The organism is Nonomuraea sp. NPDC050786, from assembly GCF_040654115.1.
Lineage (GTDB): Bacteria > Actinomycetota > Actinomycetes > Streptosporangiales > Streptosporangiaceae > Nonomuraea.
The window spans coordinates 109797-167467 of sequence record NZ_JBFAHJ010000005.1 but is presented as its reverse complement, the minus strand read 5'-3'; the positions used below and the strand labels follow the sequence as shown (position 1 = coordinate 167467).

48 protein-coding genes and 3 pseudogenes (1 of these 51 only partly in view) are annotated in these 57671 nt (G+C 69.9%); 27 read left to right on the top strand and 24 right to left on the bottom strand.

The window, feature by feature from the left end; all coding sequences use genetic code 11:
* The 4 genes from AB0H84_RS12805 to AB0H84_RS12790 all read left to right on the top strand — a co-directional run.
* Positions 1-557, top strand: partial view of a helix-turn-helix transcriptional regulator gene (locus AB0H84_RS12805; protein ID WP_357602469.1) — the 3' portion only. Its footprint begins 292 nt before the window's first position; 557 of the gene's 849 nt are visible here — the last part of the coding sequence; the start codon falls outside the window, past its left edge; its stop codon occupies positions 555-557.
* Between the two features lie 64 nt (positions 558-621).
* On the top strand, positions 622-1593 hold the full coding sequence (locus tag AB0H84_RS12800) for a zinc-binding dehydrogenase (protein ID WP_357602466.1): 972 nt from the start codon (positions 622-624) through the stop codon (positions 1591-1593).
* 61 nt (positions 1594-1654) lie between these two features.
* On the top strand, positions 1655-2194 hold the full coding sequence (gene cpt / locus AB0H84_RS12795) for a chloramphenicol phosphotransferase CPT (protein ID WP_357602463.1): 540 nt from the start codon (positions 1655-1657) through the stop codon (positions 2192-2194).
* Between the two features lie 157 nt (positions 2195-2351).
* Positions 2352-4271: an N-acetylmuramoyl-L-alanine amidase gene (locus AB0H84_RS12790; protein WP_357602460.1), complete on the top strand. Its 1920-nt coding sequence runs from the start codon at positions 2352-2354 to the stop codon at positions 4269-4271.
* Here AB0H84_RS12790 and AB0H84_RS12785 read toward each other — a convergent pair.
* Positions 4234-5130 carry a MurR/RpiR family transcriptional regulator gene (locus AB0H84_RS12785; protein ID WP_344991857.1) on the bottom strand — a complete coding sequence of 299 codons (897 nt, stop codon included), beginning with the start codon at positions 5128-5130 and terminating at the stop codon, positions 4234-4236. The genes AB0H84_RS12790 and AB0H84_RS12785 overlap by 38 nt on opposite strands.
* 53 nt (positions 5131-5183) lie before the next feature.
* Positions 5184-7766 (bottom strand): alpha-glucan family phosphorylase, encoded by a 2583-nt coding sequence (glgP, locus tag AB0H84_RS12780; protein ID WP_357602457.1) that lies wholly within the window; start codon positions 7764-7766, stop codon positions 5184-5186.
* Between the two features lie 281 nt (positions 7767-8047).
* Here glgP and AB0H84_RS12775 point away from each other — a divergent pair, with 281 nt between their 5' ends.
* The 3 genes from AB0H84_RS12775 (at position 8048) to AB0H84_RS12765 (ending at position 13251) form a co-directional block, all read left to right on the top strand.
* On the top strand, positions 8048-10147 hold the full coding sequence (locus AB0H84_RS12775) for an alpha-1,4-glucan--maltose-1-phosphate maltosyltransferase (protein ID WP_357602454.1): 2100 nt from the start codon (positions 8048-8050) through the stop codon (positions 10145-10147).
* 71 nt (positions 10148-10218) lie between these two features.
* A complete protein-coding gene (gene treS / locus AB0H84_RS12770; RefSeq protein WP_357602451.1) occupies positions 10219-11922 on the top strand; it encodes a maltose alpha-D-glucosyltransferase in 1704 nt (567 codons plus the stop codon).
* A 3-nt stretch (positions 11923-11925) separates the two neighbouring features.
* On the top strand, positions 11926-13251 hold the full coding sequence (locus AB0H84_RS12765; RefSeq protein ID WP_357602448.1) for an aminoglycoside phosphotransferase: 1326 nt from the start codon (positions 11926-11928) through the stop codon (positions 13249-13251).
* A gap of 20 nt (positions 13252-13271) precedes the next feature.
* Here the strand turns inward: AB0H84_RS12765 and AB0H84_RS12760 are convergent, their stop codons facing one another.
* Positions 13272-14123 (bottom strand): NAD(P)-binding domain-containing protein, encoded by an 852-nt coding sequence (locus AB0H84_RS12760; RefSeq protein WP_357602445.1) that lies wholly within the window; start codon positions 14121-14123, stop codon positions 13272-13274.
* An 86-nt stretch (positions 14124-14209) separates the two neighbouring features.
* Between AB0H84_RS12760 and AB0H84_RS12755 the strand changes: the two genes are divergently transcribed.
* A complete protein-coding gene (locus AB0H84_RS12755) occupies positions 14210-17263 on the top strand; it encodes a BTAD domain-containing putative transcriptional regulator (RefSeq protein WP_357602442.1) in 3054 nt (1017 codons plus the stop codon).
* On the opposite strand, the gene AB0H84_RS12750 is transcribed toward AB0H84_RS12755, so the two are convergent.
* Positions 17260-17973 carry a DUF4328 domain-containing protein gene (locus AB0H84_RS12750; RefSeq protein ID WP_357602439.1) on the bottom strand — a complete coding sequence of 238 codons (714 nt, stop codon included), beginning with the start codon at positions 17971-17973 and terminating at the stop codon, positions 17260-17262. The two genes, AB0H84_RS12755 and AB0H84_RS12750, sit on opposite strands and share 4 nt — an antisense overlap.
* A 120-nt stretch (positions 17974-18093) precedes the next feature.
* Here AB0H84_RS12750 and glgB point away from each other — a divergent pair, with 120 nt between their 5' ends.
* Positions 18094-20256, top strand: a complete 2163-nt coding sequence (gene glgB / locus AB0H84_RS12745) for a 1,4-alpha-glucan branching protein GlgB (RefSeq protein ID WP_357602436.1) — start codon at positions 18094-18096, stop codon at positions 20254-20256.
* Positions 20257-20353: 97 nt separating this feature from the next.
* On the top strand, positions 20354-22234 hold the full coding sequence (locus AB0H84_RS12740) for a S8 family serine peptidase (RefSeq protein ID WP_357602433.1): 1881 nt from the start codon (positions 20354-20356) through the stop codon (positions 22232-22234).
* A gap of 46 nt (positions 22235-22280) precedes the next feature.
* Here AB0H84_RS12740 and AB0H84_RS12735 read toward each other — a convergent pair.
* Positions 22281-23480, bottom strand: a pseudogene (locus AB0H84_RS12735) (RNA-guided endonuclease TnpB family protein).
* Between the two features lie 64 nt (positions 23481-23544).
* Here AB0H84_RS12735 and AB0H84_RS12730 point away from each other — a divergent pair.
* The 3 genes and pseudogenes from AB0H84_RS12730 to AB0H84_RS12720 all read left to right on the top strand — a co-directional run.
* Positions 23545-23640 (top strand): annotated as a pseudogene (locus AB0H84_RS12730) (transposase); the annotation flags it as partial.
* Positions 23641-23755: 115 nt separating this feature from the next.
* Entirely contained in the window at positions 23756-25174 is a 1419-nt protein-coding gene (locus AB0H84_RS12725; RefSeq protein WP_357602431.1) for a S8 family serine peptidase, read from the top strand.
* A 48-nt stretch (positions 25175-25222) separates the two neighbouring features.
* Positions 25223-25459: a S8 family serine peptidase gene (locus AB0H84_RS12720; RefSeq protein ID WP_357602428.1), complete on the top strand. Its 237-nt coding sequence runs from the start codon at positions 25223-25225 to the stop codon at positions 25457-25459.
* A gap of 42 nt (positions 25460-25501) precedes the next feature.
* Here the strand turns inward: AB0H84_RS12720 and AB0H84_RS12715 are convergent, their stop codons facing one another.
* Positions 25502-26392, bottom strand: a complete 891-nt coding sequence (locus AB0H84_RS12715) for an NAD-dependent epimerase (RefSeq protein WP_357602425.1) — start codon at positions 26390-26392, stop codon at positions 25502-25504.
* Between the two features lie 71 nt (positions 26393-26463).
* Here AB0H84_RS12715 and AB0H84_RS12710 point away from each other — a divergent pair, with 71 nt between their 5' ends.
* From AB0H84_RS12710 to sppA, 3 genes are all read left to right on the top strand, one after another.
* Positions 26464-27390 carry a helix-turn-helix domain-containing protein gene (locus tag AB0H84_RS12710; protein WP_357602422.1) on the top strand — a complete coding sequence of 309 codons (927 nt, stop codon included), beginning with the start codon at positions 26464-26466 and terminating at the stop codon, positions 27388-27390.
* 98 nt (positions 27391-27488) lie between these two features.
* Positions 27489-28685, top strand: a complete 1197-nt coding sequence (locus AB0H84_RS12705; protein WP_357602419.1) for an FAD-dependent monooxygenase — start codon at positions 27489-27491, stop codon at positions 28683-28685.
* A 67-nt stretch (positions 28686-28752) separates the two neighbouring features.
* Positions 28753-30450 carry a signal peptide peptidase SppA gene (gene sppA, locus AB0H84_RS12700; protein ID WP_357602416.1) on the top strand — a complete coding sequence of 566 codons (1698 nt, stop codon included), beginning with the start codon at positions 28753-28755 and terminating at the stop codon, positions 30448-30450.
* Positions 30451-30575: 125 nt separating this feature from the next.
* Here the strand turns inward: sppA and AB0H84_RS12695 are convergent, their stop codons facing one another.
* The 5 genes from AB0H84_RS12695 to AB0H84_RS12675 all read right to left on the bottom strand — a co-directional run bounded on the left by AB0H84_RS12695 (position 30576) and on the right by AB0H84_RS12675 (position 34505).
* Positions 30576-31058, bottom strand: a complete 483-nt coding sequence (locus AB0H84_RS12695) for a flavin reductase family protein (protein ID WP_357602413.1) — start codon at positions 31056-31058, stop codon at positions 30576-30578.
* Between the two features lie 73 nt (positions 31059-31131).
* On the bottom strand, positions 31132-32064 hold the full coding sequence (locus tag AB0H84_RS12690; protein ID WP_357602410.1) for an ABC transporter substrate-binding protein: 933 nt from the start codon (positions 32062-32064) through the stop codon (positions 31132-31134).
* Between the two features lie 38 nt (positions 32065-32102).
* Positions 32103-32795, bottom strand: coding sequence for an ABC transporter permease (locus AB0H84_RS12685; RefSeq protein WP_357602407.1), 693 nt, complete (start codon positions 32793-32795; stop codon positions 32103-32105).
* Positions 32792-33472 (bottom strand): ABC transporter permease subunit, encoded by a 681-nt coding sequence (locus tag AB0H84_RS12680; protein ID WP_357602404.1) that lies wholly within the window; start codon positions 33470-33472, stop codon positions 32792-32794. The genes AB0H84_RS12685 and AB0H84_RS12680 overlap by 4 nt, the downstream gene beginning before the upstream one ends.
* Positions 33465-34505 (bottom strand): ABC transporter ATP-binding protein, encoded by a 1041-nt coding sequence (locus tag AB0H84_RS12675; RefSeq protein WP_357602401.1) that lies wholly within the window; start codon positions 34503-34505, stop codon positions 33465-33467. The genes AB0H84_RS12680 and AB0H84_RS12675 overlap by 8 nt, the downstream gene beginning before the upstream one ends.
* Before the next feature lie 332 nt (positions 34506-34837).
* Here AB0H84_RS12675 and AB0H84_RS12670 point away from each other — a divergent pair, with 332 nt between their 5' ends.
* Complete coding sequence (locus AB0H84_RS12670; RefSeq protein ID WP_357602398.1) at positions 34838-36574, top strand: sigma-70 family RNA polymerase sigma factor; 1737 nt, start codon at positions 34838-34840, stop codon at positions 36572-36574.
* 9 nt (positions 36575-36583) lie between these two features.
* Here the strand turns inward: AB0H84_RS12670 and AB0H84_RS12665 are convergent, their stop codons facing one another.
* Positions 36584-37063 carry a helix-turn-helix domain-containing protein gene (locus tag AB0H84_RS12665; RefSeq protein WP_357602395.1) on the bottom strand — a complete coding sequence of 160 codons (480 nt, stop codon included), beginning with the start codon at positions 37061-37063 and terminating at the stop codon, positions 36584-36586.
* Positions 37064-37127: 64 nt separating this feature from the next.
* On the opposite strand from AB0H84_RS12665, the gene AB0H84_RS12660 reads away from it, so the two are divergent.
* Positions 37128-37508 (top strand): hypothetical protein, encoded by a 381-nt coding sequence (locus tag AB0H84_RS12660; protein WP_357602392.1) that lies wholly within the window; start codon positions 37128-37130, stop codon positions 37506-37508.
* Positions 37509-37562: 54 nt separating this feature from the next.
* On the opposite strand, the gene sigJ is transcribed toward AB0H84_RS12660, so the two are convergent.
* Positions 37563-38441 carry an RNA polymerase sigma factor SigJ gene (gene sigJ, locus AB0H84_RS12655; protein WP_357602389.1) on the bottom strand — a complete coding sequence of 293 codons (879 nt, stop codon included), beginning with the start codon at positions 38439-38441 and terminating at the stop codon, positions 37563-37565.
* A gap of 219 nt (positions 38442-38660) precedes the next feature.
* On the opposite strand from sigJ, the gene AB0H84_RS12650 reads away from it, so the two are divergent.
* Positions 38661-39290, top strand: a complete 630-nt coding sequence (locus AB0H84_RS12650; protein WP_357602386.1) for an LUD domain-containing protein — start codon at positions 38661-38663, stop codon at positions 39288-39290.
* A gap of 228 nt (positions 39291-39518) precedes the next feature.
* On the opposite strand, the gene AB0H84_RS12645 is transcribed toward AB0H84_RS12650, so the two are convergent.
* The 3 genes from AB0H84_RS12645 to AB0H84_RS12635 all read right to left on the bottom strand — a co-directional run bounded on the left by AB0H84_RS12645 (position 39519) and on the right by AB0H84_RS12635 (position 43263).
* The gene (locus AB0H84_RS12645) at positions 39519-41597 is read right to left on the bottom strand and encodes a beta-galactosidase (protein ID WP_357602383.1); all 2079 of its coding nucleotides are present in this window, start codon (positions 41595-41597) and stop codon (positions 39519-39521) included.
* Positions 41598-41688: 91 nt separating this feature from the next.
* Positions 41689-42708 carry a LacI family DNA-binding transcriptional regulator gene (locus tag AB0H84_RS12640; RefSeq protein WP_357602380.1) on the bottom strand — a complete coding sequence of 340 codons (1020 nt, stop codon included), beginning with the start codon at positions 42706-42708 and terminating at the stop codon, positions 41689-41691.
* Positions 42709-42897: 189 nt separating this feature from the next.
* Positions 42898-43263: a DoxX family protein gene (locus AB0H84_RS12635; RefSeq protein WP_357602377.1), complete on the bottom strand. Its 366-nt coding sequence runs from the start codon at positions 43261-43263 to the stop codon at positions 42898-42900.
* Positions 43264-43370: 107 nt separating this feature from the next.
* Here AB0H84_RS12635 and AB0H84_RS12630 point away from each other — a divergent pair, with 107 nt between their 5' ends.
* A complete protein-coding gene (locus AB0H84_RS12630) occupies positions 43371-43751 on the top strand; it encodes a helix-turn-helix domain-containing protein (RefSeq protein WP_357602374.1) in 381 nt (126 codons plus the stop codon).
* Between the two features lie 362 nt (positions 43752-44113).
* On the opposite strand, the gene AB0H84_RS12625 is transcribed toward AB0H84_RS12630, so the two are convergent.
* Entirely contained in the window at positions 44114-44329 is a 216-nt protein-coding gene (locus AB0H84_RS12625) for a hypothetical protein (protein ID WP_357602371.1), read from the bottom strand.
* Positions 44330-44912: 583 nt separating this feature from the next.
* Between AB0H84_RS12625 and AB0H84_RS12620 the strand changes: the two genes are divergently transcribed.
* A complete protein-coding gene (locus AB0H84_RS12620) occupies positions 44913-45278 on the top strand; it encodes a hypothetical protein (RefSeq protein ID WP_357603065.1) in 366 nt (121 codons plus the stop codon).
* A 36-nt stretch (positions 45279-45314) separates the two neighbouring features.
* Here the strand turns inward: AB0H84_RS12620 and AB0H84_RS12615 are convergent.
* A pseudogene (locus AB0H84_RS12615) lies at positions 45315-45597 on the bottom strand (transposase family protein); the annotation flags it as partial.
* 65 nt (positions 45598-45662) lie between these two features.
* Between AB0H84_RS12615 and AB0H84_RS12610 the strand changes: the two are divergent.
* From AB0H84_RS12610 to AB0H84_RS12595, 4 genes are all read left to right on the top strand, one after another.
* A complete protein-coding gene (locus AB0H84_RS12610) occupies positions 45663-46208 on the top strand; it encodes a flavoprotein (protein ID WP_357602368.1) in 546 nt (181 codons plus the stop codon).
* A gap of 4 nt (positions 46209-46212) precedes the next feature.
* Entirely contained in the window at positions 46213-47427 is a 1215-nt protein-coding gene (locus tag AB0H84_RS12605; protein ID WP_357602365.1) for a helix-turn-helix transcriptional regulator, read from the top strand.
* 631 nt (positions 47428-48058) lie between these two features.
* A complete protein-coding gene (locus AB0H84_RS12600; RefSeq protein WP_357602362.1) occupies positions 48059-48211 on the top strand; it encodes a hypothetical protein in 153 nt (50 codons plus the stop codon).
* A 651-nt stretch (positions 48212-48862) separates the two neighbouring features.
* Entirely contained in the window at positions 48863-49450 is a 588-nt protein-coding gene (locus tag AB0H84_RS12595; RefSeq protein ID WP_357602359.1) for a Uma2 family endonuclease, read from the top strand.
* A 167-nt stretch (positions 49451-49617) separates the two neighbouring features.
* Here the strand turns inward: AB0H84_RS12595 and AB0H84_RS12590 are convergent, their stop codons facing one another.
* The 6 genes from AB0H84_RS12590 to AB0H84_RS12565 are packed head-to-tail and all read right to left on the bottom strand — an operon-like array spanning position 49618 to position 55811.
* Positions 49618-50781 (bottom strand): lipid-transfer protein, encoded by a 1164-nt coding sequence (locus tag AB0H84_RS12590; protein WP_357603038.1) that lies wholly within the window; start codon positions 50779-50781, stop codon positions 49618-49620.
* Positions 50778-51170 carry a MaoC/PaaZ C-terminal domain-containing protein gene (locus AB0H84_RS12585; protein WP_357602356.1) on the bottom strand — a complete coding sequence of 131 codons (393 nt, stop codon included), beginning with the start codon at positions 51168-51170 and terminating at the stop codon, positions 50778-50780. The genes AB0H84_RS12590 and AB0H84_RS12585 overlap by 4 nt, the downstream gene beginning before the upstream one ends.
* Positions 51170-52081 carry a bifunctional MaoC family dehydratase N-terminal/OB-fold nucleic acid binding domain-containing protein gene (locus AB0H84_RS12580; RefSeq protein WP_357602353.1) on the bottom strand — a complete coding sequence of 304 codons (912 nt, stop codon included), beginning with the start codon at positions 52079-52081 and terminating at the stop codon, positions 51170-51172. Before AB0H84_RS12580 ends, AB0H84_RS12585 begins: the two co-directional genes overlap by 1 nt.
* An 8-nt stretch (positions 52082-52089) precedes the next feature.
* A complete protein-coding gene (locus AB0H84_RS12575; protein WP_357602351.1) occupies positions 52090-53244 on the bottom strand; it encodes an acyl-CoA dehydrogenase family protein in 1155 nt (384 codons plus the stop codon).
* The gene (locus AB0H84_RS12570) at positions 53244-54215 is read right to left on the bottom strand and encodes an acyl-CoA dehydrogenase family protein (RefSeq protein ID WP_357602348.1); all 972 of its coding nucleotides are present in this window, start codon (positions 54213-54215) and stop codon (positions 53244-53246) included. The genes AB0H84_RS12575 and AB0H84_RS12570 overlap by 1 nt, the downstream gene beginning before the upstream one ends.
* The gene (locus AB0H84_RS12565; RefSeq protein ID WP_357602345.1) at positions 54216-55811 is read right to left on the bottom strand and encodes an AMP-binding protein; all 1596 of its coding nucleotides are present in this window, start codon (positions 55809-55811) and stop codon (positions 54216-54218) included.
* Between the two features lie 243 nt (positions 55812-56054).
* Here AB0H84_RS12565 and AB0H84_RS12560 point away from each other — a divergent pair, with 243 nt between their 5' ends.
* Both AB0H84_RS12560 and AB0H84_RS12555 read left to right on the top strand, forming a co-directional pair.
* Entirely contained in the window at positions 56055-56651 is a 597-nt protein-coding gene (locus tag AB0H84_RS12560; protein WP_357603035.1) for a TetR family transcriptional regulator, read from the top strand.
* Between the two features lie 234 nt (positions 56652-56885).
* A partial coding sequence (locus tag AB0H84_RS12555) for an FG-GAP-like repeat-containing protein (protein ID WP_357602342.1) occupies positions 56886-57671 on the top strand: 786 nt, incomplete at its 3' end.

Sequence of the window (57671 nt, the reverse complement as noted above, 5' to 3'; positions counted from 1 at the left end):
CGACGCGGAAACGGAAGCCTCCCAAACCGGAGCAGGTGCCGCCGAGCATTCAGCAGCTCATCGACGGCTGGACGACGAACCCGGCGTACGTGCAGAACAAGCTCACCACCGTACTCGCGGCGAATGCCCTGGCGGCGGCGCTGTCGCCGAACTACGCCCCAGGGGTGAACATGCTCAGGGCCGTGTTCCTCGACCCCTCGGAGCGGGAGCTGAGACGGGACTGGGCCGAACTGACGGAGGACGGAGTGGCCAGCCTGCGCGCCCGCGTGGGGGCGGACGTCGACGATCCGCGGCTGGTGGAGCTCGTCGGGGAGCTGTCGCTCAGGAGCGAGCGGTTCCGGCTGCTGTGGGCCCGCCACGACGTGCACCTCCAGACGGCCCGCCTCAGCCGCCTGCGGCATCCGCTGGTCGGCGACCTCGAGCTGCAGTCGAACAAGCTCGCCGTCAGCGGCACCGACGGTCTCACCCTGGTCGTCTTCCACGCCGAGCCCGGCAGCCGGAGCGCCGAGCTGCTGGGGCTGCTGGGCAGCCTCGCCGCCGGAGATTCAGCGGTTTGACATCAAGCAAGGTTGAGGTTGCAGGCTCGAAGCACGAGTTGACCTCTGTCTTCGGGAGAGCACCATGCATGCCGTCGTCCTGCACGCCTTCGGCCCCGCCGAGAACCTCCGCTACGAGACCGTCCCCGATCCCGTGCCCGGCCCCGGCCAGGTGCGCATCGCCGTGAAGGCGGCCGGGGTGCACCTGGTCGAGACGATCCTGCGGTCGGGGCGGGCCGGTGCGTCGCTGCCGCCGCAGCCCGAGCTCCCGACGATCTTCGGCGGCGAGGTGGCAGGACGCGTGGACGAGGTCGGTCCGGGGGTCGATCCGTCCTGGATCGGCCGGGACGTGGTGACCTCGTACGGCCGGCCCGGCGGCTACGCGGAGCTGGCGGTGGCCGACGTAGCGTCCGTTCACCCGATCACCATCGGCTACGAGACGGCCGTGGCCATGATCGTCACCGGGGTGACGGCGCTGCAGTTCCTGGACGTGGCCGAGCTGACCCCCTCCGACGTCGTGCTGGTGACCTCGGCGGCCGGCGGGATCGGGCGCCTGCTCATCCAGTACGCGCGCAGGGTCGGCGCCAAGGTGGTCGGCGCGGCCGGCGGTCCCGCCAAGGTGGCTGCCGTACGGGAGCTCGGCGCGGACCTCGCGGTCGACTACGACCAGCCCTCCTGGCAGGAGAGCGTCGCCAAGGAGCTGGGCGGCCGTACGGTCACGGCGCTGCTCGACGGGGTCGGCGGCGACAAGGCGCGGGCCGCGTTCGAGCTGCTGGCCGACGGCGGCCGGTACGTGACCATCGGCAACGCCTCGCAGCAGGACTTCCTGCCCGACCCCCAGACGGTCAAGGAGCGGGACCTCACCGTGACCAACGCCCTGATGCTGCTGCTCAGCGGGCCGAACACGAGGCCGCAGTACGAGGTCCGCGCGCTGGCGGCGGCCACCGAGGGCACGCTGGCGCCCGCCGTGCAGACGTTCCCGCTCGCGCAGGCGGCAGCCGCCCACGCGGCGCTCGAGACCAGGGCGACCACCGGCAAGGTCGTCCTCATCCCTTGACCGCGTGCCGGGGGCCGATCAGCCGATAATGCTTTCACCTCCCGGACGCCGAACCTCTACCGTGTACGCCGTGACGACTCAGGTGATCGTGCTCAATGGCGGCTCCAGCGCAGGCAAGTCCTCGATCGTCCGGCACCTGCAGGCTGTCCTGCCGCGACCATGGCTCGCCTTCGGGGTCGACTCGCTCATCGAGGCGATGCCTGCGTCCATGCAGGCATCGGACGGAGGCATCGAGTTCGCCTCCGACGGCGGAGTCGATGTCGGGCCGGAGTTCATGGCGCTGCAGAGCGCGTGGATGGAGGGGATCGCCGCGATGGTCCGTGCCGGGGCCCCGGTCATCATCGATGATGTCTTCCTCGGTGGAGGAGCGTCCCAACAGCGGTGGCAACGGGTTTTCGGCGGACTGGACGTCCTGTGGGTCGGCGTCAAGTGTGACAGCGCGATCGCCGCCGAGCGCGAGAGGGCTCGGGGGGACCGGGTCCCGGGAATGGCCGTGGGGCAGGCGGAGGTGGTCCACAAAGGGGTGGTCTATGACGTGGTGGTGGATACCACGCAGACCGAGTCCCTGGTGTGCGCGAAGATCATCGCCGGTCGGGTGTGACAAGCGCGCCCGGCGGGCGACGGGATGTGGTGTTTGTCCTGGTCCGGCTGCCACTGTGTTAAGGGGTGAAGAATACCTTCGCAAAGATCTCGCGCGAGAAGGAAAATGTTGAGACGCTGATCCCACTTACGTGGCCCCCCAGTCCAAGGAGTGGTTCATGCGCCGCCTATTGGCGATCTCCGTGGTCGCCCTCCTGCCCTTAACCGCCGCCCCAGCGGCCAACGCCGAAGAGCCGGCCGGCCGCCAGGAGGCCTTCGCGGCCGCCGCCCAAGAGTTCAAGGTGCCGGAGAGCGTCCTTCTCGGTGTGTCGTACCTCGAGTCGCGGTGGGACGCCCATGCCGGGCAGCCCTCCAACAGCGCCGGGTTCGGCCCCATGCATCTGACCGACGCCGCCGCCTTCGCCACGTCCAACCACCACGGTGACGGCGCCGAGGACGCGCGAGGGGACGAGAGCCGGCCCCTGCCCAGTCCGGAGCCCTCCTCCGCCCCGGCCGACATCCCCGCCTCCCTCCGCACCATGGAGCGGGCCGCGGAGCTGACCGGGGAGAGTCACGAGCGGCTGCGTACCGACGATGCCGCCAACATCCGGGGTGGCGCGGCGCTGCTCGCCGACTACCAGAAGGCGCTCGGCGCGCCGCTGAGCGAGGACCCGGGCGAGTGGTACGGCGCCGTCGCCAAGTACTCCGGGGCGGAGGAGGCCGGCGCGGCCAAGTTCTTCGCCGACGAGGTGTACACGACGATCAAGGAAGGCGCCGCGCGGACCACCGACGACGGGGAGCAGGTGACGCTGCCCGCCGTACCGGATCTCGAGAAGATCGAGAAGTGGCTCGAGAAGCTCGGCCTGCGCCACGAGCGGAAAGATGGCGTCGAGTGCCCGGCCTCCGTCTCCTGCGAGTGGATCCCCTCCGCCTACCAGCAGTTGCCGCCCCCCAAGGACTACGGCCACTACGACCTGGCGAACCGGCCGTTCAGCCAGAAGATCGAATACATCATCATTCATGACATGGAGGGATACTTCGCCCCCTCCATCCGCATGAACCAGGACCCCACGTACGGCGCCAGCTGGCAGTACTCGATCCGCTCCACCGACGGCCACATCGCCCAGCACGTCAAGGGCAAGGACGTCGCCTGGCAGGCCGGCAACTGGTACGTCAACGCCAAGTCCATCGGCATCGAGCACGAGGGCTTCCTGGCCGAGGGCAGCACCTGGTACACCGAGGCGATGTACCGGTCGAGCGCGCGGCTGGTCCGCTACCTGGCCCTCAGGTACGGCATCCCGCTCGACCGCGCCCACATCCTGGGCCACGACAACGTCCCCGGCACCCTGCCCACGACCGTGAAGCAGATGCACGAGGACCCGGGCCCGTTCTGGGACTGGGCGCACTACTTCCAGCTGATCGGCGCCCCGCTGCACCAGTTCGGCGGCCCCAGGTCGGGCTCGATCATGATAAAGCCGGACTTCGCGACGAATAAGCCGTACTTCTACGGGTGCGACCGCAAGAACCCGAACGCCGACTGCCCGCCGCTCCCCGCGAGCACCGTCTGGCTCCGCACCGAGCCGAGGCAGGACGCGCCGCTGGTCAAGGACATCGGCAAGCACCCGACCGGCGACTCCCTCTACAGCGTGTACGACCACAGCGCCCGGGCCACCACCGGCCAGCGCTTCGCCGTGGCCGAGCGCCAGGGCGACTGGACGGCCATCTGGTACCTCGGCCAGAAGGCCTGGTTCTACAACCCCGCGAGCGCGCCGACCGCCGTCCCGTCAGCGGGCCTGGTGGTCACGCCGAAGCCGGGCAAGGCCACGGTCCCGGTGTACGGCAGGGCCTACCCCGAGCAGGAGGCGTACCCGGCCGACATCCCGTACCAGGCGGTGACCCCGCTGCAGTACACGTTCTCGGCAGGCGAGAAGTACACGCTGGCCGGAGCGGCGCCCGCCGAGTACTACCGGGCGGTCACCTTCACCATGGACCAGGACCACAAGGTGGTCCGGGGCAAGACGAAGTACCTGCAGATCCAGTTCGGCCACCGCGTGATGTTCGTCAAGGCTGACGACGTGCAGGTGACGTTCTCCGGGTGAACTCCTTGACGGCGCGCCTGGTGCTCGCGAGCGCCTCCTGAGAGGAGTCGTACGTGCGCTGGGCGACGCCGACGAAGACGCAGTCGACGACGAGGAGCTGGCTGATCCTGCTGGCCAGGGCGCCGGGACGGAACTCCGTCTCGCGCCCGGCGGAGATCAGCACGTGTTCGGCCAGCTCCGCGATGGACGAGCGCGGGTTGTTCGTGATCGCGACCGTGGTGGCCCCGGCCTCCTTGGCCCGGGTCAGCGGCTCGATCACGTCGGGCGTCTCCCCCGAGGTGCTGATGCCGATCGCCACGTCGCCCTCCCTGAGCAGCACCGCGCTGGTCAGCGCCAGGTGCGCGTCCTGGAAGGCGTGGCTGGACAGCCCGATGCGCAGCAGCTTCTGGGCGACGTCCTCGGCCACCAGCCCGGAGGCGCCCACGCCGTACGCGTCGATCCGCCGCGCCCCCACGATGGCGTCCACGACCAGCCCCAGCCGCTCGGAGGTCAGCTGGGCGACGGTGTCGTTGATCGCCTCGGACTCGGCCCGCGCCACCTTCTGGATGACCTCCGACAGCGGATCGTCGGGCGCGAGGTCACCGGGCACGAGCCGGTCGGGCTGCGCGGCGGCCGCCGCCAGGGCCAGCCTGAGCTGCGGATAGCCCGCGAACCCGAGCAGCCTGGCGGTGCGCACGATCGTGGCCTCGCTCGTGCCGGAGGCGGCGGAGAGCTCCGTGATGGTGCTCCTGGCCACCGTCGCGGGGTCCTCGAGGATGAGCCGGGCGACGGTCTGAGCGGCCGGCGTCAGGGACGGCAGCACACCGCGGACCGTGGCCACCAGAGTGTCGGCCCGCAGGCCGTTGCCGCTGTCGTCCACGTCCTGATTATGCCGTCCGTTTACCGCAATTTGCCGTCGCCCTGGCCCCACGTTTAACGCAATGTGCCGTTCGTCATGCCCACGGGCTCCTCTGGCACGGCGATAAGTCCCAATTCTGCGGGAGTATCCATCAGGGGGTGGTACGGCACCACCCGCACGGTGTATCCGAAAGCTCCCGTACGGTCGAGCGGGACCGCGCCCGTGTAGTGAGCCCGCCCGTCGTCGTCCGTCGACACGACGGCGAGCTTCGCGTACGCCGGACGCACCAGCTCGTCGTGCGGCCCGACCTTGCCGTAGGCCACCTCGACCAGCACGTCGCCGGGCTCGAGCTCGCCGAGCGCGACCGTGGCACGCAGCTCGACGGAGGCGCCCACCTCCGGCGTGTCCCCTACGCCCGAGGCTTCGACATGCTCGACGCGCACCCCCGGCCAGGCCTGGGCGACCCGGACCTTCCAGGCCGCGAACGCCTTCGCCGGCGCGTACGACTCGGCCGACAGCGCGCGGGCGGAGGCGGCGGCCGGGCTGTAGAGATCGACCACGTAGTCCCGCAGCATCCGGCCGGCCAGCACCTTCGGCCCCAGCGAGGTGAGGGTGTGCTTGACCATCTCCATCCAGCGCCGCGGCTGCCCGTCGAAGGCCCGGTCGTAGAACCGGTCGGACACCTCGTGCTCGATCAGGTCGTACAGGGCGGCGGCCTCCAGCTCGTCCCGCCGGTCCGGGTCAGTCACGCCGTCGGCGGTCGGGATCGCCCAGCCGTTGGTGCCGTCGTACCACTCGTCCCACCAGCCGTCGCGGATCGACAGGTTGAGCCCGCCGTTCAGCGCGGACTTCATCCCCGAGGTGCCGGACGCCTCCAGCGGGCGCAGCGGGTTGTTCAGCCATACGTCGCAGCCCTGGGTCATGAGCTGGCCGAGCGCCATGTCGTAGTCGGGCAGGAAGACGATGCGGTGGCGCACGGTCGGGTGATCGGCGAACTTGACGATCTGCTGGATCAGCTTCTTCCCGCCCTCGTCCGCGGGGTGCGCCTTGCCGGCGATCACGATCTGCACGGGCTTGTCCGGGTCGAGCAGCAGCTCGGTCAGCCGTTTGGGGTCGCGCAGCATCAGCGTGAGCCGCTTGTACGACGGCACCCGCCGGGCGAAGCCGATGGTCAGCACCTCGGGGTCGAGGGCGTCGTCGATCCAGCCGAGCTCGGCGTCGGACGCGCCCCGCTCGCGCCACGACCGGCGCAGGCGCACCCGGGCGCCCTCGACCAGCCGCTTGCGCAGCGTGCTCCTGATCTGCCAGATGTCGGCGTCGGAGATCTTCTGGATGCCCTCCCAGCCGCGGGCCCGCTCCAGCAGCGAGGGCACCTCCCGCACGGCCAGCTCCATGAGCTCCCGGCCGACCCAGGTGGGCGCGTGCACGCCGTTGGTGATCGAGCCGATCGGCACCTCGTCGCGGTCGAAGCCCGGCCAGAGATCCTTGAACATCTCCCGGCTGACCTTGCCGTGCAGCTCGGAGACGCCGTTGACGCGCTGCGCCAGCCGCATGCCCATGACCGCCATGTTGAACCGGCCGGGGTCGGCCTCGGCGCCCAGCGCCAGGATCCGCTCGACAGGCACGGTCGGCCAGGCGTTCGAGCCGCCGAAGTGGCGCTCGATCATGTCCACGGGGAACCGGTCGATCCCCGCGGGGACGGGCGTGTGCGTGGTGAACACCGTGCCCGCCCGGACAGCCTCCAGCGCCTCGTCGAACGAGAGCCGCGCCTCGGTCAGCTCGCGTATGCGCTCGAGGCCGAGGAAACCGGCGTGGCCCTCGTTCGTGTGGAACACCTCGGGCTCGGCGTGCCCGGTGATCCTGCAGTATGCCCGGATCGCGCGTACGCCACCCACCCCCAGCAGCAGCTCCTGCATGAGCCGGTGGTCGGTGCCGCCGCCGTAGAGGCGGTCGGTGACGTCGCGAGCGGCGGTGTCGTTCTCGGCCACGTCGGAGTCGAGCAGCAGCAGCGGCACCCGGCCCACCTGGGCCACCCACACCTGGGCGTGCAGCTCGCGCTCGTCGGGCAGGGCGATGCGGACCTTGACGGGCTCGCCCTCGGGCTCCTTCAGCAGGCTGAGCGGCAGGCCGCCCGCGTCGAGCGACGGATAGTGCTCCAGCTGCCAGCCCTCGGGCGACAGCGACTGCGTGAAGTAGCCGTGGCGGTAGAGGAGGCCGACCGCGAGGATCGGCACGCCCAGGTCGCTGGCCGCTTTGAGGTGGTCTCCCGCGAGGATGCCCAGGCCGCCCGAGTACTGCGGCAGCGCGGCGGCGATGCCGTACTCCGGCGAGAAGTAGGCGATGGCGCGCGCCGCGTCGGGCAGCGTCTGGTACCAGCGCGGCGATGTCATGTATTCGCGCAGGTCATCGGCTGCGTCGGCGAGGCGTCGCAGGAAGCGGCGGTCTGAGGCGAGCTCGTTCAGTCTGGCGGGGCTGACGGCGCCGAGCAGGGCGACGGGATCGTGCCCGACCTGCTCCCAGAGCTCGGCATCGACCTCCGAGAAGAGGTCCGTGGTCTCCGGATGCCAGGACCAACGGAGATTGTGCACGAGCTCGCCGAGGGCGGCCAGCTCCGCGGGCAGGACGGTGCGGACGGTAAACCGGCGGATAGCTCTCACGTTTCTGCACCCTACGGGCTAGGAGGGACCTCTGAGTCCTTCACCCTCATCAAGACCGTTCAAACCCCTTCCGGGACAAGGCATGAAGGCGGACGTTTGGGGCAACTTTCCTCATTGTTGGCTCTCCCGCGGGCACACTCGGGAGGTCTATCCACTGCTGTCCACAATTTACATGCAAGGATCGTTCCTATGGCGGGACGCGACCAGCGGCCCACCCGAGCTGCATCGACACGGAAAGCCTCCGGCGGCACCGAGCGTGCCGTCGCAAACCCTTGAATGCGATGATCGGACGAATTCCCATCACGGACATCTCCCCCGTCGTCGACTGCGGGCAGTGGCCCGCCAAGGCGGTCGCCGGCGAGACCTTCCAGGTCTCCGCGACCGTGTTCAGAGAGGGCCATGACGCCGTGGCGTCGGGCGTGGTGTTCACCTCGCCCGACGGCCAGCGCGGGCGTCTGAGACGAATGCGCGAGCTCGCCCCCGGCACCGACCGCTGGGGCGTGGATGTGTGCCTGCCCGCCGAGGGTGACTGGCTGTTCCGCGTGGAGGCGTGGAGCGACCCGATCAGCACGTGGCTGCACGACGCCGAGATCAAGATCCCGCGCGGCATGGACGTCGATCTCATGTGCGAGGAGGGCGCCCGGCTGTTCGAGCGCGCCGCCAAGGCAGTACGGGCGGCCGACTGCCCGAACGGCCAGCCCAGGAACGGCGCCACGACGCAGAACGCCAACGCCAACGGCAAGGGCAGCGCCAACGGCAACGGCGACAGCGCCTGCGGGCACCGGGCGGCCCTGCTCGCCGTCTCCGCCACCCTGCGTGACGAGGAGCTGGACCCCAGGGCCCGGCTCTCGATCGCGCAGTTGCCGGAGACGGCCGCGCTGCTGGAGTCGCACCCGTTCCGCGAGCTGGTGACCAGGTCCAAGTCCCACAAGGTCAGGGTGGACCGGCGCAGGGCGCTGTACGGCTCGTGGTACGAGTTCTTCCCCAGGTCGGAAGGGTCGGTCGTCAACGAGCTGGGCATCTCCAAGTCCGGAAATTTCCAGACTGCTGCCAAGCGGCTGCCCGCCATCGCCAAGATGGGCTTCGACGTCGTCTACCTGCCGCCCATCCACCCGATCGGCACGACGTTCCGCAAGGGCCGCAACAACACGCTCAGCCCCGAGCCCGACGAGCCGGGCTCGCCCTGGGCCATCGGCTCCGAGGACGGCGGCCACGACGCCGTCCATCCCGATCTGGGCACCCTCGCGGACTTCGACGAGTTCGTGGGCCGTGCCAAGGAGCTGGGCATGGAGATCGCGCTCGACTTCGCGCTCCAGTGCTCGCCCGACCACCCGTGGGTCAAGGAGCACCCCGAGTGGTTCACGATCCGGGCGGACGGCTCCATCGCCTACGCCGAGAACCCGCCGAAGAAGTACCAGGACATCTACCCGATCAACTTCGACAAGGACCCCGAGGGCATCTACGCCGAGGTCAGGCGGGTGCTGCGGCACTGGATGGACCACGGGGTGCGGATCTTCAGGGTGGACAACCCGCACACGAAGCCGGTCGGGTTCTGGGAGCGGCTGCTGGCCGACATCCACACGACCGACCCGGACGTGATCTTCCTGGCCGAGGCGTTCACCCGGCCGCCGATGCTCCGCTCGCTGGCCAAGGTGGGCTTCCACCAGTCGTACACGTACTTCACGTGGCGGAACACGAAGCAGGAGGTGGAGACGTACCTCACGGAGCTGGCCCAGGAGACCTCCGCCTACCTGCGGCCGAACCTGTTCGTGAACACGCCCGACATCCTGCACGAGTACCTGCAGCACGGCGGCGTGCCCGGGTTCAAGATCAGGGCGGTGCTGGCCGCGCTGGCCTCCCCCACGTGGGGGGTCTACTCGGGGTACGAGCTCATCGAGAACGTTCCGGTACGCCCAGGAAGCGAGGAATACCTAGATAGCGAGAAATATCAGTACAAACCTCGTGATTGGGTTACGGCCGAGCGTGAAGGGTGGAGTCTGGCGCCCTTCATCACCCACCTGAATTTGTTCCGAAGAGCTCATCCCGCACTACAGGAATTGCGTAATCTACGGTTCCACAGGGTCGACCAAGGGGACATCGTCTGCTTCTCGAAGCGGCTTCCCGGCGCCTATGACCCGGCCACACGCAGGCACGGTCTGGGCGACGTGGTTCTGGCGGTCATCAACCTGGATCCGCACCACACCCATGAGGCGACTGTTGACCTGGACCTACCAGCCCTCGGACTCGACTGGAACGCGGAGTTCGTCGTCGACGACGAGCTCTCCGGCGAGTCCTATCGCTGGCGGCAGAGCAACTACGTACGCCTCGACCCACACATCCAGCCTGCCCATATTCTCACCGTCCGAGCCGCGCCACGGTAGAACTGAATTCAGCGGGGAGTCTTCAACGTGTGTGAAAGCGCCTCCGTCATGAGCCCCTCGTGGGGTGGCTCATGAGCTCCACCACACCCATTCCCAACACCTTCGACGAGGAAAAGCCGCGCGATCCCTACTGGTACAAGCGCGCGGTTTTCTACGAGGTCCTGATCCGGGGCTTCGCCGACTCCAACGGCGACGGCACCGGCGACATCAGAGGGCTCATCAGCAAGCTCGACTACCTGCAGTGGCTGGGTGTCGACTGCCTCTGGCTGTTGCCGCTGTACGAGTCGCCGCTGCGTGACGGCGGTTACGACATCGCGGACTTCATGAAGATCCTGCCCGAGTTCGGGGATCTGGGAGACTTCGTGAAGCTCGTCGACGAGGCCCACAAACGCGGCATGCGCGTCATAGCCGACCTCGTCATGAACCACACCAGCGACGCCCACCCCTGGTTCCAGGCGTCCCGGCACGACCCGGAGGGGCCGTTCGGCGACTTCTACGTGTGGTCCGACACCGACGAGAAATACCAGGACGCCCGGATCATCTTCATCGACACCGAGACGTCCAACTGGACCTATGACCCGGTGCGCGGCCAGTACTACTGGCACCGCTTCTTCCACCACCAGCCGGACCTCAACTACGAGAACCCGGACGTGCAGGAGGCGATGCTGGAGGTCCTGCGCTTCTGGCTGGACCTGGGCATCGACGGGTTCCGGCTGGACGCGGTGCCGTACCTCTTCGAGGAGGAGGGCACCAACTGCGAGAACCTGCCGAAGACCCACCAGTACCTCAAGCGGGTCAGGGCCGAGGTGGACCGGATCTACCCGGACCGGGTGCTGCTCGCGGAGGCCAACCAGTGGCCGACGGACGTGGTGGAGTACTTCGGCGACCCGGTGGGTGGCGGGGACGAATGCCACATGGCCTTCCACTTCCCGCTGATGCCGCGCATCTTCATGGCCGTACGCCGGGAGTCGCGCTACCCCATCTCCGAAATCATGGCGCAGACGCCGAAAATTCCGGAGCACTGCCAGTGGGGAATCTTCCTCCGCAACCACGACGAGCTGACGCTCGAGATGGTCACCGACGAGGAACGCGACTACATGTACACCGAGTACGCCAAGGATCCCCGCATGCGGGCGAACGTCGGCATCCGCCGCCGCCTGGCGCCCCTGCTGGAGAACGACCGCAACCAGATCGAGCTGTTCACCGCGCTGCTCCTGTCGCTGCCCGGCTCCCCCGTGCTCTACTACGGCGACGAGATCGGCATGGGCGACAACATCTGGCTCGGCGACCGCGACGGCGTGCGCACGCCCATGCAGTGGGACCCCGACCGCAACGCCGGCTTCTCCGACTGCGACCCCGGCCGGCTCTACCTGCCGGTCATCATGGATCCGATCTACGGCTACCAGGGCATCAACGTCGAGGCCCAGCAGAAGAACGCCGGCTCGCTGCTGCACTGGACCAGGCGCATGATCGAGATCCGCAAGCGCCACCCCGTCTTCGGCGTGGGCGGTTACGCAGAGCTCAACTCCTCCAACCCGAGCGTGCTCGCGTTCGTCCGGGAGCTGGGGGACGATCGGATGCTCTGCGTGAACAATCTGTCACGCTTCCCGCAGCCGGTCGAGCTTGACCTGCGGAGATTCGTCGGGGTTTCGCCTGTGGAGACCATGGGAGGGGTCCCATTCCCGGCAATTGGCGAACTTCCGTATCTTTTGACGCTTCCTGGGCATGGGTTCTATTGGTTCACTCTCCCGCCGGCGATCACCCAGGAGGAGTAGGACGTGCTTGATGAGCTCCTTGCCGCATGGATCGGACGCCAACGTTGGTTCGGCGGCAAGGGGCGCCCGATCGACGACTTGTCGATCGAATCGGACGTCGAGCTGGCGCCCGGGCTGCGACACCTGGTCGTGGCCGTGTGGCAGGAGGGCTCGCGCGACCGCTACCAGATCCTCCTCGGGGAGCGCACCGAGCTCCCCGACCGCCTGACGCACGCGCTCATCGGCATGCTGGGCGACGTCTACGTGTACGACGCCGTACACGACCCCGACCACACGAGCCGGCTCCTCGACGGCATGGCCCGCGACGAGACCGACAACGGCCTGCGCATGCGCCACGTGCCCGACGTCACGATCGACACCGGCCAGCGCAGCCTGGTGCTGGGGGCCGAGCAGTCCAACACCTCGCTCGTGTACGGGGACCTGTACATCTGCAAGCTCTTCCGCCGCCTCATCCCCGGCGTCAACCCGGAGCTGGAGATCATCACCGCCCTGGCCGCCAGGGACGCGCCGCACATCGCGCAGCCGTACGGGTGGATCGAGACGGACCTCGACGGCACGGACACCACGCTCGCGATCATGCAGGAGTACCTGTGCAACGCGAACGACGGCTGGGACCTCGCCCTGGCCAGCGTGCGCGACCTGTACGCGTCGCTGCCCGAGCTGCCGGCGGCCGAGGCGGGCGGGGACTTCGCGGCCGAGTCGCGGCGTCTCGGCGTCGCCACCGCCCGGGTGCACCACGAGCTGGCCGAGGCCTTCCCCACGGACGTCATCGAGTCGCACGAGGTCAAGCGGATGGCCGAGACCTTCAGGCGCAAGCTGGGCCGCGCGGTGGCGGAGGTGCCCGAGCTGCGCGCGCATGTGAGCGTTATCGAGGAGGCCTACCACCAGGTGGAGCTGCTCACCCACGTGATCCCTGTGCAGCGGATTCACGGTGACTACCACCTGGGCCAGGTCATGCGCACGCCGACGGACTGGGTGGTGCTGGACTTCGAGGGCGAGCCGGGACAGCCGCTGGCCGAGCGCAGGGCGCTGTACTCGCCGCTGCGTGACGTGGCCGGGATGCTGCGCTCGTTCGACTACGCGGCCAGGCACCTGCTGGCCGGCCGCTCCGAGGCCGAGCGCCTGGAGCCCCGGGCCGCGGAGTGGGCCGATCGGAACCGCGCCGCGTTCCTCGAGGGATACATGGAGGGCGGCGGCGTGATCACGCGGGGGGACGCGGCGCTGCTGCGGGCGTTCGAGCTCTCCAAGGCCGTGTACGAGGTCGTGTACGAGGCCCGCAACCGGCCCACCTGGATCTCGATCCCCCTGGCCGCGTTCCGGCCCCGCTAGAGCCCTGCTAGAGCCCCCGGCTAGAGTTCCTCGACCAGCCCCGACAGCCCTTCGTGGGCGAGCCCCCTGGCCACGCGGCGATCGATGACGGTCTTCATGGGCAGCAGCAGGTCCAGCTTGACGCCCTGCTCCTGGAAGGCGCGGACGAGGTTCTCCATGCCCGCCCGGTTGACCTCCAGGTTGGACACCTCGGTCCGGTGGTCGCCCGCCTCGATGGCCTCGGCCCAGTGCGGCTGCTGTGCCGCCATCGCGTTGAGCCACGGGACCAGCAGGTCCGTGGTGAAGTCCGTCAACGGGTACTTCGCCGCCCTGACCAGCGCGGCGGCCTCCAGGTAACCGGCGATCTGGCCGTACATGCCGGTCAGCATGGCCAGGTCGAGCAGCGGGGCCATGCCCGGGTCCGCGCCGACGTACCGGGGCGCGGCCATGGCCGCGAACGCCTGCTCATAGCGGTCGAAGGCGGGCTGCGAGCCGCTGTAGAGGATGAGCGCGCCGGGCGTGGCGATCATCTGGGGCACGGCCATGATGCCGCCGTCCAGGTACTCGCCACCGCGCCCGGCCACCCACTCCGCCGTCTCACGGGCCTCGGCGGGGCGGCCGGTGGTGAGGTTGGCGATGACGCGGCCCTCCAGCGGGACGTCCTTCAGCACCTCGAGGACGGAGGGGTAGTCGAGCAGGCAGACGATCACCAGCGGGCTCGCCTCGACAGCCTCCGCGGCGGTGGCCGCGCGGGTCGCGCCCCTGGCGACCAGGGGATCGGCCTTGGCGGCCGTGCGGTTCCACACGGTGACACGGTGGCCGGCCTCGATGAGGCTCGCCGCGAGCGCGGAGCCCATGAGACCGAGGCCCAGCACGGAGATATTCTCAGACATTTCGGTGTTCCTTCTGGTCAGGGGTGATGCGTTCACCCTGCCGGTGCGCGGTTATGGTCTTGTTCGGGATCGGTTATGGGGGCGGGATGCGGTTCGGGGTGCTGGGCCCGCTCGCGGTGTGGACCGCCGACGGGGAGCCGGTCAAGGTGCCGGAGGCCAAGGTCCGGGCGCTCCTCGCCGACCTGCTGATCCACGCCGGCCGTCCGGTCTCCGCGGACCGGCTGATCGAGGACCTCTGGGGCGACCGTCCCCCCGCGAACGCGCCCGCCGCCCTGCGGGTCAAGGTGTCGCAGCTGCGCAGGGCGCTGGGCGGGCTGGTCGCCCATCGGGTGCCCGGGTACGTGCTGCTGGCGGAGCCGGCGTCGGTGGACGCCGGGCTGTTCGAGTCACTGGTCGGACGCGCGCAGCGGGCCTCCGGGCCGGGGGCGCGGGCCGCTCTGCTGCGCGAGGCGCTGGGGCTGTGGCGCGGGGAGGCGTACGCGGAGTTCGCCGGCGAGCAGTTCGCCCTGGCCGCGGTGGCGCGGCTGGAGGAGCAGCGGCTGGTGGCGCTCGAGGAGCTGGCCGAGGCGCGGCTCGGGCTGGGCGAGCACGCCCTGCTCGCGGCCGAGCTGACGGACCTGGTGGCCCGGCATCCCCTGCGTGAACGGCTGCGCGCCGTACACCTGCGGGCCCTCTACCGGGCCGGGCGGCAGAGCGAGGCGCTGGCCGGCTACGGCGAGTTGCGGCGGCGGCTCTCCGAGGAGCTGGGCCTCGACCCCGGGCCCGAGCTGGTGGACCTGCACCAGGCGATCCTGCGGCAGGACCCGGCCCTGGAGGCGCCCGCGCTCCCCCGCACCAACCTGCCCACGCCTCTGACGAGTCTGGTGGGCCGGGACGAGGCGGTGGCCGAGGTCCGCTCGCTGCTGCGGGCCGGCCGGCTCGTCACGCTCACCGGGCCGGGAGGAGTCGGCAAGACGCGGCTGGCTCTGGCGGCCGCGGCCGGCCTGGAGTCCGCCGAGGGGTTCGACGGCGGGGTGTGGCTGGTCGAGCTGGCCTCGCTCGGTGCCGGAGCGCCGGTGGCCGGGGTGGCCGAGCTGATCGCGGGCGTGCTCGGCCTGCGTGATGACGTGCCGGACTCCATGCTGGAGCGGCTGCCCGCCGCGCTGGCGGCCAAGCGGACGCTGCTCGTGCTGGACAACTGCGAGCACGTGGTCGAGCAAGTGGCGACGCTCGGGAGCAGGCTGCTGCGGGCGGCCCCCGGGCTGCGCGTCCTCGCCACCAGCCAGGAGGCTCTGCGGATCGAGGGCGAGACTCTGGTGAAGGTGCCGCCGCTCGGGCGGGAGCCGGCCGTGGAGCTGTTCACGGCGCGGGCGGGCATCCGACCGGATGCCGACGTGGCGGAGATCTGCGAGCGGCTGGACGGCATCCCCCTGGCCCTTGAGCTGGCCGCCACGAGGATGCGGGTGCTGACCCCGCGCCAGCTCGCCGAGCGTCTCGACGACCGGTTCCAGGTGCTCACCTCAGGAGTGCGCGAGGCCCCGGCCAGGCAGCGGACGTTGCGGGCGATGATCGACTGGAGCTGGGAGCTGCTGGGCGACGCGGAGCGGGTCGTGCTGCGCCGCCTGGCCGTGCACGCCGACGGCTGCACGCTGGAGGCGGCCGAGGAGGTGTGCGCCGAGCCGGGCGTGGACGTGCTCGACACGCTGGCCAGGCTGGTGGACCGGTCGCTGGTGGTGCGGGTGGCCGGGCCGCGTTTCCGGCTGCTGGAGTCGGTCGCGGCCTACTGCCAGGAACGGCTGCGGGAGGCGGGCGAGGACGACCTGATCGCGCTCCGGCACGTCCGCTACTACACCGCGCTGGCCGAGCGGGCGGAGCCGCGCCTGAGAGGACATGAACAGCGGCGCACGCTGGCGCTGCTGGACGCGGAGGGCGCCAACCTGAGGCTGGCGCTGGAGACGGCGGTGCGGCTGGGCGCGGCGGGCGAGGCGGTGCGGCTCGTCAACGCGATGGCCTGGTACTGGGTGCTCCGCGGCAAGCTGGGCGAGGGCCGCCGGGCGCTGGAGAGCGCCCAGGCCCTCGCCGGGGGCTCCGCGGAGACCGAGGTGTGGCTGGCCGGGCTGCGGATGCTCTCGGGGCGGCCCAGCGTGCCGGACCCCGCCGTGTTCGAGGCCATCGCGGACCCGCTCACCAGGGCCAGAGCGCGCTGGTTCACCGGGTTCGCGCTGTTCGGGTACGACGACCTGTCGGCGAGCGTGGAGCTGCTGCGGAGCGCGCTGGAGGGCTTCAGCGAGCTGGGCGACGCCTGGGGGACGGCCGCGGCGCTGAGCGTACTGGCCAGGTACGCCGCCATGCGGGGCGACCTGGACGCGCTGCGGCGCGACGGGGAGCGGGGTCTGGCGCTGTTCAGGGAGGTCGGCGACCGGTGGGGCGAGATGCGGGCCGCGGAGAACCTCGGCACGCTCGCCGAGATCACCGGCGACTACGAACGGGCCGCCGCGCTGCGCACGGAGGGCCTGCGCATGGCGGAGGAGCTGGGGTTGTGGAGCTCGGTGTCCGACGCGCTGTCGCGGCTGGGCCGGATCGCCATGCTGACGGGCGACCACGCGGCGGCCGACGACTATCACGAGCGGGCCAGGCGGCTGGCGGTGACGCAGTCGAACCGGCCCGCCGAGGAGTTCGCCGAGCTCGGTCTCGCCCTGGTGGCGCGGCGGCGCGGCCGGCTCGACGAGGCCGAGTCGCTGCTGCGCAAGTGGCTGGACTGGGTCATGGACGTGGCCGGTGAGCCCGGGGCCGCGCTGATCCTGGCCGAGCTGGGGTTCACCGCCGAGCTGCGCGGCGACGCGGCCGGCGCGCTGGAGCTGCAGCTGCGCGGGCTGGCGGTGGCCCGCAAGGTCGGCGACCCGCGGGCCACCGCGCTGGCGCTGGAGGGTCTGGCGGGCGCGCGGGCACTGGCCGGGCGGCACGAGGAGGCCGGACGGCTGCTGGGGCGGGCGGCGGCGCTCCGGGCGTCCGTGGGTGCGCCGCTGCCGGAGGCCGAGCGAGCCGACGTGGACCGGATCGCGGCGGCGGTGGAGAGCGCCCTGGGCCGGGAGGCGGCCGAAGCGGCCATGTCCCGGGGCGCGACCCTGCCGCTGGACGGCCTCCTGGCCGAGTACGGCTAGTACGCCGGATACGCCCCGGGAGAGCCGGGTGCGGCGAAGGCGGCCGAGCGGTGCTCTTCCTGGGCGCCGGTGATGCGCTGGATGACGAGGATCGCGAGCACGGCCGCCACGAGCATCAGCCCGACGCACACCACGTCGAACCGGGCCGCCGCGGCGATCTGCTCCGGCTCATCGGCTCTGAACAGCAGCCGCGAGCCCACGTTGGAGACCAGGCTGCCGACCAGCCAGGCCGCCCACCAGGCGTTGAAGAGACCTCTGGAGGGCGACGGAGTACGGCGCGAGGCGTCCCAGATGTCGTCGACGATCTGCTTCGGGAACCAGAACGAGATGATCGGAATCACCCAGCCGAAGATCAGCCAGGGCTGGGCGCGCCGGTGCCCGTGAGGCGCGAGGATCTCGGCGTTCGCCCTGACCCTGAAGAGCCAGATCAGGAACGCCACGATCGTGCCGACGTACACGCCGGTCTCCAGGATGCCGGAGAGCCCGTAGACGAGGTCGCCCGTGTTGATCTCCGACTCCGGCACGGAGTCGACGTCGGCCATGATGCGGTCGATGAGGTCCGCGTACCAGAGATCGATGACCGCGGCGATGACGCCGACGAGCGAGTCGCAGACGAGCATCACCGCCGCGAAGACCGCGAGGCCGCGGACCGGGCGTAACGGCGGGGGCGGTGGGGGCGGGTATCCGTGAGCGGGGGGTGGCGGATACATTCTCAAGCCTTTCTAAGTGCAGCTTAAACCCAGGATTTCGCACTTTCGGTGATTGTCTCGGTGAAAGCGGGCAGTGCCTGAGGTGGACGGTCATCATAGGGCAGTGTTGGGAGCATGCCGATGAGGACAGAGCTCGACCGCCTCGCGGGAGGGGCGCACCACGATCCGCACTCCGTGCTCGGAGCGCACCCCGGGTCAGGCGGGGTGGTCTTCCGCACCTTGCGCCCGCTGGCCGAGCGGGTGCGGGTGGTGCTGGACGACGGTACGGCCCACGACATGAAACACCAGGCCCACGGGGTGTTCGAGGTCACGGTCCCGGGGCTGGACAAGGTCCCCGACTACACGCTGAGCGTCAAGTACGCCGGCCACGACCCGTACGAGGTGCGCGACCCGTACCGGCACTGGCCCACGCTCGGCGAGGTGGACCTGCACCTCATCGGCGAAGGACGGCACGAGCGGCTGTGGGAGGCGCTCGGCGCGCGCGTGATGAAGCACGAGGACGTGGAGGGCACGGCGTTCGCCGTCTGGGCGCCCAACGCGCGCGGCATCCGCGTCGTCGGCGACTTCAACCACTGGGACGGCACCGCCTACCCGATGCGCTCGCTGGGCCGCTCGGGGGTGTGGGAGCTGTTCGTCCCCGGGGTCGGGGCGGGCGAGCGGTACAAGTACCAGATCCTGGGCGCCGACGGCGTGTGGCGCGACAAGGCCGACCCGATGGCCAGGCGCACCGAGGTGCCGCCGTTGACGGCGTCCGTGGTCGACAAGTCGGCCTACACCTGGGGTGACGACGCCTGGCTCGCCGACCGGCGCGACACGCGTCCGCTGGACGAGCCGATGAGCGTCTACGAGGTGCACCTGGGGTCGTGGCGGCCGGGGCTGTCGTACGTGGAGCTGGCCGACCAGCTCTCCTCGTACGTCTCCGACATGGGGTTCACGCACGTGGAGCTGCTGCCGGTGGCCGAGCACCCGTTCGGCGGGTCGTGGGGCTACCAGGTGACGTCCTACTACGCGCCGACGGCCAGGTTCGGCACGCCCGACGAGTTCCGCCACTTCGTGGACCGGATGCACCAGCGCGGCATCGGCGTGCTGCTGGACTGGGTGCCCGCGCACTTCCCGATGGACGACTGGGCGCTGGCGCGCTTCGACGGCACCCCGCTCTACGAGCACGCCGACCCGGCCAGGGGCGAGCATCCTGACTGGGGCACGTACGTGTTCGACTTCGGCCGCAGGGAGGTGCGCAACTTCCTGGTGGCCAACGCGCTCTTCTGGCTGAAGGAGTTCCACATCGACGGGCTGCGCGTGGACGCGGTGGCCTCGATGCTCTACCTCGACTACTCGCGGCGCGAGGGCGAGTGGACGCCGAACATCTACGGCGGCAGGGAGAACCTCGACGCGGTCGAGTTCCTCAAGGAGATGAACGCCGTCGTCTACCGGGAGGCGCCCGGCATCTCGACCGTCGCCGAGGAGTCGACGGCCTGGCCGGGGGTCTCGCGCCCGGTGCACCTGGGCGGGCTCGGGTTCGGGTTCAAGTGGAACATGGGCTGGATGCACGACACGCTCGAATACCTGCGCCACGAGCCGATCTTCCGCCAGTACCACCACCACCAGCTGACGTTCTCGCTGCTGTACGCCTACTCCGAGAACTACGTGCTGCCGCTCTCCCACGACGAGGTCGTGCACGGCAAGGGCTCGCTGCTCGGCAAGATGCCGGGCGACGAGTGGCAGCGTTTCGCGCAGCTGCGGGCATTGCTGGCGTTCATGTGGGCGCATCCGGGCAAGCAGCTGCTCTTCATGGGCGGCGAGTTCGGCCAGGGGTCGGAGTGGTCGGAGGAGCGCGGGCTCGACTGGTGGGTGCTGGAGTTCGACGGGCACCAGGGCGTGCAGCGGCTGGTACGCGACCTGAACCGGATCTACCGCGAGACCCCGGCGCTGTGGGAGCTGGACGCCAGGCCCGAGGGGTTCCGGTGGATCGACGCCGACGACGCCTCGGGTAACACGTTCTCGTTCCTCCGCTACGCGAACGACGGGTCCGCGGTGGCGTGCGTGATCAACTTCAGCGGCGCGCCGCACGAGAACTACCGGCTCGGCCTCCCGTACGCGGGCCAGTGGTCGGAGGTCGTCAACACCGACGCCTACGACTACTGGGGCAGCGGCGTGGGCAACCTCGGGACGGTCGAGGCCGACGGCGAGCCCTGGCACGGGCTGCCGCACTCGGCCACGCTCCGGGTGCCGCCGCTCGGCGCGGTGTGGCTCACACGCGAAGGGGACACGCTGAACATTTGAGGTGCGTGCGCTGAAAGTTCGGTGAGAAACGGCCGGGGGGTCTGTGCCTGTCCGATAAATCACCCTAAACTCCGAGATCATCCCCCTCGGAGGACGCGTGCGACTTCGCCCCCTGATCGTGAGCACGATCGTGCTGGCCCTGCTGCCGCTGTCTGGTCCGGCCTACGCCGAGGACCCGACTCCCACCCCCAGCGCTTCGCCGACCGAAGCGAAGGTGGAGGAGGGGTTAGGCGTCGACGGCGGGGCCGTGCGAGCCATCGTCGAGCTGACCGATCCCGCCCAGAACGCCCCCGTGGCGACCCAGGCGGCGACCGAGAGCGTGGACGTGGTGCTCCAGCCGCCGAGCCAGCCGTTCATGGTCGTGGAGGGCACCGCGGACGAGCTGGCCAGGCTGGCCGAGGACCCGCGGGTCACGTCCATCCACCGGGACAGGACGTACTCGCCGGTGGACGTCGGCCCCAACCTCAAGCTGATCGGCGCCGACCAGGCGCACGCCAAGGGCCACACCGGGGCCGGGCAGGCGGTGGCCGTGCTGGACACCGGCATCGACCGGGACCACCCGTGGTTCCAGAACCGGGTCGTGGCCGAGGCCTGCTTCTCCGCCATGGAGAGCGGCGTCCAGTCGCTCTGCCCCAACGGCCAGACCTCGCAGACGGGCACGGGCGCGGCGGACGCCACGACGGCGAAGTGCCTGGCGAACGGCGTGAACCTGTGTGAGCACGGCAGCCACGTCGCGGGCATCGCGGCCGGCACCGGAGGGGTCGCGCCGGGCGCGAACATCGTGGCGGTGCAGGTGTTCAGCCGGGTGGACGACGAGGACGTCTGCATCGGCGAGTCCTCGTGCCTGCTGGCGTACGAGTCGTCGCTCCGGCAGGCCATGGATTACGTGGCGACGCTGAACCAGCCGATCGCCGCCGTCAACCTCAGCCTGGGCGGCGAGCTCTCCGAGACCGACTGCGACGCGAGCGAGGAAGGCGCGATCTTCAAGCCGAAGATCGACGCCCTGCTGGCCAAGGGCATCGCGACCGTGGTGGCCGCGGGGAACGAGTACTCCGAAGCCACCTCGTACCCGGCCTGCGTCTCCTCCGCGGTGGCCGTCGGGGCGACCGACAACAACGACACCATCGCGCCCTTCTCCAACCGCGGGGCCCTCGTGGACCTGTTCGCGCCCGGCGTGAACGTCGAGTCGTCCATCCCGGACAACCAGACGGCCGTGTTCAGCGGCACCTCGATGGCCAGCCCGCACGTGGCCGGGGCGCTGGCGCTGATGAAGGCGGCCTCGCCGGGCACGCCGATGACCGATCTGATCAACACGCTGAAGACGACCGGCAGGCCGTACGTGTACGAGGCCAACGGCGCGCAGGTCACGACGCCGCGCCTGGACCTGGCGGCGGCCCTGACCGGGGCGTCGCCGCAGCCCTCCATCTCGCAGTCGCCGCCGAGCATGCCGACCGACCCCGACCCCGAGCCGGGCCCGTCGGACAGCAGCGGCCCCACCCCCGAGCCCGAGGACCCGGGTGGCCAGGCGCCGGAGCAGCCCTCCACCTCCAGCACGCCGGTCCCGGTGCCCACGGTCACCGTGACCGTGACGGTCACGCCGACCCCGAAGACCACCGCGCAGGTCTGCACGCGCGGCACGGCCGCGACCAGGCTGACGGCCGCCAAGTGGGCCGTGGAGATCCACCGCAGCAGCGGCACGATCCCGGACGCCACGCTCACCTGCTACCTGAAGCTGATCGGCAAGTCGAGCAAGGTCTTCCCCGAGGTGACCAAGGCGTCCTCGCTCGGCAAGGCGTACCGGGTGCTGAAGAACACCAGGACCAGCAAGGCCAAGCTGGACAGCGCGCTGCTCACGGCCTGGCTGAACTGGGCCCACGGCACGAACGGCACCACGAAGCTAACCGCCGCCGAGAAGGTGCGGCTGAGCGCCAAGTCGTCCGCGGCGACGCTGAGGAAGGCGGCCAAGAACGTCAATTGACGTGCTCCCGGCGAAAACGCCGGGATTCTGGCCTGTGCCGCGCTGTTCATGCGGCGGCACTTCCGTGGCTTCCTGCTTCGTCAGGCTGCGCCGCCGCGAGCGGTGGTCTTACCGGCCCTCCACAGGCGTTTAGTCTCTCCGCCCGTCCGGCGGCGAGAATGTTGATCGCGGCGTTGACGTCCCGATCATGGACGGCGCCACACGGGCAGGTCCATTCCCGCACGTTCAACGGCATGGTCTCGGCCAGTGTCCCGCAGGCCGAGCAGAGTTTGGACGACGGGAAGAACCGGCCGATTTTGGAGAACTGCCGGCCATAGAGTTTCGCCTTGTACTCCAGCATGCTCACGAACGCCGACCAGCCCGCGTCATGCACGCTCTTGGCCAGCCTCGTGCGCGCCAGCCCCTTCACCGCCAGGTCCTCCACATACACCGCTTGATTCTCACGGATGATCTGTGTGGAGGTCTGGTGATGGAACTCGCGGCGCGCAGCAGCGACCTTCGCATGCTGGCGGGCCACCTTCACCCGGGCCTTGGCCCGATTGAATGACCCTTTCTCCTTGCGAGACAGCGCTTTCTGCAGCTTCTTGAGTTTCTTCTCCGCCCGGCGCAGGAACCGCGGAGAGTCGATCTTCCGGCCGTCCGCCAGGACGGCGAAATGGCCGAGCCCCAGATCGATCCCCGTCTCGCCCAGCGCGGCGGGCAGCGGCCGCTCGCATACCTCGACCACGAAACTGGCGAAATACCGACCGGCCGCATCCTTGATGACGGTGACCGAGGACGGCGGCGCGGGCAGCTTTCGCGACCACCGCACCCGTACATCCCCGATCTTCGGCAGGCGCAGCCTCCCCCAGGGGGTGACGGCGAAGCGGGCGTTCTTGGTGAACCGGATCGCCTGCCGAAGGTCCTTGCGGGACCGCATCCGGGGCGGGGCCACCTTCGGCCCTTTGCGCTTGCCGGACAGCGAGGCGAAGAAATTGCGGAACGCGGTGGTGCAGTCGGCCAGGGCCTGCTGCAGCACCACCGCCGACACCTCGCCCAGCCAGGCCCGTCCTGGCGTCTGCTTGGCCTACGTGATCACCGTGCGAGACAACTCGGCATCGGTGATGAAGGGCAGGCCCTGCTCGTGAGCGTGGTTGCGCAGTGCGAGCGCGTCGTTGAAGACCACGCGGGCGCACCCGAACGCCTTGGCCAACGCGCTGTGCTGCCCCCGCGTCGGGTCGATGCGGAAGGAATACCGCAACTGCACGAGCTCCATCCTAGGTTGGTTCACGGCCGAGGACTGCGCGATCAGGACCGACGGACACTGCGTTTTCAACGGCGAAGCTAACCACGTCCATCTGCTGGTGAATTCCTCGCCCAAGATCGCGTTGACCAAGCTGGCCAACAGCCTCAAAGGCGTGTCCTCGCCTCAAGGTAAAGACGCCTCCAACGTTTCTCTGCGTGACATACGCCACCGACATCACTGTTGCCGCAGGTGGGGAAGTATGCGGCTGTGGATGAGCCGGAAGCCGGGAGGAACACGTGAGGCCACGATCTCTGCTGGGCGGCGCCCTGGCGCTGGTCGCGACGTCCGCCGTGCTCTGCGCTGCTCCGGCGCTTCTGGCCGAGACCCTGCCAGCAGCAGGGCCGACGGCGGGGCCGCCGGTGCCCCGCTCCGCGGGCAACGGGCCGCTCATCAGCCCCGCGCTCGTGGCGGAGGTCCAGATGAGGTCCAGGGTCCGCTCCATCATCCAGCTCAAGCCGGGAGAGAGCGTCCAAGCCGTCGCGAAGGACCTTGAGCAGACCTCCGGGAGCAGCCGGGTCGTGGACGCCACGTCGTCGCCGCACTTCTTCGTCGCCGAGGTGGACCGCGTGACCCTCGCGAGGCTGGAGAAGGACGCCCGGATCCAGGCCGTCTACAAGGACGAGCTGCGAACGACCACCCTCGACGACAACAGCACCGCCCTCATCCGCTCCGACCACGCGAACCAGGCAGGCTGGACCGGGAAGGGCACGACGGTCGCCATCCTGGACACGGGGATCGACCGCGACCATCCCTACCTCGCCGGCCGGATCGTGGACGAGGCGTGCTTCTCCACCTCAGACCCTCGCGACGGCACGGTCTCGCTCTGTCCGAACAACCAACCCACGCAGACGGGCCCCGGCGCGGCCGACGCCGAGACGGCCCAGTGCATCGTCAGGGGGGCGAACGCCTGCTCCCACGGCACGCACGTGGCGGGCATCGCCGCCGGCCGGATGACCGCGGGCTCGCCCGCCAACGGCGTCGCCCCCGACGCGGGCATCCTGCCGATCCAGGTCTTCAGCCGCGTGGACAACGCGATGACCTGCGAGGTCGGCCGCACTCCCCCGCCGTGCTTCCTCAGCTACCTCTCCGACGAGAAGCTGGCGCTCGAGTACGTCGCGCGGGTGGTCAGGGCCCACAACATCGCCGCGGTGAACATGAGCCTCGGTGGCGGCGGCCCGTACGCCCAGGCGTGCGACACGGACGCGGCCGCCTCCGCGGTCAAGCCGGAGTTCGACACGCTGGTGAGCATGGGCGTCGCGCCCGTGGTGGCGGCGGGGAACAACGGCTTCGCGAACGGCATCGTCGCCCCCGCCTGCCTCTCCAGCGCCATCGCGGTGGGCGCGACCGACGACTTCGACCAACCGGCCCGCTTCACCAACCGGGGGCCGATGCTCGACCTGTTCGCGCCGGGCGTGAGCATCAGGTCATCGGTGCCCGACGACACGTACGTCGAGCACAGCGGCACCTCGATGGCCGCGCCGCACGTGTCGGGGATGTTCGCGCTGATGAAGCAGGCGTACCCGGGGTTCACGGTCGCGCAGAGCCTGCAGCGCCTGCAGGGAACGGGCGCGGCGATCCGCTACTCCGCCGCGGGCACCCTCGTGACCACGGCCAGGATCGACGCGGAGCACGCCACCGCGGCCGCCCACGCCTGAGCCCTATGACCCGCCCTCGCCGACCCCGAATCCAAGATCGGCCCCGGCGTGGCGATCAAGGCGGCCATCGCGGGGAACGCGTACGCGACGCTGGACGGCACCTCGATGGCCGCGCCGCACGTGACGGGCGCCCTGGCCCTGCTCCACCAGAAGCGGCCCCGCGCGGGGGTGGACCAGCTGGTCGACCTGCTGCGGCGCACGGGCAAGCCGATCACGTACACGAGCGCGGGGGCCGAGGTCACGACGCCCCGCATCAACGTGTACGCGGCCCTGCACAGCCGCTGAATCCGCAACCGGGGCAACGGGCGCCCGTTGCCCCGGACAGCGCTAGATCACTTCGCGGAGCACGTCGTCGACCGGGGTGGCGCTCACGCCGAGGACCTTCTCGGTTTCGGAGAAGTCGACGACGAACGGCTGCCCGGGCTTGATGAGCACTTCGTGCATCTCCCCCCAGAGCGGGTCGGTGAAGGCGAGCAGGGTCAGATCGCGTTCGGTCATCTGCTCCATCCGCGGCTCGGGCGCCCCCGCGAGCCGCGCGAGCCGCCCGGCCAGCTCCCGCACCGGCAGGGTCGCGGTGGGTACGTGCCAGGCCCTGCCGTACGCCTGCTCATCGCGGCTCGCGGCGACCAGCGTGCGCGCGGTGTCGCCGACCGACGAGTAGCTGTGGGGCACGTCGAGCTCCTGCGGCACCAGGGCGAGCCGGCCTTCCAGCACGGGCCGCTGCACCGTGAAGCTGAACACGGAGAAGGCGCCCGCGCCGTAGAACTGGGCGGCCCGCACCTCGGTGACCTGCACGCCTGAGGCCGCGGCCTCCTCCCATGCCCGCGCCCTGGCCCGCCCCTTGGGCCCGGTCGCGGCCAGCGGGAAGTCGGGCGCGATCGGCCCGTCCACCGGGCCGTAGGCGTACAGGTTGCCGAGCATCACGTAGGCGGCGCCGGTCCGCCGCACCGCGGTGAGCAGCGAGGCCGTCAGGATCGGCAGCTGCTCGGGCCAGGCGTGGTAGGGCGGCACGGCGGTGGTGAACAGCGTGTCCGCGCCCTCGGCCAGCTCGGTGAGCCGATCGGCGTCGGTCGCGTCCGCGGCGACCTTCTCGACGAGCGGATGGTCGGGTCCGCCGCCGCTGCGGCTGATCATCCGTACCCGCTCGCCCTCCTCGGCCAGCAGCAGAGCGGTCTTCGACGCGGCGGCCCCGCGTCCCACGATCACATGAGATTTCATGATGACAACGGTGCCGACCTCTGATCCTTTAGCCTAGGGGCCAGAATGCCACCTATCCGGAGGATCTGGCCATGCACCGTGTCACCGCCGTGATCGTGCCTCCCGTGCTGAGCTTCGACGTCTCGATCCCCCTCATGGTGTTCGGCGACGCCTCCCGCTACGACGTGCGCGTCTGCACCGCGCGGCCCGGACCGGTGCCGACCGTCGGGGGCCCCGACGTGCTGGTGGCGGAGGGCCTGGACGCGATGGAAGGCGCCGACACGGTGCTCGCCGTCGGAAGCGGCGGCGAGCAGGCTCCTGCGGAGGTCCTCGACGCCTTGCGGAAGGCCGCCGCCGGCGGAGTCCGGATCGCCTCGCTGTGCACGGGGGCGTTCGTGCTGGCTCAGGCGGGCCTGCTCGACGGGCGCCGCGCCACCACCCACTGGGGGCTGGCCGCCGACCTCGCCGCCCGCTTCCCGGCGGTCGACGTCCGGCCCGACGTCCTGTTCGTCGAGGACGGCGGCATCTTCACCTCGGCGGGCGCCGCGGCCGCCATCGACCTCTGCCTGCATCTGATCAGGCTCGACTACGGGGCGGCGGTGGCCAACGCGGCGGCGCGGCTCGCGGTCGTCTCCCCCGTACGGCCGGGCGGCCAGGCCCAGTTCATCGAGACCCCGCTGCCTCCCGAGCGCGGCACCTCGCTCGCCTCCACCCGGGCCTGGGCGCTCGAGCACCTCGACCGCCCGCTCACCCTGGCGGACCTGGCCGGTCATGCCAGGGTGAGCGTGCGGACGCTGACCAGGCGCTTCCACGCCGAGACCGGCCTGAGCCCGCTCCAGTGGCTGCTGCACCGGCGCGTCGACCGGGCCAGGGAGCTGCTGGAGACCACCGAGCTGCCCATGGACCAGGTCGCCGAGAAGAGCGGCCTGGGCAGCCCCGACTCCCTCCGCAAGCACCTGGCCGGCCGGGTCGGGCTCACCCCCACGGCCTACCGCGCGAGCTTCACCCGCATGGGGTGATCAGCACAGGCTCCGGCAGTCAGCGGTGGCGCGAATGTGACAGCCGCGGTGAGCGCGCGGTGAGTGGATGGTGAGCCCTCCGGAGCAGGCTCTGCGTCATGAAGAACCGCAACGTCCTGATCTCCGGCGCCTCCGTCGCCGGCCCCGCGCTCGCCTACTGGCTTCGCCGGCACGGCTTCAACCCCACGATCGTGGAGCGCGCCCCCGCGCTCCGCGACGGCGGCTACGCCGTCGACTTCCGCGGCGAGGTCCACCTGTCGATCCTGCGCGACATGGGCGTCCTGGCCGACCTCGAGCGCGCCCGCACCGGCATGGGCTCCATGGCGTACGTCAACAGCGCCGGCAAGGTGCAGGCCAAGCTGCCCGCCGACCTCTTCGCCGGGGACATCGAGATCCTCCGGGGCGACCTCGTACGCATCCTGTACGACGCCACCAAGGAGCACACCGAGTACATCTTCGGGGACTCCATCACCTCGCTCACCGAGGACGACCACGGCGTGAGCGTCACCTTCGAGCGCACCCCGCCCCGCAGGTTCGACCTGGTGATCGGCGCCGACGGGCTGCACTCCAACACCCGCCGCCTGACGTTCGGGCCGGAGGAGCGGTTCGTCAGGCATCTGGGCCTCTACTGCGCGATCTTCACCACCTCCAACTACCTCGGGCTCGACCACACCGGGCACGCCTACCGCACCGGGGGCAAGCTGGTCATGCTGCACAGCTCCCGCCACAACGCCGAGGCCAGGGCCGTCTTCTACTTCGCCGCCCCGGAGCTCGACCTCGACCGCCGCGACGTGGCCAGGCAGCAGGCCGTCCTCGCCGAGCAGTACACCGGCAACGGCTGGCAGAGCGACCGGCTGCTGAGCGAGATGCGGCACGCGCCCGACTTCTACTTCGACTCGGTCGGCCAGGTCCGCATGGACGCCTGGACGCGCGGCCGGGTCGCCCTGGTCGGCGACGCCGCCTCCTGCCCCTCCTCCCTGTCGGGCATGGGCTCGGGGCTCGCCCTGGTGGGCGCGTACGTGCTGGCGGGAGAGTTGGCCGCCGCGCACGGCGACCACCGCGTCGCGTTCGCCCGCTACGAGGAGGAGCTGCGGGAGTACGCCGCCGGCTGCCAGAAGATGGGCGACGGCGTCGCCGGCCTCATGGTCCCGGGCAGCCGATTCGTGGCCGGGCTGCTCAACCGCTACTACAAGCTCATGCCCTACCTGCCGGGGAAGAACATGGCCTCCAAGATCGCCCGCAGGACCGCCGAGAACATCACGCTGCGGGACTATCGGGACCTCGCCCGCCGATGACGGACTTATGGCGAGGGTCCGCAAACAGCCAAGCCGATTTTACAGAGCGTCGCTTAGGGTGGCTTCTATGGACGCAGGCAAGGCGATCTTCGAAACCGTCGACAAGCTTCGCCAGCGGCGCACGGCCCCGCTGGTGCTCGAACTCGATCTCACAGAGGGCATCACCGAGGGCCCGCCGACGGACCCGCTCGCCGCGGTGCTGTCCATGCGCAAGACGCGCCTGTCCGACGTCCTGTCCGGCCTCAAGCGGGCCAGACAGGACTCCAGGGTCAAGGCGCTGGTGGTGAAGATCGGCAGCAACCCGCTGGGCCTGGCCATGGTGCAGGAGCTGCGCCAGGCCGTGATCCAGTTCAGGGCGACGGGCAAGCTGACGGTCGCGTTCGCCGAGACGTTCGGGGAGTTCGGCGGCGGCACGGTGCAGTATTACCTGGCCACCGCGTTCGAGCGCGTCTACCTGCAGCCGAGCGGCGACGTCGGGCTCACCGGGGTGGCGCTGGAGCAGCGCTTCCTCAAGGGGGCGCTGACCAAGCTGGGCGTGGGCTACGAGGCCGGGCAGCGGCACGAGTACAAGACCGCCGTCAACACCTTCACCCAGGACCACATGACCGACCCGCACCGCGAGTCCATGAGCCGCATCGTCGAGTCGGTCACCGAGAGCCTCATCACGGGCATCGCCGACGGGCGCCGGCTCGACCCGGGCAAGGTCCGCGAGCTGATCGACCGCGGCCCGTTCACCGCCCGCGAGGCCGAGGAGGCCGGGCTGGTCGACCGGCTGGCCTACCGCGACGAGGTCTACGACGAGGTCAAGCAGGCGGCGGGCGACGAGGCCCACCTCCTGTTCATCTCCCGCTACGCCAGGGGCGCGGCCGTGAAGAAGCTGCCCAACCCGATGGCCGACGGGATCGCGCTCATCCACGGCACCGGCATGATCAAGAGCGGTCGCAGCGGCCGCAGCCCGCTCGGCGGCGGCGGGGCGATGGGCTCCGACACGATCAGCGCCGCCTTCCGCGCGGCCCGGCGTGACGAGCACGTCAAGGCCGTCGTGTTCCGGGTGGACAGCCCCGGCGGCTCCTATGTGGCCTCCGACACGGTGTGGCGCGAGGTGGTCCTGACGCGCAAGGTCAAGCCGGTGATCGTCTCCATGGGCGACATGGCGGCGTCCGGCGGCTACTTCGTCTCGATGGCCGCCGACGTGATCGTGGCCCAGCCCGGCACGCTGACGGGCTCGATCGGCGTGTACGGCGGCAAGCCGGTCCTCGCCGAAATGCTCGAGAAGATCGGCGTCAATTCTGAACTCGTCGCCGAGGGTGCCAACGCCGGCATGTTCTCCACCTCCCGCGGCTTCTCCCCCGAGCAGTGGGAGCGCGTGAACGCCTGGCTCGACCGGATCTACGACGACTTCGTGGGCAAGGTGGCCCAGAGCCGCGAGCTCACCCGTGACCGCGCGCACGAGCTGGCCCGCGGCCGCGTGTGGACCGGCGCCGACGCGCACGCCAGCGGGCTCGTGGACGAACTGGGCGGCCTGGAGGACGCGCTCGCCCTGGCCAGGAAGCGCACCGGCCTCGCCGACGACGCCCCCGTCCGCACCTACCCCCGGCTCAACCCGCTGGAGCGGCTGCGCGGGCCCGAGTCCAGCGAGGACAAGTCCGCGGCGCTGGCGCGGGTCCGCCTCGACGCGTGGGGCCCGCTCGCCCGGCTCTCCGCCGAACTCGGCCTCCCGGCCGCAGGGCCCTTGCTCCTGCCCACCTGGTACACGATCCGCTGAGCCGCGCCCGCGCCGCTGCCTGCATTACCTCCTGGGCCACAGCCGGCGCCGCTGCCGGCGCCGCTGGCCGGACCGCAGCCGGCACCGCCGGCCGGACCGCTGCCGGCGCCGCTGGCCGGGAACCCTCAGGCTTCTGCGGCGCGGTAGCGGCCGCGGAGCCGTACCAGGGGTTGGAGTGAGGAGCTGACGTAGGGGACCGCCAGGACGGCGGCGATGAAGAGCGTGTGGTCCCCGGCCGGGACCACCTTGGTGGTCTCCGCCTCCAGGGCGGCCACACCGCCCTCCACCACCAGCGCGCCCGTGTGCTCGCCCCGGTGGTGCGGCGTGCCGGCCAGCAGCAGCCTGGCGCTGGGCCGGCCCGCGGTGGCGAAGCGGCTGGCGATGGCCGCCTGGCCGGACGACAGGAGGGAGGCCGCCCAGCGGTCCTGGCGGAGCAGGACCTCGTTGAGGTAGCCGCCGCTCGCCAGGCTCACCAGCACGAGCGGGGGCTCCAGCGAGACCGACATCAGCGCCGACACCGTGACGCCCAGGTCGTCGCGCCCGTCGCGTACGGTCACCACCGCCACCCCGGCCGCCAGCTGCGCCATCGCCTCCGTGAACTCGCTCACAGAGACAGTCTCCGGGAAGTCGCGGCGCAACCGGAACGTGAGGGCCCCCGGCGAGCGGGGACCCTCACCGGAGTCAGCCGAGGCCGTTGGAGGTCAGCCATTCCTTGGCCACCGTGGCGGGCTCGTCCTTGTTGACGGAGATCTTCTGCATCATGTCCAGGAGGGACTGCGTGCTCAGCTTCGCCGAGACGGCGTTCAGCGTGGTCTTGATCGTGTCGGTCGCGCCCGCCTTGTAGAGCAGCGGCGTCACGTTCTGGGCCGGGAAGATGTTCTTGGGGTCCTGCAGCGGCACGAGGTTGTTCGCCGTCATCTTGGGATCGGTGGTGAACACGTTGCCGACCTGGATCGTGCCGTCCTTGATCGCGTCAGCGGTGGTCGGGCCCGTGGGCTTCCACTCCTTGAACTCGATCCCGTAGACCTCCTTGAACCGCGCCTCCCACCGCTTCTTGAACTCGGGCGGCCCGCCCACGACAAAGCTCTTGGAGACCTTGGCCAGGTCCTCCATCGTGTTCAGCGACTGCTTGGCCTGGGTGTCCTTGCTGATCGACAGGCTGTCCTTGTCCTCGGCCGGCGAGGAGTCGAGGACCTCCAGCTCGGCCGGCAGCTTCTCCTTCAGCGCGGCGTTGACCTCGTCGGTGGTCGCGGCCGTGTTCTTCAGGTCGACGAAGGCCAGCAGGTTGCCGTTGTACTCGGGCACGATCGTCAGGCCGCCGCTCTTGACCTGGTCGTACACGGCCTCGCGGCTGCCGATGCGCGGTTTCTCCGTGACCTGCACGCCCTTGGCCTCAAGCGCCTGCGCGTAGATGGACCCGAGCAGCACGCTCTCGTCGAAGTCGAACGACCCGATGACGGCCTTGCCCCCGCTCCCACCCGAAGCCGAACCGCTGGGGGCAGCGCTCGAGGTGTCGAGCGGGTTGCCCCCAGTGCTACCGCCACCACCACCGCAGGCGGCCATCCCGAGCATCGCCGACATGAGCACCGCGGCGATGCCGTACTTGCGTCCCATTTCGATTTTCCCTTCTAAGCGGGAGGTAATAGGGGAGACTACCGAACCTTCACCCTCCGGCTCACCCCTGGGGAGACCGTCACCCTCTGGGCGAGGGTGAACAGTATTTGCACCACGAGGGCGAACAGCACAATCAGCACTGAACCCCCGACAACACTCGCGTAATCCTTCGTCGCGAAACCGTCGATCACGTACCGTCCGAGACCGCCGAGCCCGGTGTAGGCGGCGACGGTGGTGGTGGCCACGACCTGGATCGCCGACAGGCGGCAGCCCAGCAGGATCAGCGGCAGCGCGACCGGTACGAGCACCCGTCCGAGCACCTGCCCGCCGCGCAGCCCCATCCCGTACGCGGCGTCGCGCAGCTCGGGGTCAACCCCCTTGATGCCCTCGAACGTGTTGACCAGGATCGGCGGGATCGACAGCAGCACGAGCGGGATGATCACCGGCCAGATCGAGGCCGTGCCCAGCAGCAGCACGAACATCACCAGCAGTCCGAGCGTGGGCAGCGCCCTGGCCAGGTTCGCGGAGACGACGACGATCACCTCGCCCCGGCCGGTGTGGCCGATCAGCAGCCCCAGCGGCACCGCGATCAGCACGGCGAGCACCAGCGCCAGGGCCGAGAACTCGAAATGCTCCAGCAGGCGCATGGGGATGCCGGACGAGCCCGACCAGTTCTCGCCGTTCCCGAAGAAGTCGGCCAGCCAGCCGAAGAACGCGGTCAGCCAGCTCACGAACCCGTCCCCTTTCGCGCCCGTACCCATGGAGTGAGCAGCCGCTGCGCCAGCACCAGCAGCCCGTCGGCGATCAGCGCCAGCGCCACGATCAGCACGATGCCCACGATCACCGGTGGCATGAACGGGTTCTGGTACGCCCGCGTGAACAGCCCGCCGAGCCCGCCCTGCCCGATCAGCGCACCCACGCTGACCAGGCTGATGCTGGAGACGGCCACCACCCGCAGCCCCGCCAGCACCACGGGGACGGCGATCGGGAGCTCCACCGCGATCAGCCTGCGCAGCGGCGTGAACCCCATCGCGACGGCCGACTGCCGCACGTGGTCCGGCACCGAGCCCAGCCCGTCCACGACGGCCGGGATCAGCACGGCCATGCCGTAGAAGGTCAGCGGGATGATCACGGTGGCCTGCGAGAGTCCGGTCACCGAGATCAGCAGCATGAAGACGGGGAGCGACGGCAGCGCGTAGACGACGTTCATCAAGCCCGAGGTGGGCTGGTAGAGCCAGCGCCAGCGCACGCAGGCGAGCCCGAGCGGCAGCGCGATCACGAGCGCGACCAGGATCGGCACCAGGGACATGGTCAGGTGGTCGATGAGCAGGTTCTTGATGCTGTCGACCCGGCCGGTGTCCCAGTTACGCCCGATCCACTCCCAGATGGAAGGGGGGCCGTCAGCCATCTGCCGCCTCCGCGAGCGCCTGGTCGAGCGCCTCCCTGGTGGCCACGCCGACGACCTTGCCCTGCTCGTCCACGGCCACGGCGCAGCCGGACGGCGACAGCAGCGCCGCGTCGAGCGCCGTGCGCAGGGAGTCCCGCCCGTGCACGAACGTCCCGTACGGCTCCAGCTCGTCGGGCCGCGACGCGGAGACCCACCCGCTCGGCCGACCGTCCGCGTCCACGACGAGCCGCCACGGCTCGTCCGCGGCGCCGGTCAGGTCGGTACGCAACCGCAGCCCCTCCGTCGAGACGAACTGCAACCGCCTGATCCCCCTGTCATGCCCGAGGAACTCCTGCACGAAGTCGTCGGCCGGGTCGGACAGCAGCGTCTTGGGGTCGGCGATCTGCGCCAGCCTGCCGCCCACCCGCAGCACCGCCACGCGGTCGCCCAGCTTGATGGCCTCGTCGATGTCGTGGGTGACGAACACGATGGTCTTGTTCAGCTCGGACTGGAGCCTGAGCAGCTCGTCCTGCAGGCTCGTGCGCACCACCGGGTCCACCGCGCTGAACGGCTCGTCCATGAGCAGCACGGGCGGGTCCGCGGCCAGCGCCCTGGCCACACCCACGCGCTGCTGCTGACCGCCCGAGAGCTGGAACGGGTAGCGCCCGGCGAGGCCGGGGTCGAGGCCGACGCGCTCGAGCAGCTCCATGGCCCTGTCCCGGGCCTTCTTCTTCTCCCAGCCGAGCAGGTAGGGGACGGTGGCGATGTTGTCGACGATCTTCCGGTGCGGGAACAGCCCGGCCTGCTGGATGACGTACCCGATGCCGCGCCGCAGGGTCGGCGGGTCGATGCCCTGCACCGGCGTGCCGTCGAGGAGGATCTGCCCCTCCGAGGCGTCGATCATGCGATTGATCATCCGGAGTGACGTGGTTTTCCCGCAGCCCGAGGGGCCGACGAGCACGGTGATCTCGCCCGTGGGAGCCTCGAGGTCGAGGCGGTCCACGGCGACCGTTCCGTCCGGATAGCGTTTGGTGACAGCGTCAAATGTGATCACGCGCGAACTCTCGCTTCAGGCTTCTGGGGCAGGGTCGCAGCCCCCTGCCACGACCGCCGCATGATCTCTGTGGACCACAGACTACGGCGGCGTGAAGTGCCGTGTCCCCCCCAGTACCTCCTGAAACGCTTCAGTTGACCTGGATATTTACCTTAAATCCGCATCTGGTAGTGCGCCGGACCATGGTCTGTTGCATGATTACCTCCACGAACTTCTGACGCGCATCCCCCAGCTCCCTCACCCTCCGTAGTCCCTCAGACTCCGCACCAAGACCAAGCCATCAGCGCCCTCACCCGCAGCGTCCCGCTCAAAGCAACAAGAGGAACCGGCCCGTGTCCCAGCCGCTCACCGATCAGCGTCAACGCGCCGAGTTGATCGCAGAGCTCTACGACCGCCATGCCGCCGGGCTGTTCGCGTACTGCGCCGACCAGCTCGGCGACCTCGGCTCCGCGTCCGACGTCCTGGTCTCCCTGTTCTCCAGCGTCGCCGGGTTCCCCTCCCTCGAGAAGCCGCCCCGCGCCTCTCTCTATGCGTTCGCCCGCCGCGAGATCCACCGGCGGGACATCGTCTACGCGCCGTCTGCCGTCGACCCGCTGATCGACCCGGCCACCGCGCTCGTCGAGCGCGTCCTGCGCGAGCTGCGCCCGCACCAGCGCGAGGTGCTGGTGCTGCGCGCGGTGTGCGGGCTGAGCATGGCGGAGCTGGCGTGGGTGCTCGACGTCGCGCCGGACACCGCCGAGGAGCTGGCGGTGGGAGCCGACCACCACTTCAGGCAGGCCCTGGGGGCGGCACTGGCTTCGACCGGCGCCCGCGTCCCCAAGCCGGTGGCCGACGTGTACGGCGCGCTGAGCGTCGCCCCGCTCCGCGACGTCCTCGGCCGCCTCCCCTGGCCCCAGCCGCCGGGCGCGCTCCGCTTCCATTTCGTCGGCTCCCGTACGGCCGCCCCCGGCCCGCTGTTCGTGAAGCCCCGCTGGCCCAGCCCGCCGAACTGGCCCCAGCCCTTGGCCGACGCGGACCCGGCGACCAGCACGGTCATCTTCCCCGCCGAGCTCCTGACGCCGCCGCCGAACTCGCGGACCCCCGCGCATGACGCCACCACGGCCCCCATGCCCAAGCTGGGTGAGTCCGCGGACTCCTCCCTGCCCCGCAGGGATCCGCTGACCTCCACCGAGTACTTCCCGCTCAGGGACCCGTTGGGCTCTCTGCCGCCGCTCCGGGATCCTCTGGAAGCCGTGGACGGCGCGCGGCCGTACGTGACCGGGAGCCTGCAGACCGGGACCTCCGGCCCGTCCGACGAGCGCCCGTTCTTCCTGGCCCCGCCCGAGTTCGCGGGGGGCCTCGAGCCGTTCGCCACCGGCGACGTGATCTTACCCAAGGACGCCCCTGAGCCCTTCGCGACCGGCGACGTGCTCTTACCCGGCAACCTCCCGAAGCCGTTCGCGGACGACGGCGACATCCTCGCCCCCCGAGACGTCCTGGTGCACAAGGGCCCGGCCCGTCCGCTCCCGCAACCGCAGCCGCAGCCGCAGCGGGCCGACGAGCCCAGCCGCGATGCGGCCCCCCTGTTCCGCCCTCGCGCGAAGTCCTCCAGACGCCCCGAGCCGGCCGCGCCCACTGCCCCGGCCAGACCGGCTGAGCCGATCTACCGACTGCCTGCGCACGACGAGGAGCCCGCGCTCCCGCGCGAAGAGCCCTCGATCCTGCGCGCAGAGCCCGCGCCGGCTCCCGCCGCTTCCCGCCAGAAGCCCTCGAAGGCCCGCACCTCGCGGGAGAGCCCCTCGGCCGCCCGCTCCTCGGGTCAGAAGGCTCCCGCTCCCCGGAGCACCCCCGCACCATCGCCCACGCCATCGCCCGCTCCGTCCGCCGCGGAGTCCTCCCTCCTGGCCCCGCGCCCGGTCCGCGCCCGCCCGACGCCCAAGAAGCGGCCGGAGTACCGGGCCCGGCCCGAGAAGGTGCGGCGGCGCAAGGACCGGCACTTCGACTGGGCCTGGGAGGCCGTCGGGTTCCTGATCTGCGTGGCGATAGCGATGATCGTCTTCTTCTCGATGCCCATGTTCACGCATCCGTAGGACACCTCGTCAGGCCGGTGGCTCGGGACTCGCCACCGACTCCAAGGCGGCCTCGTAAGCACGCAGGGCTCCGATGACCGTGGCGCGTTCGGCGGGGTTGAGGTCGCGCATGACGCGTTCCCACGCCGAGGCGCTGCCGGAGAGCCATTCGCCGATCGGCCCGAGGTAGGCGGGGGCGATGGCGATGATGCGGCGGCGGCGGTCGGCGGGATCGGCTGTGCGTTGCAGGACGCCCAGCCGCGACAGCTCGCTGACCATGAGGCTGACGGTCGTCGGGGCCACCTCCAGCCGGGCGGCGAGCTCGTTGACGCTGGCGGGGCCGTCGTACTCCAAATGGGCCAGCAGCGCGAGATGGCGCGGCGCCAGGTCAAGGCCCTGAAGCGCCTGGGGAACCGGCAGGCGTTTGGCGCGGCCGACGAGCCGTGGCATGAGCAGCAGCAGCGTGCGGACGGCCTCATCAACGGCCGGGCCGTCCTTTTCCGTGGACATCGGCGGCAACTCCCATATACCTTTGTGTTCAAAGCCTTTGTAGGCAAAGAGAACGGAGTCCACTGTGCCGCATCTGACCGTGCACGTTCCAGAGAACAGGCTGGCCGGCAACGAACCCGAGCTCGTCACCGCTCTGACCGAGGCAATCGTCGGCGTCTACGGCGCATGGGCCCGCGACCACGTGAGCATCCGCCTGGCCGGGGTCTCCGCTGGCCGCTTCGCGCAGGGCGGCAAGGCCGTGGAGACGAACGCCTCGGTGATTCTGGGCGTCCGCGCCGGCGTCTTCGACCGTCCCGACGCCGCCGAGATCACCGAACGTCTCGGCACCGCCCTCACCGACGCGATCACGCACGTCCTCGGCGAGGAGTTCCGCACCGGCACCATGGTCGAACTCGTGGCGTCCCCGCCGGAACGGACCTTCGTCGGCGGTGCCCTCGCCGTGTGACCGCATGCCGGGCCCCGGGGCGACCCCGCGCTGTGAGCGGACCCGATGCGCGCCTCAGCTCGTCGTCCAGCGACGGAGCTTGTCGGGGTTGCGTACCACCCAGATGTGCTTGATCCGGTCGCCCGCTACCTCGAACGCGAACACCGTCACGGTGACGCCGTCCTGCTGAGCCACCAGGCCGGGCTGACCGTTGACCGTGCGCTCCAGGAAGGTCATGTTCCCGGGCCTGCGGCGGGCGATCTCCATCCAGGCGTGCGCGATCTGCTCTCCGCCTTCGATGGGGTGCAGGAAGGTCGTGGTGAGGCCGCCGCCGTCGGCGATCGCCGTGGCGCCGGGGTCGAGCAGGCCGATCAGGGCGTCGATGTCCTTGGCCTCCCATGCCTGCTTGAACTCCCTGACGACGCCGGCGCGCTGGGCTGACGGAGTCGCGGAAGGCTGCGCGGCCCGGATGCGGCGGCGGGCCGAGGAGGCCAGCTGGCGGCAGGCCGCCGGGGTACGGCCGACGATCTCGGCCACTTCGGCGAAGGAGTGGCAGAAGACATCGTGCAGGATGAACGCGACGCGTTCGGCCGGGGTCATCGATTCGAGCACGACCAGGAAGGCCAGGTTGACCGACTCGTCCAAGGTGATGCGGTCGGCCGGGTCGACGGTGGTGACCGGCTGCCCGGTGCTCCGCTCCGTACGTTCGGGTAGCGGCTCGGGGATCCATTCGCCCACGTAGGTCTCTCGCCGGGCCCGGGCGGAGCCGAGCAGGTTGAGGCAGATGCGGCTGGCCACCGTCGTCAGCCAGGCGCCCGGGGATTCGATGGCGGCCTGCTGCTGCGGAGACATGGCGTACCAGCGGGCGTAGGTCTCCTGGACGGCGTCCTCGGCCTCGGCCAGGGAGCCCAGGAGCCGGTAGGCGATGTTGATCAGCTGGCGCCGCTCGCTCATGATCGCGTCCAGGCCGCGGAATCGGGCCGGCCGTGTCCTGGCCGGGATGGAGTGGTCATGGTGCCGACGGCTCCCTTGGTCGTGTCTGTCCTCACCGGTTTTCGACAAGACAGCGCGCCGGAATGTGAGGCCGGTGCGTCGCCTCACATTCCGGGCCGCTGCCTTGTCGAACCGCTGAGACCAACATGTCGTTCGACGAACAGGGAGCTCAGAGACATCATGACCACCTCAACGCCGACAGCACCGTTCGCCGACCCGGCGCCCGCGCAGCGCCTGGAGCGGGTGGCCGCCGCGCTGACCGCACACGGTTTCACCGTGGAGATCCTCGACGACGCCGCCGCCGCGCGTACCCGCGTCAAGGAGCTGATCCCCGAGGGCGCCACCGTGTTCACCGGGGCCAGCGAGACCCTCCGCCTGTCCGGCATCGATGAGGACATCAACGGCAGCGGGCGATACGCGTCCGTCAAGGCACGCAGCAGGACCATGGACCGCGCCACCCAATTGACCGAGATCTGGCAGGCGATCGCCTGCCCCGACGTCATTGTGGGCAGCGTCGCCGCGGTCACCGAGACCGGCTCCCTGGTGGCCGCCTCGGCCAGCGGCAGCCAGCTGGCCGGCTACTCGGGCGCCGCGGGTCGAGCGATCTGGATCGTCGGAGCGCAGAAGGTGGTGCCCGATCTGAGCACCGCGCTGCGCCGCATCGAAGACCACTGCGTCCCGCTGGAGAACGAGCGCTGCATGAAGACCTACGGGCAGCCCAGTGCCCTCAACCGCGTGCTCATCCTCAACGCGGAACCCCACCCCGGGCGCGGCACCGTCCTGCTGCTGCGCGAGGCCATCGGATTCTGACCAGCACCTGTGCGGCATCGCTGAGCGCGCCGTACGGACCACCCACCGGCCTCGTTGCGGACACCGCCACCCACCGGCCTCGTTGCGGACACCGTCCCCAACGAGGCCGCCCAGGTCGTAGGCCCGCCACGATCAGCGGCTCGCGATGACCACCGCCTATGAGTCACCGGCGACGGATTCCTCCAGGCGGGCCGATCCTGTCAACAGCCGCCGGCAACGCCAAAGGATCTAGGGCGTTTCCAGGAGGACCCGGACGTCCCACGGGCCGAGGGTGAGCTCCGCGCCCGTCTCGTGGTCGGTGCCGTCGAGGACGTCACGTACCGGCAGCGGCGCCGGGACCGTGGTCTGGTTCCACGTCCAGTTGTGCAGGAAGCGCAGTCGCCGGCCGTCGGCGGTGGTCGCGCCGGTCGAGGTGATGCCCGGTGGCATCGACGACCACGGTCCGGCGTACGGGGCCAGCCAGCGGAACAGGGCCTCGCCCAGCTCGGGGTTCGGGATGGTGCCGACATAGGTGATCCGGCCGCGGCCGTGCGGCTGGGTGGTGGCGGCGGCGAACTGGCCGAAGTGGGGGTGGACGTAGGCGGCCAGCACCTGCGCGCCCTCGGCGTGCAGGCCGTCCGCCCAGCGGGTGCCCGCCGCCCCCTCCGGCAGCTCCAGGGGCGATCCCTCCACGCCGTGCACAGGCAGGTCGGCGGCCAGGTTGCTGAACTCGTCGTACCAGACCCCCGCCGCGTCGGCGAGCCGGGCGGGCTGGACCTCGCGGCGGGCGCGGGCCTCCTCGTCGGCATAGGCGGTACGCGGCCCGAGCACCAGGTGCCCGCCCGCCTCCGCGTACGCCCTCAGCCAGTCCAGGGTGGCGTCGTCGGCCACGTAGAGCCCCGCGGCCACGAGCACCGGATGCCGCGCCGCCACCGCGCCCGGCTCCTCCGCCACCGCCTGCCCGGCGTGCAGCACCCGCACCTGCTGTCCCGCCTCGAACGCCGCCCGGTAGAACGGCTCGAAGATGCTCAGGTAGGACCGCTCGTCAGGCCCGCCGTCCGGCCGCGCGAGCGCGGGCTGTGCGGCCAGCCCCCACTTGCTCGGCATCGAATAGATCATCGCGACGTCCGCGTCGGGCGTGAGGCCGGCGACCAGCTCTCCGGCGGTCTCCAGCTCGGCGCCGACGCGGGCGATCTCCCGGTACGTGCGCCCCGGCCGCCCGCTGTGCGGCAGCACGCCACCCCAGTACGTCTCCGCGCCGAACACCAGCGTCCGCCACTGCCAGTACTCGACCATGGAGGCGCCCCGCGACACGAGCGCCCACGCGGCCTGCCGCCACTGCCCGTCATAAGCCGGCTGGTTGACCCACGACGGCCCGATGGCCTGCGCGTTCGTCTCGGTGACCAGGAACGGCTCCTGCCGCGACGAGAACATCCGATCGGCGCTCAGATACAGCGCCCAAGTGTCCTGCGTGGTCCAGTGCTGCGGTGAGTCGGGCGGGGCGGGCAGCGCGAGCCCGTCCTGCATCCCGTAGTACGGGTTCCCGGCCGTGACGTCCAGCCGCCGCGTCAGGTTCTCGTCGTCCACCCCGGGCCGCTCGTAGGAGATGCACGTGGTGACGAACTGCTCGGGTCTGGCGTACTCGCGTACGATGTCGGCCTGCCACTCGATGAACTCGGTGACCTGTTCGGCCTGGAAGCGCCGCCACGCCTGCTCGTACTGAGGCTGGACGTTGCCGTCCGGGGTCCACAGGTCGGCCCAGTCCGACAGCCGGTGCGACCAGTAGACCAGCCCCCACTCCCGGTTCAGCGTCTCCACGTCGCCGTAGGTGTTCCGCAGGTGGTCGACGAACCGCTGGAAGACGCCGTGGTTGTGGAGCAGCTGCGGCCCGGGCTCGTTGTCGACCTGGTAGCCGATGACCGCAGGGTGGCCGGCGTAGCGTTCGACGACGCGCCGGGTGATCCGCTCGGCGTGGAAGCGGTAGGCCGGGTGGGTGAAGTCCATCTCCTGGCGGGCGCCCCAGCCCATGCGCTGCCCGGTGCGATGCTCACCGGCTATTTCCGGATATAGCCGGGCGAGCCACGGCGGTACCGCGTACGTCGGAGTGCCCAGGATGACGGCGATGCCCCGCTCGTGCGCGCCGTCCAGGGCAGGCTGCAGCCAGTCCAGGTTGAAGCGGCCGTTCTCCGGCTCCCAGGTGGACCAGACGGACTCCCCGACCCTGATCACCGAGAATCGGGCCTCGGCCATCAGCTCCAGGTCGGTCTTGAGCAGGTCGGCGGGATGGTATTCGGGATAGTAGGCGGCGCCAAAGAGCACTCGCGGCACGGACACTCCTTCTGTTCTCTGATCGGGGTTCATTGTTCGACCGAGCCCGCGGCCAGCCACCCGCTCGGCCGGTACCACTGCAGCATCACGTTCACTCCTTGGGGGGTGCGGTGGACCGGCGAACCACGAGCTCCATGGGCAGGTCATCGCGGATCGCCTGGCCGGGGCCGCTCTCGATCCGTTCGACGAGCAGCTCCAGACCGTGCGCGGCGGTCGCCTCGAAGTCCTGGCGGATGGTGGTCAGGGGCGGTGACAGGTACGCCGCGGAGGGGATGTCGTCCATCCCCACCACGCTCACCTGCTCGGGCACCGCGCGTCCTGCCTCGGTCAAGGCACGCAGCAGGCCGATCGCCATGTCGTCATTGGCCACGAACACTGCCGTGACCTCCGGATCGGCCGCAAGGATCCGCCCCGCCGCGTACCCGGACGCGGGCGACCAGTCGCCCTCCAGCATCGGCGGCTCGGGAGCGCCCGCCGCGGCCAGCGCCTCCCGCCAGCCCTGGGCGCGGTCCCGCGCCGCGAACCACCGGCTCGGGCCCGCGACGTGCCAGACCGTGGCGTGTCCCAGGCCGAGCAGGTGCTCGGTCGCCGTACGGCCCGCGCCCACGCCGGACCCGCCGGTGACCATCACCCGCGGGCCGTCGAGGCCCGCCAGCTCCCCGAAGCTGAGCACCGGGACGTCCGCCTCGATGCGCAGCGTCTGGCCCTCGTCGATCGGCTCGGAGAGCACGATCCCGTCCACGCCCTGCTCCAGCAGGGATTCGACGGCCTTCATGATGCCGCCTTCCTCGCCCTCCAGGGTGTTGACGACGGTGAAGGCGTACCCGATCTCCCTGACCCGCCGCTCGAGCGCGATCAGCAGCGAGGACGGGCCGAAGAGCGAGGTGCCGAGGGAGGCCACCCCGATGCGGTGGAAGCGGCCCAGGTTGAGCGCCCGGGCCGCGGTGTTGCGCCGGTAGCCGAGCTCGCGGGCCGCCGCGAGCACCCGCTCGCGGACCTCGTCGCTGACGTACTGCTCGCCGTTCATCACACGGGAGACCGTCTTCTGCGACACACCCGCCAGGCGGGCGACGTCCGTACTGCCTGGCGGCCTGCGTCGGGGCTCGGTCATTGCAGCTCCTTGCGTCTGACTACGTAGTCAGACGCCCCCAACTGTCGGGCTGCGCGCGCCGATTGTCAAGGGGAGGTCCCCGCCGTTACGAGAGGCCGGGAGTCCGCTCGCGAGCATCGGCGCCAAGAGTGCACGTGTTTCAGAGCCCAGCGCTAACACGTGTTTCAGGGCCCGGTGCTATCGCGTGTTTCAGAGCCAGGTGCTGCCCAGCCAGGCGGTCGCGGCCGCGGCGGCCAGGAGGGCGATGTTGAGTCCGATCAGCCGGGCCTCGCCGCGGGAGAGGTGGAGCGCGATACCGCCGACCTGGATCAGGACGAGCCCGATCGCCGCGGCGATGGCGAGCCATGGCGCGATTCCGGTGAGCGGCGGCAGGATGAGGCCGGCGGCGCCGAGGAGTTCGAGCACGCCGATGAGTCGGACGAGCGGCATGGGAACGCGGTCGACCCAGCCCATCATGGGCCGGAGCTGTTCCTGACTCTGTACGACCTTCTTGCCTCCGGCGTAGAGGTAGAACACCGCCAGAAGGGCGGCGACGATCCAGTAAGCGATGTACATGTGAGCTCCACGGCTGATGGTTACCGTTCGTAAGTTGCCCCATGATGCGTCACTATTGAGAGCCTTACAAAAGGCACATGCGTGTGCGTTAGGCACAAGGGACTGTCATGTCGCAGTACGAGCACACCTGCATGATCCGCGGAGACGGCGGCCGGACGATCCGCACGATCCTCGACCGGATCTGCGACAAGTGGACCCTGCTGGTCGTGGCCACCCTCGACCAGCAGCGGCTGCGCTTCACCGATCTGCATCGGCAGATCCCCGGGATCTCCCAGCGGATGCTGACGCTGACGCTCCGGAACCTGGAACGGGACGGGCTGGTCTCCCGGACGGCGTACGCGGAGGTTCCGCCGCGGGTCGAGTACGCGCTGACCGCCACTGGGCGGAGTCTCATTCCGCCGGCGCTGGCGCTTGCCGGTTGGGCCATTGACCACATCGCGGACATCGAGGCCAGCAGGGCCGCTTACGAGAACCGGACCGCGCCCTGACCACCCTCGCCCTCCGGCCGCTTCCCGACCGGCCGAAGCGGAATCGGTGAGCTAGGAGCACGACTCAGACCTTGATGACAGTGTTGGCCAGTCCCTCGCTGTCCAGGGCAAGGGTGCCGCCGGGAGCAGCGGGAGAACGGGTCACGCGATCGAATCCCCTGCGGTGTCGTGACCGCTTTGTCAGCGTCGAGGGCCGCCTTCGGTGGTCTGCGCACCGGCGAGACCTGAGCGCTCTCCTTACAAACGAAGGTTACTGGCTCTGCTTCCGGGACGGCGACGAATGAAGCAGATCGCGGCGACGACCTATCCCCAGTTCGGATTGGCGTCTGCCGCTCCGCTCGCGATGCGATAGCTACTCACGATCAGCAGACGCCGACACAGTCCTTCTCACCTAGGCTTTTGCCGTCAAAGGTAAGCAACAGCTTGCCGTGGGCCACACCCTTGTCGGCATCGACCGCGGTCACAGTTCCCTTGACAGATGCCTCCTTGCCGTCCTGAGTTCGGCCCGAGCAATCAACCGGATAACTACCGTCCGACAACGGATCGACCACACAATCGAGTACACCCGTGAGCTTCACTCGGGCAGCATCCTCAATAGCACCCTGCCCTAAAACGCTCAAGGCCCCCGTACCGTTCCTTGCTGTGCGCTCTCGTGGATATCGGCACAGCCTACGGTGATTGCGAGACCTGACAATACGCTCAGACCAGCGAAAACAAGCCTCATACTCGCTCTTTCTTATGACTATGGCGGGTATGGATCATATCGGTCTACATGTGGAGTTTCGACCCCCGCCTCCTGGCGAGGGCTCTCCGGCTCCGTGACGATCGCCGTGCCTTGTGCCAGTCCGTAGTAGGTAGATGCTTGAGGTGCAATCTTGATCACTACACCCGCCATCGACCCGAGACGAGCCGAGCAGACCAGCGCCCGCTTCTTATTCAGGTCGGCTCTTGCGGGGCTGGGGGTGGCCGTCTCATTTGTGCTCCTGCTCCACTTGCCGACGCAGGAGTGGGAGGAACAGCTCCAGTTTGCGACGGAATTGCTGCTGGCGCCCCTCTTGCTCAGCATGTTGGGCGCGTTCCTGGCCCCACTGCCGGGCTCATTGCACTTTTCATCCTGGCGCGATCTCGTAGTTCTGCCCGGACACATGTAAAGATGACCACATGATCAAGACGAGCCGCGAGAGAAGGCCTGCGTCACGAAGAGCGGCGTACTTGGGTGCGGCGCTCTTGGCTGCCGTCCTTATCGTGGCCCTGATCAGGGCTGAGGACCTGCGTTTCATCCACTCGTCAGGGAACATGGAGGCGGTCGCCCGCACGCTGGGGGAGGGCGTCGAACTCAGGGATCAAAGCATCGGAAGCCTCTCGTTCGAGTTCGTCCGTCGGGAGAACGAACAGGTCTATTTCTACCGAGGCAAGGACTGGGGAGGGGACGGCTACGGCTATGTCTGGAGCCCCTCGAGCCGGCCGGGCGATGTCCGGCATGTGATGGGGCCTTGGTACAAGTTCCGGGACGACGCGCACCAGTGAGCCGTTCCGTCCCCAGGCAGCCTGGGAGGCGATGCGGTGGTTCTGAAGGACGGCGATGGCCTTGCAGGGGTGGGCCGTCTTCGGAGGTGCCACATCGTAGCTTGCGGAGGGTCCAGCTCTTCAGCTGGGCGTGCGCTCGTTCGCGGGGGCCTCTGAGCTCGGCGTGGGCTCGATTGGCCCGCTTCTGGGACTCGGCTTTGTTCTTGCCCTTGTACGGGGTGATGACCGGCCCTTCGGCTTCCTGATACGCCTTGTCGGCCAGGGTGACGATCCCGGCTGTCTCTAGTGCGCGCGGGATGCTCCAGATGCGGACGGCGCTCAGAGCGTGGACCTTGACCAGCAGTCGCCGGGACGGAAAGCGGCTTCTCACTTGGATTACGGGACATGGAACCCCTGCAAGGGACCCGCGGCATCGTCTACGTGATCGCGTGCGCCGCGCCTGCCGCCAGAGAAGTCCATCACCTGGTGCCCCTTGCCCAGGCAGCCGGATGGCAGGTGCATGTGGTCACCACACCCATGGGTGAACGCTTCGTTGATGTCGCAGGACTTGAGCGCCTGACCGGTGACCTGGTCCGCAGCACGTATCGCATGCCGCAGGACCCCAAGGGCCTCCCTCCCGCCGACGCCGTGATCGTCGCTCCGGCCACGTTCAACACGATCAACAAGTGGGCGAACGGCATCGCCGACACCTTCGCCGTCGGGCTGCTGTGCGAGGTGATGGGGTTCGGCGTTCCGATCCTGGCCGTGCCGCTGCTCAAGGAAGCGCTCGCACAGCACCTCGCGTTCCAGCGGAGCCTCGACATGCTTCGAGAGATGGGCGTGCGAGTCCTGTTCGATCCGGCCGCTCCGCCGAAGTCCCGCATGCCATCCTGGGAACGCATCATGCAGGAACTACACGCCGTTGTGGGGGAGCGACAGACGCAGGGGTGATGGCATGGACGCCCGCAGGGAGATCGGCCGGCGGATCGCTCGGGCACGCCGCCGCCGTGGACTGTCCCAAGCGGTCCTGTCCGGTCTCGTCGGCCGTTCCGAGAGCTGGCTGAGCCAGGTGGAGCGCGGGCAACGTGCCGTGGACAACCACACCGTGCTCAACGCCCTCGCTGACATCCTCGGCCTGCCCGTGGACGAACTCACCGTGAAGAAGACGAACGCGATGACGCGCTACCAGGCAGCATCGGCCATCCGGCAGGCGATGATGGGCTACGACGGCCTCTCCTCCCTCATCGACCCCCAGCACGCCCAAGGCTCCCCCGAGAGCCTCGTGTGGCTGCGGCACGAGATCTGCCGCGTGAACCGGCTCTACCAGGCCACCCATGACGACGAGGTCGGCAGGCGGTTGCCTCGCCTGATCATGGCCACCGAACTGGGGAGCCGCCATGCCCCCGCCGCCCAGCGCCGGGCGTACCAGACCCTTCGCTCGCTGACCTACCACTGCGCCACCACGACCCTGCGTCGCGTGGGAGAGGCGGAACTCGCCTGGGTGGCCGCCGACCGCTCGCTGGCCGCCGCCCAAGAAGCGGACAGGCCGCTCCTCGCCGCCGTGAGCGCCTATCGGCTCGGTTACGTCCTGGTACGGCTTCGTGAGACGGAACGCGCACTGCACCTGGTGCTTCAGGCGGCCGACGCGTTGCAGCGCGCCACCAGCCGCCCCACTCCGCGCAGCCTGCCCATTGTCGGTGCACTCTATCTGGTCGCCGTCACCGCCGCCGCTGCCGCGTACGACCAAGCCGCAGTGCGCACCTTCCTTACGCAGGCCCGGCAGATCGCTGACACGCTCGGCGAAGACCGCAACGACTTCTGGACCGCGTTCGGCAGGACCAACGTGACCATTCACGAAGTGTGGGCGGCCGTCGAGTTCGGTGACACCCGGCAAGCGATCCGCAGGGGTGAAACCCTCAATCTGGCGCAGCTCTCTGACGGTCTGGTCGGACGCCGTGCCCAGGTGCATCTGGACCTCGCCCGCGCCTATGCGTTGCAGCGCAAGGACGCCGCGTCGGTCAACCTGCTCCTTGAAGCCGAACGGCTCTCACCTGAACTCGTTCGCTATGGCGGGCGTCCCCGAGAGCTGCTGACTCAACTGCTCAAGCGGGAGCACCGTGCCAGCACTCCGCAGCTTCGCGGGCTGGCTCACCGGGCGGGCATCGTCTGACCCGCACTTTTGTGCGGCTTCTTGACCTTCACCACTGTGCGGGTTACCTCGTTGACCCGCACCTACGGTTCCTCCTGCGTGGCGTGACCAGAGGCCACGTCCCCCAACAGGAGGGAACGTCGCATGTGGCACGAACAGAGAGACGCGTGGAATCGGTGCGCCTGCTGCCCCGAGCCGCCTCAACAGGTCGGCCTCGATCTGGTACGGCCCCTGTCGGCGCCGGAAACCGCTGACGAACTCTGTGCTGCCTTGGCGCGCATGGAGATCGTTGCCGACGTCCACGAAGGGCGCGGGCTCGCGCTGGTGTCGGTGTGGACCGGGCTCGTGGTGTGGACGGACGGTTTTTGGTACAGGTGGTGGACGGGGCGCCGTTCCAGGACGGGCCGATGGCTGTCGCACATCATTCCGTGTTCGAGCCAGGGCGGGCCGCTCGCAGGATCGCTGCTCGGTACGCCGAACTCCGCCGAGCGCCAAACCACGGGGCAGCAGGCGTGTCATGACGGCTGGCGAAGGCTGCCTGAGCCCGCACATATCCATGGCCCAACGTGATCACGTCCGGCTCACGTGGCTGGAACCATGTGGCGCCCTGGGTCGCGTCCGCGTCGTGGCGTGGACGTGTACATGTAGGGCCGTGTTCTACGAACTGTGCGAGGGCGGCGGTCAGACCCTCATCCGCCGCACCCTGCAGGCCGAAGCCGGGAACGTGATTCACGAGACCCACCAGTGCTCGATCGTTGAAGCGCGCGTGATATGGGCGGCACTGCTTTCAGGCCAAGCCCGGTAGCCAGGCACGACGGCTTAAATTGCTGCGAGTATCCGTGGGCGATGGCGCCGCAAGGCGCGGGGAGTGCGCCGGCAGGCGCCTGAATGAGAACGCCTGAGCCCCGAGCGCGAAGCGCTTTCAGGCGAAGCCCTTTGGCTCGGGGCGAGGATCCAGCAGGCCGACCACCCAGATAGGCGCCCACCACGCTGATGAGGGTCACCAATGTGAGCAGAGCACTGCCTATGGCCGACCAGATCAGCAGGGTACGGTCGGCGCGGTGGAGGAACAGCCGAGCGAGCAGCAGCCCCGCCAGACCGTAGGCTTGGTCGGCCGGCGCCCTCGTCCGCCTGCTCACGACCCAGCCGTCCATCGCACCTTCTTGAGTCCAGCACGCCCAAGGCTCCCCCGAGAGCCTCGTGTGGCTGCGGCACGAGATCTGCCGCGTGAACCGGCTCTACCAGGCCACCCATGACGACGAGGTCGGAAGGCGGCTGCCCCGTGGTTGAGGGGCCACTCGCTCCAGGATCGATGTCGCCGCTGGTCAGACTCCCGATGGTACGGTGGCCGTGATCGGTGCGGTTCCAAGCTGACAGCGGCGGTCGATTCCCGTACCCGCTCCACGTCTTCCAGTTAGCCGATCTTCGATGTCAGCCCTAAGCGAGGGAGACCGGCATGGCAACCCCTTCCTGGTACGACTCACTTCCCGAAGCCATGAGCGAAGCAGAATATCGAGCGTTGCCGGAGGACATCGCCAGGAGCATCGAGGTAGTCCACGGGCATGTGATCAAGTGCGAGTCACCCGCTCCTCAGCACAACCGCATAGCCCGTCGTCTCGCCAGCTCACTGGAAGCCGCTCGTCCGAACAGCGGGCCGTGTCTGAGCGTCGAGACCGACATCGACGTGGTGCTCTGGCGGGTTCCGAAGTTCACCTTCCGACGCCCGGACGTGGTGGTCTACAAGTGTTTGGACGACCCTGGTCAGAAGCCGGATGCGTCCCAGACCCTGGCCGTCGTCGAGGTCTCCTCACCCGGGACCGTCCGTGAAGACCTCACCGATAAACGCACGCAGTATGCCGCCGCCGGTATCCCGCTCTACCTGCTCATCCTCCTCGACGAGAAGTACGAGATCCTCGAGGTGAAGGAGTTCCATCTCGATGCCGTAGCCTCCGAATACAGGCTTCATCGGGTACACCAGGGAGACCTCGAACTGGAACTCCCTATCAGGGTGACTATCCCGTTTCTCGTACTGACCGCTCCTTAAACGTTGCCCCGTGCGCCCGTTGTGTGTCCGTTCGCTCGGTGACCAGATGGCGCCGTAAGGCGCGGAGGGTGCGCCGGCAGGCGCCTGAATGAGAACGCCTGAGCCCCGAGCGCGAAGCGCCTCTTTTGCGAAGACCTTTTGCTCGGGGCGGGGTCCAGCAGGCCGGCTTACTCGGCTGAGAGGATGAGGCCGCTTGTCGGTACGCCTGTGCCTGCCGTGACCAGCACGTTCCTGACGTTCGTGAGCTGGTTGGCCGCCGTTCCTCTGATCTGGCGTACCGCCTCCGCTATGCCGTTCATGCCGTGAATGTAAGCCTCACCCAGCTGGCCCCCGTGCGGGTTGACCGGCAGCCGGCCGTTCAGTTCTATGCCTCCGTCCCTGAGAAACGCCGGGGCCTCCCCTCGGGCGCAGAAGCCGAGCTCCTCGAGTTGGGCCAGGACGAACGGGGTGAAGTGGTCGTACAGGATAGCTGTTTGGATGTCTTTGGGGGATAAGCCGGACATGTTCCAGAGTTGGCGGCCTACCAGCGACATCTCCGGGAGACCTGTCATTTCGTCACGGTAATAGCTGGTCATCATCATCTGGCCGGTGCCCGAGCCCTGGGCCGCGGCCGTGATCACGGCGGGGGATCTGCGGAGGTCGCGGGCTCGTTCTGCCGACGTGACGACCAGGGCCACCGCGCCGTCGCTCTCCTGGCAGCAGTCGAGCAGGTGCAGCGGCTCCACGATCCACCTGGACGCCTGGTGCTCCTCCAGCGTGATGGGGCGCCGGTAGAACCAGGCGGCCGGGTTGGTGGCCGCGTGCCTGCGCATGGCCACCGCCACCCGGCCGAAGTCCTCCGAGGTGGCTCGGAACGCGTGCATGTAGCGGCGGGCGAACATCGCCACCCACGCCGCCGGCGTCATCAGGCCGAACGGCACGTGCCAGCTCATCTCCAAGCCCTGGGAGGTGGGCTCGCCGGTCAGGCGGCTGTTGGGCTGGCCGAAGCGGCGGCCCGAACGTTCGTTGAAGGCGCGGTAGCACACCACCGTCCGCGCCATTCCCGTGGCCACGGCCATGGCCGCGTGTGCCACGGTCCCGCATGCCGCGCCGCCGCCGTACTCGACCCGCGAGAAGAACGTCAGGTCCCCGATCCCCGTCTCCCGCGCCACGGCGATCTCCTGGTTGGAGTCCTGGGTGTAGGTGGCCATGCCGTCCACGTCGCCGGGTGACAGGCCCGCGTCGTCCAGCGCCGACAGCACGGCCTCGGCGGCGAGCCGCAGTTCGGAGCGTCCCGACTGCTTGCTGAACTCGGTCGCGCCGATGCCGGCTATCGCAGTACGGCCGCTCAGCACCGCGTTCCCCCCTCGACCAGGGTGACGGTTCCTGTGGCGTGGTCGCCCAGGCTCACCTTGCCGCGTACCTCCACCGTGAGCCGGCCCTCCTCGCGCGACAGGACCGTTCCGTTGAAGCACAGGCGGTCCCCCGCGTACGCCGGTACGCCCAGCTTGACCGCGATGCGCTCGATGACGGCCTCCGGACCCGCCCAGTCGGTGACGTACCGCTCGACCAGCCCCATCGTGGTCAGGATGTTGAGGAAGATGTCCTTCGAGCCCTGGGCGCGCGCCAGCCCGACGTCGTGGTGGACCGGCGTGAAGTCCATGGTGGCCAGGGCCGTGGAGACGACCACGGTGGGCGTGAGGTCGACGGACAGCTCCGGCAGCGCCGCTCCGATCTCCATCACGCCTCCTCCGGCGTCCACATGGGGAGGACGAGCTGGTCGTCCATCCGCCGGTACGTCACGCGCAACGACATGCCGACCGACACCTCCTCAATCGGGCAGTCCACCACGTTTCCCACGATCCGTACGCCTTCCGGCAGCTCCACCACACCCACCACGAACGGCGTCTGCCTGCCCGGCACCGGGGGATGATGGTGGACGACGTAGCTGTAGAGGGTTCCGCGCCCGCTCGCCACCATGTGGCCACGGTTGACCGAGCGGCAGCGGGGGCAGAGCGGGCCGGGCGGGTGGCGGAGCTCGCCGCAGTCGGCGCAGGTCTGGATGCGGAGCTCGCCCTGTTTCACGCCTTCCCAGAAGAAGGCCGTGTCCTGGTTGACGGCGGGTTGGAGCGGATAAGAACCAGCCGCCGCCTGTTCCTTACCCGAAGCGGTGCGTGGGCGAAATTTCAGGACCCGGAAGAGCATCTCGGCGACCGGCTCGTCGTCCTCGCTGTACCAGGTAACCGTCCAGGTGGCGAAGAACCCCACCCCCAGAGCCGTCCGCTTGGGCCCGGCCAGGTCCGTGAACCGCGTGGCCGGGGTCAGCCGCTCCCCGATCCGCGCGTACCGGTGATAGGTCTGCTCGCAGTTCGTCGCCACCACGCCCGTGTAGCCGCTCGCGTCGAGCGCGGCGATCATGTCGTCCACCGGCGAGCGGTCCTTGGCTGACCGCCGCACGCCCGGCATCGTCCAGACCTGGGCCATCGCAGGCGGCGCGACCCCTTTCTCCAGGTACGCGGGGTTCTCGTCCCCCATGGCGTCCAGCCAGTGCCTGATCATGGGGGCGTTCACGGGATCGCGTGCCGGGGTCCCGCGCACTTCCCCAAGCGCCGCCTGCTTCTCCGCCAGCTCGTGCAGCTCCTGGTCGTTCATGGGCGGAGTCATCGCGGCGGCCTCGGCAGGCTCAGGCCGAGCATGGCGATCAGCTCCCGCTGCACCTCGTTCACCCCGCCGCCGAACGTCAGCACCACCGCCCCCTTCACGCCGTGGTCCACGCGTTCGAGCAGCTCGGCCGTCTCCGGGTCGGACGGGTCCCCGTACCTGGACAGGATGTCGCCGACGAGCCTGCCGACCTCCTGCATGCGTTCGGAGCCGTAGATCTTGGTGGCCGAGGCGTCGGGGGCGCCCAGCCAGCCGAGGTCCATGTTCGCGGCGACCTGCCAGTTCAGCAGTTCGTTGGTGCGGAAGGCCGCCCACACCCTGGCCAGCGCCCGCCGTACGTCCGGATTCGCCGCCTGCCCCGTGCGGCGGGCCCAGGCGAGGAAGCGGTCGTACGTCTGGCCGAGGTTGCCGGCCGGGCCGAGGGTGACGCGTTCGTGGTTGAGCTGGTTGACGATCAGGTCCCAGCCCCGGTCCACCTCGCCGACCACCATGTTCACGGGGACGCGGACGCCGCTGTAGTAGGTGGCGTTCGTGTGGTGGCGGCCGTCCATGGTGACGATCGGCGTCCACGAGAAGCCGGGGTCGTCCGTGGAGGCGATCATCATGGTGATGCCCTTGTGCTTCTTGGCCTCGGGGTTCGTGCGGGCGGCCAGCCAGATGTACTGGGCGTAGTGCGCGCCGCTGGTGAAGACCTTCTGGCCGTTGACGACGTAGTGGCCGCCGTCGAGCACCGCCGTCGTACGCAGGGAGGCCAGGTCGGTGCCGGCCTCGGGCTCGCTGTAGCCGATGGCGAAGTGGCACTCGCCCGCGAGGATGCGCGGCAGGAACAGGTCCTTCTGCTCCTGCGTGCCGTACTGCATGAGCGTCGGCCCCACGGTCTGCACCGTGATGAGCGGGTACGGGACGCCCGCCCGGGCGATCTCGTTGGCGAAGATCTGCTGCTCGAGGGGGCCGTAGCCGCCTCCCCCGTACTCCTTGGGCCAGCCGATGCCCAGCTTGCCGTCGCGACCGAGGCGGCGGCAGTGCTCCATGTACGCCCCGCCGAACGGGTCCTCCGCGATCTTCCTGCGGTCCTCGTCGGTAAGACAGCCCTGGAAGTACTCGCGAAGCTCGTCCCGGAGGGAGCGCTGGGCGGGGGTCAGGTCGATCAGCATCAGACGAGCGCTCCGATCAGGTCGAGCTGGGCATCGGCGCCCCCGAGCAGGTGGGACAGGTGCTTGGCCTGGGCGAAGTACCGGTGCAGCGGATAGGTCACGTCCAGCCCCATCCCGCCGTGCAGGTGCTGGCAGGTGTAGAGGGCCTTGACCGCCTCACTGACGTGGTACGCGGCCAGCGCCAGGTCCTGGTCGGCCGGCAGGCCCTCCCCCAGGCGCCACACGGCCGACCACATGGCCACGTCCAGGGCCCGAGCCGCGATGTAGACGTCGGCGATCTGCATGGTCACGGCCTGGAACTCGGCCAGCGCCCGGCCGAACTGCTTCCTCGACCTGACATAGCCGGTGGTCAGCTCCAGGGCGCCGGCCAGTACGCCACTGGCCTGGGCGGCCACGGCCGCCATGAACAGCCGCCTGGCCCCGGTGACCGCCTCCGGGCCCGCGACCCGCTCGGCCGGGGTGCCGTCCAGCACGATGGTGGCGGCGGGCTCGCCGGTGGAGGTGAACTCGGGGGTCGAGGGTGGCGACTCCACCAGGAACAGGCCCTCGTCCGCGCTGACCAGCACCCAGGCCCCGGGGTAGGGCACGGAGACCTTGCGCCCGGTCAACGCCCAGCCGCCGTCAACGGTCCGGGCGCTCGTCAGGGGCGGGTCGGCCGGCGCCCTCCCGGGCTCGCGAAGCGCGACAGTGGCCCCATCGCTCAAGCGGCGCTGCTGGTCAAGGGTGCCGTAGTGGGCCAGCGTGAGGGTGCTCACCAACGTGGGCAGCACGGGCACCGGGGCCGCGCGCGCACCCACCTCCCGCAGCACCACGGCCATCTCGACCGGCCCGAGCCCGGCTCCGCCCGCCTCCTCCGGCACGCACACGCTCATGAGCCCGGCCTGCCGCAACCGCTCGCCGTCCTCCTTGGCCAGCACCTCGGCCGCCAGTTTCCGCAGGTCCTGCTGGGTTTCGTCCAGGTTGAAGTCCATTCAAGCCTCCAAGAGGTGGTGCCTGCCGTGCCGTACGAACTCCTCCTCGATGCCCTTGACGTCCGCGTCGGTCAGCGGCCGGAGCCCGGAACCCGTGCGCCACCAGACCGGGTCGGCGGTGCGCCAGGCCTCCCGGGCGAGGACCCGTTTGAGGACCTTGTGGGAGGGCGTCTGGGGCAGATCCCCAGAAAGGCGGATAAATCGCGGTAAAGACTTGGCACCCAGGTCGCGGCGCGACGCCAGGAACGCCGTGAACGCGTCCGGGTCGAACCCGCCCTCCAGCACGAGCGCCGCCATGACCTGGTCGCCGGCCGCCGGATCGGGCACCGGGTAGACGGCCGCCTCGACCACCCCGGCGAACTCCCGCAGCGCCGCCTCGACGGGCGCGACGGCCAGGTTCTCGCCGTCCACGCGCAGGCGCTCGGTGCCGCGCCCGGCGAAGAACACGTAACCGTCCCCATCCGCGTACGCCAGGTCGCCCGACCAGAACGCGCCGTCCCTGATGCGCTCGGCGTCCGCCTCGGGATCGTTGTAGTAGCCGTCGAACAGTCCCAGCCCGGCCACGTTGACCAGCTCGCCGACGGCCTCCTCCGCGTTGAGCAGGCGGCCGTTCTCGATGCGCCCCGGCGGGCAGGGCCGCCCCGTCGCCGGATCGAGGATCCGAACGCCCTCCGGCAGCCTCCCGAGGCAGCCGGGCGGACCGGACGGGTCGGGGGTGAGCGAGATGGCCGTCTCCGTCGATCCGAAGGCGTCGATCACGTGGCACCCGAACCGCTCGCCGAACCTCCTGGTGGCGACCGCGCTGCCCTCGTTCCCGAACGCGATCCGCAGGGGGTTGTCGGCGTCGTCCGCGCGTTCCGGAGTGGCCAGGACGTAGGAGAGCGCCTTGCCGACATAGTGCAGGTACGTGCAGCCGTACCGCCTGACGTCCGGCAGCAGGCCCGACGCCGAGAACCGCCGCCGTAGCACCAGCGCCGCCCCCGACGCCACGGCCGGCGCGTAGGCGGCCATCAGCGCGCCGGAGTGGAACAGCGGCATCGAGCAGTACACGACGTCGGAGGGCGTGAGCCGCGCCCCCAGGCTCAACCCGGGCAGGGCGAGCTTGCGCTGCGTGATCCGCACGGCGCGGGGCCGGCCCGAGGTGCCGGAGGTGAAGATCAGCATCACCAGGTCCTCCGGCGTGTCCGCCGGCTCGGCGGGCGGCTCGAGCCCGACGGCGGACAGGGGCAGCGCGTCCACCCCCAGCGCCTCGGCCACCTGCCCGGCCGCCGCCGCGTAGGGGCCGTCGGCCAGGAGCAGGTCCACATCGGTGGCGCGGGCGTCGCGGACCAGCTCGTCGACCGAACGCGTCGGGTTGAGCGCGACGACCACGTGGCCGGAGAGCGCCGCCCCGCCCACGAGGAAGACCAGCTCAGGAACGTTCTCGCTGAGCACCCCGACGTGCGACCGGGCGGCGCGCCGGGACAACCAGGCGCCGGAGGCGCGGCAGGCGGCCACGTGCTCGCGCCACGACCACGCCAGATCCTCGAACATCAGCCCAGGTCGATCGTCCTCCGCCCGTGCGAGAAGCAGGGCCGCCAGCGTGTCCGCGATCATCCAGGGCCTCCACCAAGCGCTCGGTCAGCCGAATCGCAAACTAGAACAGATTCTAATATCTGTCCAGTGCCCGTCTGTGCCGATAAGTCGTGACATACGCCTGTAACGCCGGAGACATGGGGCTATACGGTCAGTTTGTGACCCGCGAGTAACAAGCCGCGATATCGAGAAATCAGATAACGTGTTCTTATGCGTACCACGCCGGCGACGATCGCCGCGCCCTCCAGCGACACCGAGGGGACCATGGAGAGCCACCCCACGACGGGCGGGCACAGCGTCCGTACGCGTAGCCAGCACCAACGCCGCAAGCGCATCGTCCAGGCGGCGGCCGCGCTCGCCTCCCGGGGCGGGGTCGAGGCCATGCAGATGCGCACGGTGGCCGAGCGCGCGGGCGTCGCGCTCGGCACGCTCTACCGCTACTTCCCGTCCAAGATGGACCTGGTGGTGGCGGTGGTGGGCGAGGAGATCGACCTGCTGGAGAGCAGCATCGAGCGCCGGCCGCCCGGGGCCGCCACCCCGTCGAGCCGCGCGGTGGACGTGCTGATGAGGGCCACGCGCGGGCTGATGCGCGAGCCGGAGCTGGCCGACGCGCTGATCCGCTCGCTGATCATGGCGGAGGTGCAGACGCCGTTCGGCGAGCGCATGACGGGGCTGCTGCTGCGCGTCTCGGCCGACGGCCTGAGCCTCGAGGAGGCGAGCGAGGAGCAGCTCGACCTCGCGGGCTCCCTGGCCAGCGTGTGGGTCCAGGAGCTGCTGGAGATGCTCCGGGGCCGCCGCACCTACGACCAGATCCAGCGTCGCATCGAGACCGCCGCCGCCCGGCTGCTCGCCGACATCTAGAACCACCATCTTGTACGCCTGCGCACAGGCAGGCGTGTCCGGCTCGTGTCCCCGCGCAAGCCCATGCGGTGGCGGCGCGCCGGCGGTAGGCACAGCCCTCCAACCTGCGACACAGCCGACCTCCAGACGCTCTGGCCGCTCTGGAGGCGCATTGCAGGCGTTCTGTAGGGGCCGCAGCGAATCTTGCTTCTGTCGCTGAGCGGCACACCGCCCCTACGGACTTAGGACACGATCATGCACACCACCACCAGGCTCCGTCACCTGCTCGTCACAGCCTCCGCCACCCTCGCCTGTTGCGCCGGGTTCGCCATCCCCGCCGGCGCCGCCCCGCTCCCGTCGAACACCCCGCAGCCCGACGTCTCGGTCATGTTCAACTGCGGCACCTACGCGCAGAACATGACGATCACGCGCAGCGAGGTGCTGACCCGATCACGAACGTGGATCGACGCACGGGTCCCGTACAGTCAGTCCGCCTGTCACGGGAACCAGTACGGGAGCTACCGGACGGACTGCTCCGGCTTCGTCTCCATGGCGTGGGGCCTGCGTTACTCGTACACCACAAGCACTATCGGCCAGGTCTCGCACCAGATCGCCCGGTCCGACCTGCAGCCCGGCGACGCGCTGAACCGGCCGGGCGAACATGTGGCGCTCTTCATCGGCTGGGAGGACGCCGCGCGGACCAGGCCGGTGGTACGCGAGCAGGCAGGACCCGATGGCGCGCCCACCATCCAACGCACCTGGCCCCAGTCGTACGCCGCGACCTACACCCCCATCCGGTACAACAACATCGTCGACGGCACGACCGGCTCGGGGTCGTCCTTGTCGGGTGACGGCAAGGCGGAGATCGTCACCGTCCTGGACAACGGTGACGTCAAGGCCTGGCGCAACGCCGCAGGGTTCGCCGATGTGCCGTGGGACGCCGACAAGATCGTCGCCACGGAGTTCGCCAAGGACAACATCCACTTCGCCGACCTCGACGGCGACGGCAAGTCCGAACTCATGACCGTCCTCGACAACGGT

What these genes read in the sequence shown, in the direction of transcription:
- AB0H84_RS12790 (WP_357602460.1), top strand. Translation starts at nt 2,352, where the DNA reads ATGCGCCGCCTATTGGCGATCTCCGTGGTCGCCCTCCTGCCCTTAACC.
- AB0H84_RS12710 (WP_357602422.1), top strand. Translation starts at nt 26,464, where the DNA reads ATGCACCGTGTCACCGCCGTGATCGTGCCTCCCGTGCTGAGCTTCGAC.
- AB0H84_RS12755 (WP_357602442.1), top strand. Translation starts at nt 14,210, where the DNA reads ATGCGGTTCGGGGTGCTGGGCCCGCTCGCGGTGTGGACCGCCGACGGG.
- AB0H84_RS12800 (WP_357602466.1), top strand. Translation starts at nt 622, where the DNA reads ATGCATGCCGTCGTCCTGCACGCCTTCGGCCCCGCCGAGAACCTCCGC.
- AB0H84_RS12570 (WP_357602348.1), bottom strand. Translation starts at nt 54,215, where the DNA reads ATGGACTTCAACCTGGACGAAACCCAGCAGGACCTGCGGAAACTGGCG.
- AB0H84_RS12690 (WP_357602410.1), bottom strand. Translation starts at nt 32,064, where the DNA reads ATGGGACGCAAGTACGGCATCGCCGCGGTGCTCATGTCGGCGATGCTC.
- AB0H84_RS12775 (WP_357602454.1), top strand. Translation starts at nt 8,048, where the DNA reads ATGATCGGACGAATTCCCATCACGGACATCTCCCCCGTCGTCGACTGC.
- AB0H84_RS12760 (WP_357602445.1), bottom strand. Translation starts at nt 14,123, where the DNA reads ATGTCTGAGAATATCTCCGTGCTGGGCCTCGGTCTCATGGGCTCCGCG.
- glgB (WP_357602436.1), top strand. Translation starts at nt 18,094, where the DNA reads ATGAGGACAGAGCTCGACCGCCTCGCGGGAGGGGCGCACCACGATCCG.
- AB0H84_RS12640 (WP_357602380.1), bottom strand. Translation starts at nt 42,708, where the DNA reads ATGACCGAGCCCCGACGCAGGCCGCCAGGCAGTACGGACGTCGCCCGC.
- AB0H84_RS12580 (WP_357602353.1), bottom strand. Translation starts at nt 52,081, where the DNA reads ATGAACGACCAGGAGCTGCACGAGCTGGCGGAGAAGCAGGCGGCGCTT.
- AB0H84_RS12750 (WP_357602439.1), bottom strand. Translation starts at nt 17,973, where the DNA reads ATGTATCCGCCACCCCCCGCTCACGGATACCCGCCCCCACCGCCCCCG.
- AB0H84_RS12665 (WP_357602395.1), bottom strand. Translation starts at nt 37,063, where the DNA reads ATGTCCACGGAAAAGGACGGCCCGGCCGTTGATGAGGCCGTCCGCACG.
- sigJ (WP_357602389.1), bottom strand. Translation starts at nt 38,441, where the DNA reads ATGAGCGAGCGGCGCCAGCTGATCAACATCGCCTACCGGCTCCTGGGC.
- AB0H84_RS12705 (WP_357602419.1), top strand. Translation starts at nt 27,489, where the DNA reads ATGAAGAACCGCAACGTCCTGATCTCCGGCGCCTCCGTCGCCGGCCCC.
- AB0H84_RS12620 (WP_357603065.1), top strand. Translation starts at nt 44,913, where the DNA reads ATGATCAAGACGAGCCGCGAGAGAAGGCCTGCGTCACGAAGAGCGGCG.
- AB0H84_RS12650 (WP_357602386.1), top strand. Translation starts at nt 38,661, where the DNA reads ATGACCACCTCAACGCCGACAGCACCGTTCGCCGACCCGGCGCCCGCG.
- AB0H84_RS12680 (WP_357602404.1), bottom strand. Translation starts at nt 33,472, where the DNA reads ATGGCTGACGGCCCCCCTTCCATCTGGGAGTGGATCGGGCGTAACTGG.
- AB0H84_RS12635 (WP_357602377.1), bottom strand. Translation starts at nt 43,263, where the DNA reads ATGTACATCGCTTACTGGATCGTCGCCGCCCTTCTGGCGGTGTTCTAC.
- AB0H84_RS12560 (WP_357603035.1), top strand. Translation starts at nt 56,055, where the DNA reads ATGGAGAGCCACCCCACGACGGGCGGGCACAGCGTCCGTACGCGTAGC.
- AB0H84_RS12715 (WP_357602425.1), bottom strand. Translation starts at nt 26,392, where the DNA reads ATGAAATCTCATGTGATCGTGGGACGCGGGGCCGCCGCGTCGAAGACC.
- AB0H84_RS12575 (WP_357602351.1), bottom strand. Translation starts at nt 53,244, where the DNA reads ATGCTGATCGACCTGACCCCCGCCCAGCGCTCCCTCCGGGACGAGCTT.
- AB0H84_RS12630 (WP_357602374.1), top strand. Translation starts at nt 43,371, where the DNA reads ATGTCGCAGTACGAGCACACCTGCATGATCCGCGGAGACGGCGGCCGG.
- sppA (WP_357602416.1), top strand. Translation starts at nt 28,753, where the DNA reads ATGGACGCAGGCAAGGCGATCTTCGAAACCGTCGACAAGCTTCGCCAG.
- AB0H84_RS12565 (WP_357602345.1), bottom strand. Translation starts at nt 55,811, where the DNA reads ATGATCGCGGACACGCTGGCGGCCCTGCTTCTCGCACGGGCGGAGGAC.
- AB0H84_RS12585 (WP_357602356.1), bottom strand. Translation starts at nt 51,170, where the DNA reads ATGGAGATCGGAGCGGCGCTGCCGGAGCTGTCCGTCGACCTCACGCCC.
- treS (WP_357602451.1), top strand. Translation starts at nt 10,219, where the DNA reads ATGAGCTCCACCACACCCATTCCCAACACCTTCGACGAGGAAAAGCCG.
- AB0H84_RS12595 (WP_357602359.1), top strand. Translation starts at nt 48,863, where the DNA reads ATGGCAACCCCTTCCTGGTACGACTCACTTCCCGAAGCCATGAGCGAA.
- AB0H84_RS12605 (WP_357602365.1), top strand. Translation starts at nt 46,213, where the DNA reads ATGGACGCCCGCAGGGAGATCGGCCGGCGGATCGCTCGGGCACGCCGC.
- AB0H84_RS12610 (WP_357602368.1), top strand. Translation starts at nt 45,663, where the DNA reads ATGGAACCCCTGCAAGGGACCCGCGGCATCGTCTACGTGATCGCGTGC.